This window comes from Streptomyces sp. NPDC013317, assembly GCF_055563155.1.
Genome location: NZ_JBVHDX010000018.1, coordinates 2,769 through 60,439 on the forward strand (window position 1 = coordinate 2,769; position 57,671 = coordinate 60,439).

Genomic DNA, 57,671 nt, shown 5'->3' on the forward strand with positions numbered 1-57,671 from the left:
GGCGGGGTGGGGGGGCGCGGGGGCGCCGCAGGGGGGGGGCAGCGGGCGCGGGCGGGCGTGCCGGGGCCGCCCGTGCGGGTGGGGCGGGGCGCGGTTAGCGCGCCGCCCGCCACGGAGTCCGTGCCGGTGGTTCGTCAGTACAGCGGGTCGGGCTTCATCAGGCCGAGGGCGATGAGCGCCCGTGAGGCGAGACCCACCGCGGTGATCCCCAGGACCTGGGCCGGCTTGAACGCCGGCGGCAGGCTCATCACCGTCCTCCGCGCGGCCCGGTGACTGCTGTGCGGGCCGAACAGCCGGTAGACGTGCGGCGTCTGGGAGCCGCACCAGAGCCGGAGGGCCAGCCGCGGGTCCAGGACCAGGGCCGGGTGCCACGGGAGGCAGCCCAGCACCTTGGCGAAGTCGAGCATGTAGTGGTTGTAGTGGACCAGGGTCCGCAGGTCGGGGTTGCCGTGGAAGACCTCGTTCTCGTACGACGCCTGCCGCTCGATGAGGTTCTGGAGCCGCACCCGGTCCGGCAGTGCCTTCTTCCCGCTGCACAGCAGGGCGAAGTAGCGGCTCTGCATCTCGGAGCAGGCCGGAACCCCGCCCGCGGCCGGCCGCGCCCAGCCGATGAAGACCACGCCGAGGCCGAGATCCGGATGGATCATGTGCTTGTACAGCCTGCGCACGTCGGTGACGTTCACGTCCTTGAGGATGCTGAAGTCCTCGACGTACCCGGTGTTGAGCATGATCGTGTCGATCTTCTCGCGCCGGCCGTCCTTGAAGAGGACGTAGTCCTTGCCGAGCCGCTCGATCCCCGAGCCGTTGACCGTGAGGGTGCTGTCGACGATCCGGTGGATGAACGCGTCGTTCTTCGTCAGGAAGTGGTTGAAGAAGTGCGGGTTCTTCGAGTTCCAGTCGGCCACGGCGCGGGCGGCGGCGGTCTTGCCCCGGCTCTTGTTCCGGTTCATCCCGAGCCGCATGAAGGTGCCGGCGGCGGCCAGGGGGACCGAGTGCAGCAGCTGCGAGGTGTACGCGTCGTTGGTGAACGGCCGCCCGGCCGGGTACCGCTCGACGATCGGCTGGTAGCGCCGTACGGACAGGGTGCAGCTCTCCGTCACCTGGGCGATCTCGTTGACGACGTCCGCCGCCGTCTCGCCGATGCCCACGCAGAGGACCCGCTTGCCGCGGAACGGCTCGGCGTTCCGGTAGTGGGCCGAGTGGACGATCTCACCCGCGAAGTCCTCCTGTCCTGGCAGGTCGATGTAGTTCGGCACCCGGTGCGTTCCGGTGGAGATTGCCACCGAGTCGAACCGGTGCACCGCCCTGTTCTCGGGCGCGTCCACCGGGGCGACCTCGACGTCGTACCCGCCGCTGTCGTTCTTCGCCACGCTCAGCACGTCGGTCCCGTACCGGATGGTGGGGCCCAGGTCGAACTTCTCGGCGAAGTCCCGCAGGTACTGCCGGTACTCGGCGGCGGACCAGTACAGCCGCTCCTGGCCCAGCGGCGGAGGGAAGCTGGAGAAGGTCATCATGTAGTTGGAGATGGTGAGCATCGTCGAGTCGTAGGCGCCCGCCTCGTCGGCTCCGACCGATTCCCGGAACACCCCGCCGAGATCGGTGTTGCGGTCGAAGCAGGTCACCTCATGACCCTCGTCCAGCAGCTCCTTGATCGCCACCAGACCCGATGGGCCGGCGCCGATGACACAGACACTCTTCCTCATGCTTACCTCTCCGCCTCGGAGTGTGTTCTCTGATGTGACGTGCTCTCGCTGGGGCCGGACACTCCGGTCGGGTCAGCGGCTTTCGAAATGGACCGGCAGGCTCTCGTAGCCGGTGAGGAAGTTGGAGAAGAGGGGCCGGGGTGTCCCGCGCAGCTCCATCCGCGCCACCTGCTCCACCAGCGCGCCCAGCAGCGCCCGCAGTTCGGCCCGCCCCAGGAAGGCGCCCAGGCAGTAGTGCGGCCCGTGGCCGAACGACAGGTGCCGGTTGGGGGTGCGGGACAGATCGAACCGGCGCGGCTCGGCGAAGACCGACTCGTCGTTGTTGGCCGAGATGTTCCACAGGGTGACGATGTCGCCGTCGCGGATCAGCTCTCCGCCGACCTCGAAGTCCTCGACGGCGGTGCGTGCGAGGTGGATCCCCGGGGTCGCCCAGCGGATCACCTCCTCCACCGCCGTGTCGAGGGAGACACGGCCCGACCGCAGGGCGTCCCACTGGTCCGGGTTCTCGATGAGCGCCAGCACCGCGCAGATCGCCGAGAGCCGGGACGTCTCGTCGCCGCCGAGAATCAGGCTGTAGCAGTTGACGGCCATCTCCTCGACGGTCAGCCGCCGGCCCTCGAACTCCGCGGTCGCCAGCATGCTGATGACGTCGCTGCCCGGATCGTCGCGACGCTCCTGGGCCAGTTCCATGAAGTACAGCACGATCTCGTTGCGGGCGCCGATCGCGTCGAGCGCGCTGCTGTCCGCGCGGTCCGACGAGAGCGCCATCTTGTTCCACTGCAGCAACTGCCCGCGGTCCGCGGCCGGAATGGAGAGCAGATCGCAGATCGTGTTCATCGGGATCTTCTCGGCCACCTCGGCCGCGAAGTCGCACGTTCCCTTTTCGACCACGGCCGACATGAGTGCGTCGGTACGCTGCCGGACCTTTTCGACGACCTCGCCGAGGACCCGTGGGGTGAACGCGGTGAACATGAGATTCCGCAGGCTGCGGTGGCGTGCGCCGTCGGTGACCGCCAGCATGCTTCCGCCGGCCGAGTCATCGCCGCGCAGCACGACGTCGAGGACGTTTCCGCGGGCGGAGATCAGAGCCGGATGATGGAAGAGCGACTGGATGTCCGCGTAGCGGGACACCACCCAGAAACCGGGGTTCCGGTCCGTGGGCTCGTGCCAGTAGACGGGACGCCGCGCACGCACCTCGCGCCAGAACTCGTGCACGTCGTTCTCGGCGAAGGTGGCCGGGTCGGTCAGGTCCAGTGAACGAACATCGAGAGCGGGCTGACTCATTGCCTCAGATTGACAGCGGGCTCCCGGTGCCGCGCGGAATCTTGCCGGTTCCTTTCCGCCACGGCCCGCTGCCGGGACGGGGGTTCGGTACGCCCGACCTGCGGTCGGCGGGCCTGCCCACCCGCGTATTCCGGCCGCCCGGCGAGGTGTTGCGAAAGGCGGCCTCCGACGCGTGGTACCTCCTGATTGTCCGACGGCATCTCAGGCCTAGACTCTGCGACCTCGGGGCCGCCCGCATAGCGGCGTCGACGGCACGGAACAGCGAAGGAAGCGGAACCTGTGCAGTCCCCCAACACGAGGCCCGGCAGGATCGGGCGATCGCCTCGTCTGTCCCGAGAGACGATCCTCGTCGCCGCGCAGCGCGTGCTCGACGAGGAAGGGGCCGAGCACCTGTCCATGCGCCGCCTGGCCAGGGAGCTGTCCAGTACGCCCATGGCCCTGTACCGCCATGTGCGGGACAAGGACGAGCTGCTGATGCTCCTGCTGGACGCCCACGTCCGGCGGATCCCCCGGCCTGAGTTCCCCGACGACCCGCGTGAGCGGGTCGTCGCCGGCGCCCAGGTGCTCCACGGCATCCTCGAGGGCTGCCCCTGGGGGGTGGAGGTCCTCGCCTCCGACAGGTTCGTGAGCACCTCGGCTACATGGATCGTGGAGAGCATCGTGGACGCTCTGGTGCTCTGCGGGCTGAGCCCGGCCGACGCCGTCTACGCCTATCGCGTCATCTGGTTCTGCCTCGTCGGCGAGCTGACGGCGCGGCCCTTCAGGGAGCGGGTCATGGTCTCGGCCGAGGACCGCCGACAAGCCCTCGAAGCGGTGATCGACGGGCTCCTCAGCCAGAACACCCCGTGATGAGGCCGGGCTCCCACCGCCCGAGAATCCGGAATCTATAGTTCCGTTATAGCGGCCACTTAGCCTCTCCTAAGTCGAGCTTGACCAGGGCGGTTCCGAGGCCAGAATGAGGGCGATCCGATTTTTCGTACGCGTATGCTGCGGTCATGCGTCCTTGCGGTGACGAAGGGGGAGCCGGGTGAGTATTGACGTCCTGGTATTCGATGAACTGCATTTGTCCCGGGCCTCACTCACGGCATTACTGGACCGGCGTGGCGAGATCAGGGTCGCCGGAGCGGTGGACACCAACCGGGCCGCTCTCGAGTTCGCGGAACTGTGCCGGCCCGATGTGACGATCATGAGCTACGAAGGCCGGGACGACGAAACCATCGAAATAGCCGAGAAGATATCGAGCCTGCCGGACTGCCGCACCCTTCTGCTGGCCACCGCCTGCACCCGGTCGGTCGTCCGCCGTGCATTCACGGGCGAGATCGCCGGCATGGTCCGGCGCAATGTCTCTCCCGGGCGATTCCTCGAGGCCATTCGCATGGTGCATCAGGGCGAGCGGGTATTCGACGCGGCGCTGACCGTCGCGGCGGTGGCGAACGAGGACTGTCCCCTGAGCGTACGTCAGCTCTCCGTTCTCGAACTGCTCTCCCGTGGGGACACGGTCGTGGAGATCGCGGGAAAGCTGTGCCTTTCCGAGGGCACCGTGCGCAACTATCTCTCCGACGTGGTGACGAAGCTGGGCGTGCGCAACCGGATCGACGCGTTGCGCGTCGCGCGGGACGCGCACTGGATCTGAACCGAGGCCCCGTTCCGGATTCCCCCGGTGCGGCCGTCCAGGCCGGGTGACGAACACACGCCCGGCCGTTCGCTTCGCCCGTTGCCGAGCGCCGATCAGCCCTCATACGCTGGCCGGGAATTCGACCGGATCGACGTCATTCGAATTCTCCGAATTCACCGTCCGGCCGGCCGCCACCTCTCAACGGTTCGGAGAGCTGATCCCATGGAATCCCGCAGCCGACGCGTCGGCCGGCCACGCCGTCTCTCGCGGGAGGCGATCCTCCGCAGCGCCGAGCGGATCCTCACCGAGGAGGGGGCGGAACACCTCTCCATGCGCCGCCTGGCGAAGGACATGTCCAGCACGCCCATGGCGCTCTACCACCACGTCAGGGACAAGGACGAACTGCTGCTCCTCCTGCTGGAGGTGCGCACCGAGCGCCTTCCCCCGGCCGAGCTGCCGCGCGAGCCCCGCGAGCGACTCCTCGCCGGCGCCCGCAGTCTCCACGAGATACTCGCCGACAGCCCCTGGGCGATGGACGCGCTGACCCCGGACGGCCGCGTGAACACGCCCACGCGACGGATCGTCGAGACCATGATCGACGCCGCGGTCGCCTGCGGACTGAACCATGAGAGGGCCCGCCACGCCTACCGCGTGATCTGGTACTACACCCTCGGCGAGCTCCTCGTCCGCTTCCACCGGGAGCGTGCCCGGCGGCAGGGTGACAGCACGCCCTGGGAGCGGGCCATGCTCTCGCTCGACCCGGTCGCCTTCCCTCTCCTCGCCGGGCTCGGGGCCCAGTTGACCGAGATCGCGGGCACGGTCCACTACCAGCGGGGACTCGAAGCCGTCGTCGACGGACTCCTGCGCCAGGGCGCGTGACCGGTCGCCGAGGCGGCGGCGCCTCGCCGCGCACCGTCGCGCCTCTCCCGGTGAGCCGGTACGGGGTCAGGTGCCCGACCACGACCTGAACCGGCGCAGCCCGTAGAGCAGGGGCGGCCGCTGACGGTGCCGGACGATCCGGCGCACCTCGCCGAAGACGATCACATGGTCGCCGACGGTCTGGGTCAGGGACACCCCGCAGTCCGCCACCGTGTGCGCGTCACGCACCAGATGGGGCCCGGAGGCGTCGGGGTCCTGCTCCCAGGGGAGCAGCTCGAACCGATGCGGATTTCCCGAGGCGAACAACTCGGCCGCGTCCTGTGCTCCTTCGTGCAGCAGGTTCACCGTGAAGGCGCCGCGGTCCAGGGCGGCGCCCAGGGTCGGGCTGCCCGCGCGCAGGCAGACCAGCAGCGTCGGCGGCGTGAGGGCGACGCTGCACACCGAGGAGCAGGTCATGCCCCACGGCGCGCCGGCCGCGTCCACGCTGGTGACCACACCCACCCCGGTGGGGAAGCCGCTCATCATGGCGCGGAACTCGCCGGGCGTCGCTCCGGCCACCGTGACCTGGGGCGAGTCGGAGGCCGTGGTCGAGTGCTCGCTCATCGGGTGCTGCCTTCCGTCGCCACGGCACGGGGGAGTACGGCGGGTTCCGGCACGGCGCCGCGTCGCTCGGCCCGGTCGACGACCTGGAGCAGCGGCCCCGTCATGGCCGTCGTCGCCAGAGCCATCACCACCAGGGCGAGGACCAGCGGCGCGGGCAGGATGCCCGCGCTGTACCCGGCCTCGATCACGATCAGTTCGGTCAGCCCGCGGGTGTTCATCAGGACCCCGATCCGCAGCGCCGGGAGGCGGGGCGAGCCGGCGAACCGCGCCCCCACGTAGCCGCCCAGCAGCTTGCCCACGCAGCCCAGCACCAGCGTGCCGACGATCAGAGTCCAGGACGCGGCGGTGAACGCCTTGATGAGCACGGTGACGCCGGTGACCACGAAGAAGATCGGCGTCAGCATCCGTCCGGTGCGCGACACGGCGTCCACCGGCTTGGCCCAGGGGGCGAGGTCCTCACCCGGGATCGCCAGGCCGACCATCGCGGCGCCGACGATGGCGGTCATACCGAAGTGCTCGGTCAGCATCGCCGTACCCAGCGCCGCACCGCCCAGGAGGATCGCTGTGGTCCTCGGCATCCGGCGGCAGAGCCGGCGCGCCGTGCCGGTGCGCAGCCCGAGCCGCAGCAGGAGGGCGCAGCTGCCGCCCGCGAGGAGTGCGCCGAAGGATTCCCACAGCCCTCCGAGATGGCCCGCGCCGAGCCCGATGGCGAGGGTGAGCAGGATCCAGCCCATGCTGTCCATGACGATGGCGGAGGCCAGCGAGAGTCTGCCTTCGGCCGAGTCGTTCAGGCCCCGGTCACCGAGGATCCGGGAGAGCACGGGCACTGCGGTGATCGACATCGTCACCGCGACCATCAGGAAGAAGGCGGGCAGGGGCACATGGCCGCGGGCCGCCTCGTCGTGGGTGAGCCCGATCAGGCCCACCAGCAGCAGGCCCGTGGTGAGCGGCACCACGAAGGCGCCCGCGGTCAGCGCCGTGAGCGCCTGCCGCGGCGGGCCGCCTGGGCCCGGCCGCAACTTGTGCGCGAGGCCGACCAGATAGAGCACGAGCCCCGTCTGACCGACCAGCTTGAGTACGTCGATGACGGCGGCCGGTAACAGGGCGTCGAACAGGGCCCGGTCGGACAGGGCGAGCACGACGGGTCCGACCAGCAGGCCGACCGTGACCTCGCCGACCACCTCCGGCTGACGCAGCCACCGGGCGGCGGCCCGGCCCGCGCGGGCCAGGAGCAGGAGGGCGGCGAGCGCCACGATCACGTGCGCGGCTCGTGCGAGGAACTCCGAGGGATCCATGATGGTGGGGGCCTTTCGTGGCCGTTCCGGTTCGGTGGGTCCTGACAGGGGCGGCGCGGCGGTCGTGGGCCCGCGCCGGCGTTCCGGCGGGCGGTGCGTCGAGGAGCCGGCCGTCGATGCCGGGCCGATGCCGGTGCGGGTGCCGGTGCCGGTGGCGGTGGCGTGGGTCGGTGGCGTCGGCCGGACCGGTCGACGAGCGCGTCAGCGCCGTTCCGGGACCTGCGGATAGCGAGCGGCGATCGCCTCGCTCGCCCTGGGGCCGCGGGCGAAGAGGAAGGCGGCCGTGTCGAGACGCCGGCCGGTCACCCGGTCCACCACGACCGGGTCCGCCTCGGCACCCGTCGCGGCGTCGACCACGATCAGGCTGCGGTCCTCCGGGCACAGCCGGTGGTTGCCGTACGCGGCCATGGCCAGGATGAGCGGGCGCAGGGCGCGGCCGGCGTCGGTCGGCCGGTACGTCCGGTCCTCCGGCGCCGCCGCCTGGTCCTCGGTGTCGAGCAGGCCCCGCGTGACGAGCTGGTCCATCCGCTCCCGGAGGACCTCGGCGGGCGTCTCCAGGTTGCGGCGGATCACCTCGAACCGGTCATGGCCGTCGAGGACCTCGTGCAGGATCTCCAGGGTCCACCACGGGCCGATGACCCCGACGGTACGAGCCAGCGGGCAGTCGGGGATCCGCGCCTTCGGGCCGGCCTGCCGGGAGGGCTCCGTACGTCCACCGTCCGTGCCGCTCACGCGTTCGCCACTCACCGTCAGCTCCCCCTGGGTGATCGGAAACGTCTGTGGACCCAGCCTGTTCCGTCGCCGGGCCCCGGGCGGGCGACCGGAAAGAAAACGGCAAGACCCGGTCGGGGCCGCCGGGCCGGCCGGAACGCCCGAAGGGCGGTTCCGATCAGCGAGTTCGGCTCTACGGCGCCGGGGGAGCGGCCTGGGAGAGCAGTCCGTCGACGAGGACTCCGAGGGTGGCGGGAAAGGTGTCCCGCGCCGCCAGCGCCGTCCACCGGTCGTTGAGGGCGGTCAGGTGCGGCAGCTGGTCCGGGTCGAGATCGTTGACGAAGGCACCGCCGTCGACGGACGGGACCTCCTCCGACCCCACCGCCTCCTCCTCCGTCTCCGGCGCTTCGGAGGAGTGGTCGCGGATGAGGACCTCGCCGACCGTGAAGTACCAGATGTTGCGGAAGACCTGCACGGCCTGTTCGGGCGTGCACCCGTGGTCGACGGCGCCGGACAGGATGTCCTCGATGAGCCGGAGGGCCGGGGTGCTGAGCCGGGAGATGAACCGGTCGCCGGTGAGGACCTCGGCGGACAACGGCCATTCGGTGAGGGCGTCGTGGATCGCGGTGGCCGCCGCGACGACGCGGTCCCGCGGCTCGTCCGACGGCTCCGGGTGGGGAATCTGCTGCGCGTACTCGTGGATCAGGAGCAGCAGCAGGTCTTCCTTGTCCCGCACGTGGTGGTAGAGCGTCGTCGCCCCGATGCCGATCTCGGCGGCCAGTCCGCGGATCGTGAGCTTCTCCCAGCCGCTCTCGTCGATGAGCCGGCGGGCGACGGTGATGATCTGCGTCCGGGAGGTCACGGGCGGGCGGCCGACCCGGCCGTGCGTGGGTTTGGTACGTGGCACGGTCCCATCATGCCTTTCCGTGAGGGCCGTGATGACCTCGGTTTCGTGCGCCCGGCACCGGTGCGGACCCGGTCGCCGGGTGGCGGTCCCGCCGCCGCCACGAGCCCGGAGCGCGGGCGGCGGCGACGGGCGGGACCACGTCCGAGAGGGGGAGGAGATGCCGGGTCGACCCCGGGAGACCCCGGTGAGGGCCCCCGGGTCCACCCGGGACCCTCACCGCGACCGGGTCGCCTTCAGGGCCTTCTTGTCGATCTTGCCCACCGGGGTGTGGGGCAGGTCGGAGACGATGATCAGTTCGTCCGGGAGCTTGTACGACGCCAGTCCGCGGCCCCGGATGTGGTCCCTGACCGCACGCAGTGTGACCTGGTCCGCGGCCTCGACCGCGTCACCGTTGAGGACGACGAACACACAGAGCCGCTCGTCGAGTTCGTCGTCCGGGACGCCGACCACCGCGGTGTCCCGGACCAGCGGGTGCGTCAGTACGTGGCCCTCCACCTCCTCGGCCGAGACCTTCTCGCCGAGGTGATGGATGATGTCCTTCAGCCGGCCCTCGATGACGACGTTCCCGTCCCCGGTCATCCGGGCCAGGTCGCCGGAGCGGTAGAAGCCGTCCGCGGTGAACGACCGGCGGTTGTGGTCCGGCGCGGCGAAGTAGCCCCGGATCGTGTACGGGCCACGGGTGAGCAGCTCCCCGATCTCACCGGTGGCGACCTCGCGGTCCTCGGAGTCGACGATCCTGATCTCGTCGTCCGGGCAGACCGGCCTGCCCTCGGTGCCGAAGACGACCTCCGGCGGGTCCTCCGGACGCGTGTGCGTGATCAGCCCCTCACCGATGCCGTACACGTTCATCAGCCGGCAGCCGAGGCTCTCGCTCACCCGGGCCGCCGCGGCGGGACCGAACTTGGAGCTGCCCACCTGGATGGTCACCCCGGACATGTCGACCGGAGTGGTCCGCGCGGCCTCCGCCCACAGCAGGGCCAGCGCGGGGACCAGCGTCGTCAGTGTCACCCCCTCGCGCTCGATCAGCGGAAAGACGTGGTCGGGGCTGGGGTTGGCGGCCAGGACGGCCTTCCCGCCGAGGATCACCGCGCCCAGCGCCCCCGGGCAGCCGAGCGCGGCGTTGTGCGGCACCGGGTTCGCGGCGAGGTAGACGCCGCTGTCGTCGAACTCCACGACCCGGGCGCAGGCCGCGATGTTGTACGCGTAGTCGTCGTGGGTCCGGGGGATCAGCTTCGGCACACCGGTGGTTCCGCCCGACAGCAGCAGCAGCGCCACCTCGGAGGAGTCGACCGGCGCGAGCTCCCGCACGTCGGACCGGGCGAGTTCGGAGAGCGGGGTGAACTCCGCCGCGTCGCCGTCGACCACGACGTGCCGCAGACCGGGGGCGTCCCGGCGCACCTCGCGGGCCAGCGCCCGGTAGTCGAAGCCCTGGAACCGGTCGGGGCCGATGTAGGCCACCGCGTCGGAGGCGCGCGCCAGATGGAGGATCTCGTCGCGACGGTGACCGGGCAGCGCGAGGACCGGGATCGCGCCGATGCTGAACAGCGCGACGACGGTGGACAGGAAGCCGATCCTGTTCGGCAGGTGCACCACCACCCGGTCGCGGTGGCCGATGCCGAGATCGAGCAGACCGGAGGCGACACGGTCGGCCTCTTCGGTCAGCTCGGCGTAGCTCGTGCGCCGGGTCGCGTCCACGGCCGCCGTCTTTCCCGGGTGGCGCCCGGCACTGGCGTCGACCAGCTGACGCAGGGAGGCCCCTGCCCAGTAGCCGGCGCGGCGGTAACGTTCGGCGAAGTCGGGTGGCCAGGGAACGAACCCGTCCAGCATGTGTCCTCCTCGGGTTGAGACGTCCTCAGGTTCGTCCACCGGCTCCCACGGCCGTGTCAATCCCGACAGAGCTTTGACAGATTGCCCCGGCCGGTCGGCGGGTTTCGGTGAAGCTCGGTGCCGTGAATCGCATACAGACGCGTGACCGAGGTTGGGTGCGGGCCCTCAACAGCGTGGAGCGCCCGGCCCGTCGGCTGGTGTGCTTTCCACACTCCGGAGGTTCGGCGGCGACCTTCCGCGCCTGGGCACCGGCCGTGCCCGGCGACTGCGAGCTGCTGGCCGTGCAGTATCCGGGGCACGCCGACCGGATCGCCGAGGAGCCCGCGAGCAGCGTGACGGGGATCGCGGCCCACGTCGCCCTGGACCTGTGCGGCCTGGAACCCGTTCCGTGCGCCCTGTTCGGGCACAGCCTCGGCGCGCTCGTCGCGTACGAGACCGCCCGCGAGCTGCAGCACCGGGCGAGGCCCGTGCGGAACCTGTTCGTCTCGGGTGCTCCGGCACCGGGCCGGGCGGGCGGCGGGACCACGCACCTGGCGACCGACGACGACCTGTGGTCCGGACTGCGGGCGCTCGGCGGGATCGACCCCGCCGTCGCCGAGGACGCCGAACTGAGGGAGCTGCTGCTGCCGGTCGTCCGGGCGGACATCAGACTCAACGAGACCTACCGGCCCGACCCGTACGCCGAGCCGCTCGACTGCCGGATCCGCTGCTACCGCGCCACCGAGGACCCCCTGGTCGACGGTGACCGGCTGGCGGCCTGGGCCGAGGTCGGCACCGGCCCTGTCAGTGCACGGACCTGGCCGGGCGGACACTTCGACCTCGTCTCGGACCCGGCGGAGCTGATCGCCGATCTCGTCGCGGCCTTCGCGGAGGGTGTGGTCGTCCGATGACCCTGGCCGGAAAGTCGGTCGTGGTGACCGGAGCGGCGACCGGCATCGGCCGCGGGATCACAGAATGCCTGCTGAAGGCGGGCGCCGGTGTGACGGCCGTGGGGCGCCGCGAGGAACCGCTGCGGGACCTGGCGGACCGGTACGGGGCCGCCGTCGCATGGCTGGCCCAGGACGTCGGCGCGCCCGGCGCCGCCGAACGGATCGTCGCGACGGCGACCGACGGCTTCGGCAGGATCGACGCGGTCGTCAACAACGCGGGCCTGGCCCGGTTCGGCCGGCTCGACGAGACCGACCCCGCGCTGTTCGACGCGATGTTCGCCGTCAACGTCCGTGCGCCCGCCGAGCTGACGCGCCAGGCGCTGCCCCAGCTGCGGGCCAACCGCGGCAGCGTCGTCAACATCTCGTCCGTGGGCGGCGTCGTCTCCATGCCGGGGCGCGCCTTCTACGGCGCGACCAAGGCGGCGGTCAACAGCCTGACGCGCTCGCTGGCGAGGGAACTCGCCCCGGACGTACGGGTGAACGCCATCCTCCCGGGCCCGGTGGACACGCCGATGTGGAGCGAGACCGGCCTGGACGAGGCGGGCACCGAGCAGTTGCGTGTCGACCTCCTCGCGTCGACCCCGATGGGGCGGTTCGGAGAGGACACGGAGATCGGCCGATGGGTGTGCCTGCTGCTCGACACGGAGACGTCGGGCTGGGTCACCGGTGCGCTGATCCCGGTCGACGGTGGGCGCACGGCGTGACCGATCGTGCGCGTCCGAAAGAAGAACCCAACGGAGCAAAGGTGGTACGAGCGTGAGCCGGGACATCCTGTCCGCCGCGGAATCGATTCCTTCGTCGTGTCTGCACCGCATCTTCCGGGCCGCCGAGCGGCGCGAGGCGGAGTCCGGCGCCGAAGTGGTGAAGCTGCACGTCGGCGACCCCTACTTCAACCCCTCCGACGACGTCGCCGACGCGTTCGTCGACGCCGTGCGCCGGGGCGACACCAAGTACACCGGCGTGGAGGGCCTGGGCGAGCTCCGCGAGGCGGTCGTCGACAAGCTCCGCACCGACAACGAGGTGGACAGCGCGGTCTCCCGGCTGCTGATCACCCCCGGGTCGTGCCAGGGCCTGGCCGCGCTGCTGCAGACGCTGGCCGAGCCCGGCGCCGAGATCCTCATCCCGGAGCTCCACTGGCCCGTCCACCTCCAGCAGGCCCTGCTCGCCGGGTTCCGGCCGGTGCTGTACCCGCTCGGTCCCGGTCTGCGCCCCGACCCCGAGGTGATCGCCGCCGCAGCGACCGAGCGCACCCGGGTCCTGCTCGTCAACTCCCCGGCCAACCCGACCGGCGTGGTCCTGGACCGGGACGAGCTGCGGAGCCTGCTCGACCTGGCCCGCGCCCGCGGCTGGCACGTCATCAGCGACGAGGCGTACGAGCACTTCCTCTACGACAGCGAGCACACCTCGGTGGCCTCGCTGGAGCGCGACGTCCCGCCGGCCGAGCGCATCGTCCACAGCGTCTTCAGCTTCTCGAAGAGCTTCGCGATGACCGGCTACCGGCTGGGCTACGTGGCGCTGGCCGACGACCGGGCCGCCGACGTGATGAAGGTCGTCCAGGAGGCGAACATCATCGGCACGTCGACCCCCGTGCAGCATGCCGGGATCGCCGCGCTGAACAGCCGCGCCGAGTCGACGGCGGTCAACCGCAAGAAGGTGCAGCACAACAGGGACGTGATCCTGTCGCCGCTCGTCGAGGCCGGGCTCCTGCGCGAGCTGCCGGCCGGCGGCTGGTACGCGATGCTCGACGTGGCCCGGACCGGCCTCGACGCCGAGACGTTCGCGACCCGGCTCCTGGAGACCAAGGGCGTCGCGGTCGTACCGGGCGAGGGCTTCGCCATGCGGCCCGACGCGGACGACCGGGGCCGCGTCCACTCCCACGACTACGCCCCCTGGGCGCGGCACCTGGTCCGGGTCGCGTTCTGCGTGGACCCGACGGCCCTGGAGACCGGGGTGACCCGCCTCCTGGAGTTCGTCGACGAGTGCGGCGACGGCGCGAACGTCGCGGCACGGTGAATCCCGATCAAGCCGGCCGGTGCGAAGGAAGTGAGGACGTCATGAGCAAGAGTGTTGTCATCGTGGGTGGCGGGACCGCGGGCTGGATGACCGCCTCGTATCTGAAGGCGGCGTTCGGCGACCGGCTGGCGGTCACCCTCGTCGAATCCAGGAACGTGCCCACGATCGGTGTGGGCGAGGCCTCGTTCAGCACGATCCGCCACTTCTTCGCCTATCTCGGCCTCGAAGAGTCGGACTGGATGCCGGAGTGCCACGCGACCTACAAGCTGGGTATCCGCTACGACAACTGGCGGGCCGAGGGGCACCACTTCTACCACCCCTTCGAGCGGCCCCGGACGGTCGAGGGCGTCTCCCTCGCCGACTGGTGGCTGCGGAAGAAGCCCAGCGCGGACTACGACCGGGACTGCTCCGTGATCGCCGCGCTCTGCGAGGCGAAGAGCTCGCCCCGGCAGTTCGAGGGCAGCCTCCTCGCGCTCGGCGCCGGTGAGCAGGATCCGGCGGCCGTGGGCCGGTCCACCATGGCCCAGCAGACGACGCAGTTCCCGTACGCCTACCAGTTCGACGCGACGTTGCTCGCGAAGCTCCTCACGGGATACGGCACCGACCGCGGCGTCCGGCACGTGCTGGACGACGTCGTCGACGTCGCGGTGGACGAGCACGGCGACATCAGCCACGTCCGCACCAAGGAGAGCGGCGACCTCTCGGGCGACCTCTTCATCGACTGCACCGGTTTCCGCAGCATGCTGCTCAACAAGAAGCTCGACGTGCCGTTCCTCTCCTACCAGGACACCCTTCCCAACGACAGCGCGGTCGCGCTGCGCGTGCCGATGGAGATGGCCGACCAGGGGATGGGCCCGTACACCCGGGCCAGCGCCCAGGCCGCCGGCTGGATCTGGACGATCCCGCTCTACGGCCGGACCGGCACGGGCTACGTCTACGCGAGCGACTACTGCACCCCGGAGGAGGCCGAGCGCACGCTGCGCGCGTACGTCGGGCCGGCCGCCGAGGACCTGGAGGCCAACCACATCCGCATGCGGATCGGTCGCAGCGAGAACTCCTGGGTGAACAACTGCGTGGCGATCGGGCTCTCCAGCGGCTTCGTCGAGCCGCTCGAGTCGACCGGCATCTTCTTCATCCAGAACGCCATCGAGCAGCTGGTCAAGCACTTCCCCGGCGGCCGCGAGGACGAGCAGCTGCGCGTCTCGTACAACCGGCAGGTGGCCAACGTGATGGACGGCGTACGGGAGTTCCTCGTGCTCCACTACGTCGCCGCCAAGCGGAACGACAACGCGTACTGGCGTGACGCAAAGACCCGTACGATGCCCGACGCGCTGGCCGGCCGCATCGAGCAGTGGAAGGCGAAGCTCCCCGACGCGGACACGATCTTCCCGTACTACCACGGCTTCGAGCCCTACTCCTACACCGCGATGATCCTGGGGCTCGGCGGCCTCGACGTCCAGCCGCTGCCCGGCCTGGCCCTGATGGACGACATCGCCGCGGTCAAGGAGCTCCAGCTGGTCCGGGACCAGGCCAGGACCCTGGTCGAGACGCTGCCGAGCCACGCGGACTACATCGCCCACGTCCACCGCCGGAGGACAGCCGGCGCCTGAGGAACGACCTCCCCATGGACCGGAGCCGGGGGGGGGGGGGGGGGGGCCCCCACCCCCCCCCCCCCCCCCCCCCCCCCCCCCCCCCGCCCCTCTCGCGGTCCTGATCAGTCCTCCGCGACCGCCAGGAGGGCCTCCAGCAGCGGCCCCAGCCGCGTCGTACGCTCCTGGGGCAGCCCCTCGGCCACCGCGCGGGGCAGCGCCTGGTCCACCCCGTGGACGACCGACAGATGGCGCCGGCCGCGGCCGAAGGCCGTGTAGACCCAGGCCCGGCTCAGCCCCTGCGCCGCGTCGCCCGGCAGCACCACGACCGCCGCCGGCCAGCACATCCCGGCCGCCTGGTGCGCCGTGAGCGCCCAGCCGTGCCGCAGCGCGGACTCCACCCGGTCCTTCGGTACGACGAGCTTCCCGCCCTCGCACTCCAGCCGAAGACCCTCGGTGTCGGCCGAGACGACCGTCCCGGTCACCGTCCGCCCCGGGGCCGGAACGTACGCCACGCGGTCGCCCGGGTCGAAGCCGCCGAAGCGGCCGGGGCCGGGGTTGAGTCGCTGCTTGATCGCCGCGTTCAGCGCGCGGGTGCCCGCCGAACCGCCATGGCCGACGGTGATCACCTGGGTCTGCTCGGTGGGCACGCCGATCGCGCGGGGAATCGAGTCGGCGACGAGCTGGACCGTGCGGTGGACGGCCTCGCCCGCGTCGCGGACGGGGACGATCACGACCTCCTTGCCCGGGGCCTCCACCTGGTTCAGCTCACCGACGCCGATGCCGGAGACCAGCTCGCCGATCGGCCCGGGGTCGGGGATCCGCGAGGCGATCTGCGGGCACACCCGGGCCGCGAGGACATCGCCGAACACCCGGCCCGCGCCCGCGGAGCCGAGGACGCCGGGGTCGCCTCCGAGCACCAGACGGCAGCCGTCGGCCAGCGACTCCACGAGCATCGCGGCGCTCTCGACGTCCAGCTGCGGCGCGTCCAGGACGACCAGCAGGTCGAGGGCGAAGGCGCCCTCCGCGTCCCGGCCGGGTCCGGCCGTGCCGGACAGCAGCGCCGAGACCGTCAGCGCCTCCGCGCCGAGCCGGCGGACTCCGTTCTCGCTGTGCACGGCCACGGCGACCCGCAGGCCCCGCTCACGGGCGGCCTCGGCGAGCGCGACCGGCTCGCTGCGGGCCGCCTCGCCGCCGGTGTGCAGGACCAGGCCGTGGGCGCCGACGGCGCGCACGAGCTCGGGTCCCTCCCAGACCTCGCCGGACACGGTCTTCACCAGCCGGGCCAGGCCGTCCGCCAGGCTCTCCTCGGCGAGGGCGTACCGGTCGAGCCCGAGCAGGACCGGCACGTCGGCTTCGGCGGCGTCGCCGGCCGCTTCGGCGGTCTCGTCGTCCTCGTCCTCGTCGTCGACGTCCCCGGGCGTCGGCTCCTCGTCCTGGAACACCAGCACCGCGCCCTCGGACACCGCCTGGCGCAGGGCCTCGTCCGGATCCGGCACGGACAGCTTGCCGAGGCCCGCCCGCACCGCGCCGTCCTCCAGGGCCGTGTGCCCCTTCACGGCCGCCCGTTCGAGCAGCCAGGACACCAAGGCGACCGCCCGACGGGGATCGTCGGGACCGCACTCCGCGCCCAGCAGGGCACGCGCGAAGCCGTCGGCGTGCTCGGGCTGGACTCCGGGCACCGAGAGGAGGAGCCAGGGGTCCTCGCGCAGCGCTTCGGCGGCGCCCTCGCCCAGGGCTGCGGCGACCTGCCCGGTCAGCGACTCCGGCGCCCCGCCACGCGCGAGGACGGCCCGCACGGCCTCGAGCGTCTCGGGGGCCGCCGTCTGCTCGGCGGCCGGCGGGCGCGCCGTCACGACCGGCGCGGGCGCGGGCGTCGCCGTGGGCGCGGGGCGTCGTGGCGCGGGCTCGGACGGCTCGAAGAACGCGGTGTCCGGCTTCGTACCGCTCTCCACCGCCCGTACCGCCGCGAGCAGATCGGCCGCCGTGCCGCTGAGCTTCCCGCCCGCGTCGACCGGCGCCGCCTTCTCGGCCTTGCGCTGCTCGATCCTGGCCCGCAGCTCGCGCTGTGCGGCCAGCTCGGCCTGTGCCTCGGACACCTCCGCGGCCTTCGTCTCCCCGTCCGCGGAAGGGCTCGCGTCACCGGCCTCCGGGGTGCGCTCGGTCGCGGCCTCGTCGGCCTCGCCCGGCACGGGCTCGGCGGCCTCGGGAGGGGTCTCCCGCGAAGGCTCGGTCACAAGGTGCTCCAGTCCTGGTCCGGATAGCGGTGCACGGGCGCCGACACATCGTCGAGAGCCCGGCAGATCTCGTCAGGAAGACTAAGGCTCTCCACTGACAGCGCGGCCGTGAGCTGCCGCGCGTTGCGCGCGCCGACGATCGGGGCGGTCACCCCCGGACGGTCGCGGACCCAGGCGAGCGCCACCTGGAGCGGCGTCGTCGCCAGGCCGTCCGCGGCCGTGGCGACGGCGTCGACGATCCGGCTCGCCGCGTCGTCCAGGTACGGCTCCACGAAGGGCGCCATGGTCTCGGAACCGCCCCGGGAGTCGGTGGGCGTGCCGTCCCGGTACTTGCCCGTGAGCACCCCGCGCCCCAGCGGTGAGGACGGCAGCAGACCTATCCCCAGGTCCAGGGCCGCGGGCAGCACCTCCCGCTCGACGCCCCGCTGGAGCAGGGAGTACTCCATCTGCGTCGCGGCGAGGCGAGTCCGCCCCGTGCCCGCGGCCCCGAGCTGCCAGGTCCCCGCCTTCGCCAGCTGCCACCCGCAGAAGTTCGACACCCCCACGTACCGTGCCCGGCCGCTGCTCACGGCGATGTCCAGCGCCTGGAGGGACTCCTCGAGCGGGGTGTACGGATCGAAGGCGTGCAGCTGCCACAGGTCCACGTGGTCCGTGCCGAGCCGGGCCAGGGAGGCGTCGAGCGCGCCCAGCAGATGGCCCCGGGATCCGTCCATCCGCCGGTCCGGGTCGGGCACGCTCCCCGCCTTGGTGGAGACGACCAGATCCCGCCGTGGCACCAGCCGTTCCATGAGCTGCCCGAGCATGTACTCGGCCTCGCCGCCGCCGTACACGTCCGCGGTGTCGACCAGCGTGCCGCCCGCGTCCCAGAACGCCTTCAACTGGTCGGCGGCGTCGTGCTCGTCGGTGTCCCGACCCCAGGTGAGGGTGCCGAGCCCGAGCCGGGACACGCGCAGGCCGGTACGTCCGAGATGCCTCTGCTCCATGGGACGCGAGATTACTGGCCAAGACCCCACGCGGAGAGAGCCTGTGGACAACCTCCCCCTGACGGATCCCGTCGCCTCGCGCTAGAGTCCGGCGCAAGGGACGTTACTGATCGGTAAAGAGGGTGTGTGGTCATGAGGCTCGGCATCAACCTCGGTTACTGGGGCGCCGGTATGGACGGCGACAACCTCGCCGTCGCCCAGGAGGCGGACCGCCTCGGATACGACGTCTGCTGGGCCGCCGAGGCCTACGGCTCCGACGCGCCCACCGTCCTCTCCTGGGTGGCCGCCAAGACCGAGCGGATCGACATCGGCTCCGCGATCATGCAGATCCCGGCCCGTCAGCCCGCGATGACCGCGATGACCGCCGCCACCCTCGATTCGCTCTCCGGGGGGCGCTTCCGGCTCGGCCTCGGCGTCTCGGGCCCGCAGGTCTCCGAGGGCTGGTACGGCGTCAAGTTCGACAAGCCCCTGGCCCGCACCCGCGAGTACGTCGAGATCGTCCGCAAGGCCATGTCCCGCGAGCGGCTCACCTACGAGGGCGAACACTGGACGCTCCCGCTGCCGGACGGCCCGGGCAAGCCGATCAAGCTCACGGTCCACCCGGAGCGCGAGCACATCCCGCTCTACATCGCGGCGATCGGTCCGAAGAACCTGGAGCAGACCGGTGAGATCGCCGACGGCGCGCTGCTGATCTTCCCCTCCGCGGAGCACCTGGAGGAGACCGCCCTCCGCCCGCTCCGCGCGGGCCGCCAGAAGGCCGGGCTCACCATGGAGGGCTTCGACGTCCACCCCACCCTGCCCCTCGCCCTCGGCGACGACATCGACGCCCTGGCCGACATCTTCCGCCCGTACACCGCCCTGTACGTCGGCGGCATGGGGAGCCGCAAGCAGAACTTCTACAACCAGCTCGCCCAGCGCATGGGCTACGAGAAGCAGGCCGCCGAGATCCAGGACAAGTACCTGTCCGGGGACAAGGCCGGCGCCGCCGCCGCCGTACCGCGCCAGCTGATCGACCAGACCACCCTGCTCGGCTCCGTCGAGCGGATCGCCGACCGGATGAAGGCCTACGCCGAGGCCGGCGTCACGACCCTGACCCTCGCCCCGGCCGGCTTCACCCTCGACGAGCGGGTGGCGGCGCTGCGGGCGGGCACCGAGGCCCTGGAGCACGCGGGCCTCGCCTGAGGCACGTCGTCGCGCCCTGAGAGGTTCTGCGGCCGTGGTGGGGGCTCGGGGGTCTTCCCCGCCACGGCCGTCACGCTGCTCAACGCGCCACACGGCGCACGGTTACGAGCGGAACGCTCCATCTTTCAGCCGAACGGCCCCCCGCTCGTGTTGCCGGGAGGCCGGTACCGCATTTGACTCGTTCTCTGCGGACGTGCGGTGTGCGGACGCCCGCAGGGAGGTGGAGCCATGCTCACGGCCAAGGGCCTGTTCCAGGAAATCATCGACGACGACGAGTCCTTCCAGCTCTTCTGTTCCATCGCCGCCAGCGGCGAGGCCCAGGGCGGCTGGGAGAACGCGCGGATCGCGGCCCTCGTCCCGCCCGCCATGCGGGATCTCGCGCCCAAGATCACGCGGCACGGGGCCGACGAGGACAAGCACGGCCGGATCTTCAACGCGCTCCTGAAGAAGCGCGGACTCGACCCCGTGCCGGTGCCGCCCGACACCGACTACACGATGCTCCTGGAGAAGCGCGGGATCGGCCTCGCCCACGAGACGCTCCGCCGTGACGAGCCGCTGAGCGAGGAGGACGTCATCGTCTACCTCTCGCACAGCCGGGTCACCGAGCAGCGCGCCGCGGACCAGATGCGCATGCTGGTCACCTACTTCGGGGACCACCCCGAACTCGGCAAGGCCATCCACATGATCGACAACGACGAGGCCAACCACCTGGCGTACTGCCACGAGGAGCTGCTGGCCCTCGCGTACGTCGGACACGGCCGGCTCATCCAGCGCACCCTGCGCGAGTCCGCGCTCGCCGAGATCCAGGTCTACCGGGACGTCAGCCTCGCCGTGATGAGCCACATGGGACGCATCCTCGGCTGGCCCAAGGCCAAGTCGGCCGTCCTGGCCGCCGGGATCCACGGCGTGTACGCGTGGGAACGGGCCGCCGGCTGGCACAAGATGGTCGGCCTGAAGATGCCCGAGCGGCGCAACGCGCTGGGCGGTCCGATGACGCCGGCCCCCGCGTTCTGAACCGCCGGGGCCTCCGCCACGGGCGGCCCGTGGCACCGCGGCAGCCTCGGCTACATCCAGCCGCGGCGCTTGAACAGCCGGTACAGACCGAGGACGGCCCCGGCCATCAGCAGGATCACCGCCGGGTACGACCAGGGCCAGGTCAGCTCCGGCATGTGCTCGAAGTTCATGCCGTAGATCCCCGCCACCATCGTGGGGACCGCGGCCATGGCCGCCCACGCCGAGATCTTCCGCATGTCGTCGTTCTGTCGGACGCCCATCTGCGCGAGATGGGCCGACAGCACGTCCGACAGCAGCCGGTCCAGCCCCTCCACCTGCTCGTTGGCACGGGTCAGGTGGTCGGCGACGTCCCGGAAGAAGGGCTTGGCGTGCTGGCTCACGAACGGCACGGCGCCGGTCGCGAGCTTCTCCACCGGCGCCGCCAGCGGGCTCGCGGCCCTGCGGAACTCCAGCACCTGGCGTTTCGCGGTGTAGATCCGCTCCGCCGTGGTGCCCGCATTCCCGCCCGTCGGCGCGAACACGTCGGCCTCCAGCGCCTCCAGGTCGACCTGGAGTTCGCCGGCCACCTCCAGGTAGTGGTCCACGACGGCGTCGCTGATCGCGTACAGGACGGCCGTCGGGCCGTGTCGCAGCACCTCGGGCTCGGCCTCCAGACGGCGGCGTACCGACGCGAGCGGCGCGCCCTCGCCGTGCCGGACCGTCACCACGAACGAGTCGCCGATGAAGACCATCAGTTCGCCCGACGAGACCCGGTCGCTCTTCGGCTCGTAGACCACCGGCTTGAGGACCACGAAGAGCGAGTCGTCGTAGACCTCCAGCTTGGGCCGCTGATGGGCCTTCAGCGCGTCCTCCACGGCCAGCCGGTGCAGCGCGAACTCGGACGACACGTGATCGAACTCGGCCTCCGTCGGCTCGTGCAGACCCACCCACAGGAAGGCGTCGCCGGTGGCTCTGGCCTGCGCCAGGGCGTCGGAGAGGTCGGTGGGGCCGTCCGTGCGGCGCCCGTCCCGGTAGATGGCGGAGTCGACGATCACGGGCGGTATTCTTCCCCGCTTTCCCCGTCCTGCACGTGAGCGTGGCCCGTGATCGTGGACGGGTCCGCCCCGCGCGCGCGTGCGGCCGCCTACTCTTGCCGCCATGGCCACGCTGATTCTCGTCCGGCACGGACGCTCCACCGCCAACACCTCGGGTGTCCTCGCCGGGCGGACGCCCGGGGTCGCCCTCGACGAGCGGGGGGTGGCGCAGGCCGCCGCCCTGCCCGGCCGGCTGGCCGGGGTGCCGCTCGCCGCCGTCGTCACCAGCCCTCTGCAGCGCTGCCGCGAGACCCTGCGTCCCCTCCTCGACGCCCGGCCCGGCCTCGCGCTCCACACCGAGGAGCGGATCAGCGAGTGCGACTACGGCGACTGGTCCGGCCGCAAGCTCGCCGAACTGGCCGACGAGCCCCTCATGGAGGTCGTCCAGGCCCACGCGTCCGCCGCGGCCTTCCCCGGCGGCGAGTCGATGCGCGCCATGCAGGCGCGGGCCGTCGACGCCGTACGGGACTGGAACGCGCGCGTGGAGGCCGAGCACGGCGAGGACGCCGTCTACGCGATGTGCTCGCACGGCGACATCATCAAGTCGATCGTGGCCGACGCACTCGGCATGCACCTCGACCTCTTCCAGCGCATCCACGTGGACCCGTGCTCGGTCACCGTCATCCGCTACACGCGGCTGCGCCCCTTCCTCGTACGGCTCGGCGACACCGGCGACTTCGCCGGCCTCGCGCCCCGGGAGACCGGCGATCGGGGTGGGGCAGCCGAGGTCGGGGGCGGTGCGGGCGCACCGTGATCCATCCGCGCAGTAGGGTGGACGGGCCGCCGTAGCGCGGGCCTCCACCACCGCCGAGACGCAAGGGAGTCCGGGACGTGTCCCGTCAGGTGTTCCTCTACGACCCACCGGAGCGTTTCGTGGCCGGTACGGTCGGGCTGCCTGGCCGCCGTACGTTCTTCCTGCAGGCGTCCGCGGCCGGCCGGGTCACCAGCGTGGCCCTGGAGAAGACCCAGGTCGCCGCGCTCGCCGAACGCATCGACGAACTCCTCGACGAGGTCGTGCGCCGCACCGGCGGCAACGCCCCCGTCCCGGCCATGGCCCCGGCCGACAACACCGACACCGCCCCCCTCGACGTCCCCGTCGAGGAGGAGTTCCGGGTCGGCACCATGGCGCTCGCCTGGGACGGCGAGGAGCAGCGCATGATCGTCGAGGCGCAGGCGCTCGTCGAACTCGACGCCGAGTCCGAGGAGGACCTCGCCGCCGCCGAGGAACGGCTGCTCCAGGACGAGGAGAACGGGCCGCCGATGCTGCGCGTCCGGCTCACCGGCGCGCAGGCCAGGGCCTTCGCCAAGCGCGCGCTGGACGTGGTCAACGCGGGCCGCCCGCCGTGCCCGCTGTGCAGCCTGCCGCTCGACCCCGAGGGACACGTGTGCCCGCGCCAGAACGGATACCGACGCGGCGCATGAGCGGTCCCGGCAACCAGGCGGTCGTCGACCTGCTCACCAAGGGCGAGCTGACCGTGCGCGGCCAGGTCCGCGAGGCGTCCAACGCCGTGCTCGTCTGTTCCGTCAGCCACGACGGCGTCGAGGCCGACTGCGTCTACAAACCGGTCGCCGGCGAGCGGCCGCTCTGGGACTTCCCCGACGGCACCCTCGCCCAGCGCGAGGTCGCCGCGTACGAGATCTCCGAGGCCACCGGCTGGGGACTCGTACCGCCCACGGTGCTCCGGGACGGCCCGTACGGCGAGGGCATGGTCCAGCTGTGGATCGAGGCCGACCCGGCGGCGAGCCTGCTCGCCCTCACCGAGGACGAGGAGCCGGGGGCGGGGTGGAAGGCCGTCGGACCGGCTCAGGTCGACGAGGGCCGCACCGCGCTGCTCGTCCACGCCGACAGCCCCGGGATGCGCCGGCTCGCCGTCCTGGACGCGGTCATCAACAACGGCGACCGCAAGGGCGGACACCTGCTGCCCGCGCCGGACGGCCGCCTCTACGGCATCGACCACGGGGTGACCTTCCACGTGGACGACAAGCTGCGCACCCTGCTCTGGGGCTGGGCGGGGGAGGAGCTGCCCGCCGAGGCCGCCGACGTCCTCGCCCGGCTCGACGGCTCCCTGGCACCGGGGACACCGCTCGCCACCCGACTGGCCGAACTGCTCACGGCCGCCGAGGTCGACGCGCTGCGCGGCCGGGTCACCGCCCTGCGCACCACCGGCCGCCACCCGGAGCCTTCCGGGCAGTGGCCGGCGATCCCCTGGCCCCCGGTCTGACCGATCGGATCCGGCCACCCTCGATCCTGGGTCCGCACCCCCAGGGGGTATGCATGAATGGCTGCGAGCTGCAAGAGCGCCTTGTCGGCCAAGATCCCGGATCCGGTTCGTATCCGGAACAGGTGTCCGGTTACGCTCAGGTCATGCATGCCTGGCCCGCTTCTGAGGTCCCCGCCCTTCCCGGCAAGGGCCGCGACCTCCGGATCCACGACACCGCGACCGGCGGACGAGTGACCCTCGCCCCCGGCCCCGTCGCCCGTATCTACGTCTGCGGCATCACGCCGTACGACGCGACCCACATGGGTCACGCGGCGACCTACAACGCGTTCGACCTCGTTCAGCGCGTGTGGCTCGACACCAAGCGGCAGGTCCACTACGTCCAGAACGTGACCGACGTCGACGATCCGCTCCTGGAGCGGGCGATCCGGGACGGCGTCGACTGGGTCGGGCTCGCCGAGCGCGAGACCGCCCTCTTCCGCGAGGACATGACCGCCCTGCGGATGCTGCCGCCGCAGCACTACATCGGCGCGGTCGAGGCCATACCGGGCATCGTGCCGCTGGTCGAGCGGCTGCGTGACTCCGGCGCCGCCTACGAACTCGAAGGCGACATCTACTTCTCCGTCGAGGCGGACCCGCACTTCGGTCAGGTGTCGAACTACGACACCGAGCTGATGCGCCACCTCTCCGCGGAGCGCGGCGGGGACCCGGACCGCCCGGGCAAGAAGAACCCGCTGGACCCGATGCTCTGGATGGCCGCCCGTGAGGGCGAGCCGAGCTGGGACGGCGCCAGCCTCGGCCCCGGCCGCCCCGGCTGGCACATCGAGTGCGTCGCCATCGCCCTCGACCACCTCGGGATGGGCTTCGACGTCCAGGGCGGCGGCTCCGACCTGATCTTCCCGCACCACGAGATGGGTGCCTCGCACGCCCAGGCGCTGACGGGCGAGTTCCCCATGGCCACGGCGTACGTGCACGCCGGCATGGTCGCCCTCGACGGCGAGAAGATGTCCAAGTCCAAGGGCAACCTGGTCTTCGTCTCCGCGCTCCGTCGCCAGGGCGTCGACCCGGCCGCCATCCGCCTCTCGCTCCTCTCGCACCACTACCGCGCGAACTGGGAGTGGACCGACCAGGTCCTCCAGGACGCAGTGGCGCGCCTGGACCGCTGGCGCGCGGCCGTGTCCCGCCCCGACGGGCCGTCCGCCGACGCGCTGGTCGAGGAGATCCGCGAGGCACTCGCCGACGACCTCGACACGCCGGCCGCGCTCGCCGCGGTCGACCGGTGGACCGAGCGGCAGAACGCCGGGGGCGGTACGGACGAGTCCGCGCCCGGCCTCGCCTCCCGTGCCGTCGACGCGCTGCTCGGTGTGGCTCTCTAGGCCCGCCTCCGTACGACCTCCATCCGGACAACCGCCCTCGGACTTCTCGCGAAGTCCGAGGGCGGTTCCGTTTTGTCCTGGCCTTCATGCTCGTTTCTGCGCTAAATACCGTCCATGCAATCAACATTGCGCATGAAGGCTGCATTCGCAGGCGCTGTGCTCGGGCTTCTCGCGGTGTTCGCGGGACCGGGGAGCGCCCAGTCCGCCGAGCCCTCGCCCACCACCGTCGGCGACCTCACCGGCTTCGAGGCCGACGGCGCCGTCTACCGGCTGACCGCCGGCGCCGCCCAGGCCCGCGTCAGTTTCGTCACCGACGAGACCTTCCGCATCGAGCTGGCCCCCGACGGGCGGTTCACCGATCCCACCGGGCAGGACATCGTCCGGCCCCAGGGCCCGCCGCCGAGGACCCGCTGGTACGACCGCGGCGACCGCTACGAACTCACCACCGCGAAGGTGACCCTGCGCGCCTACAAGGCGCCGCTGCGCTTCGCCGCCGTCCGCGCCGACGGCACCCCGCTCTGGTCCGAGGCCCACGGCCTCACCTGGAGCCAGGACCGCACCACCCAGACCCTGGCCCGGGGCGCCGACGAGCAGTTCTACGGCGCCGGCATGCAGAACGGCCGCGGCAACACCTCGCACCGCGGCAAGACCGTCGAGGTCGGCGTCGACTACAACTGGGACGACGGGGGCCACCCCAACTCCGTGCCCTTCTACCTCTCCTCGGCCGGCTACGGCGTCTACCGCAACACCTACGCGCCGAACACCTACGTCTTCGGCGAGCCCGTCACCACCAGCGCCCGCGAACAGCGCTTCGACGCCTACTACTTCGCCGGCTCGGGGTCCGACGCGCTCAAGGACGTCATCGGGCAGTACACCGGCCTCACCGGGAAGCCGTTCCTGCCGCCCGTCTACGGACTGGAGATCGGCGACGCCGACTGCTACCTCCACAACGCCAACCGCGGCGAGCGCCACACCCTCGACGCCCTCAAGGTCGCCGACGGCTACGTCGAGCACGACATGCCCAACGGCTGGATGCTCGTCAACGACGGCTACGGCTGCGGCTACGAGAACCTCGCCGAGACCGCGACCGGCCTGAAGCAGCGCGGCATGGAGCTCGGTCTGTGGACCGAGGACGGCATCGACAAGCTCGAGGAGCAGGTGAAGGCGGGCCAGCGGGTCGCCAAGCTCGACGTCGCCTGGGTCGGCGAGGGGTACAAGTTCGCCCTCGACGGCTGCAAGGACGCCTACGCCGGCATCGAGGCCCACAGCGACGCCCGCGGCTTCACCTGGGCACCCGAGAGCTGGGCCGGCGCCCAGCGCTGCGGAGTCCAGTGGTCCGGCGACCAGTCCGGCACCTGGGAGTACATCCGCTGGCAGATCCCCACGTACGCGGGCGCCTCCATGTCCGGCCTCGCCTACACCACCGGCGACGTCGACGGCATCTTCGGCGGCAGCGCCAAGACGTACACCCGTGACCTCCAGTGGAAGATGTTCCTCCCCGTCACCATGACCATGGACGGCTGGGCCGCCAGCGACAAGCAGCCCTTCCGCTACGGCGAGCCGTACACCTCGGTCAACCGGGACTACCTGAAGCTCCACGAGTCGCTGCTGCCCTACATCTACTCGCACGCCCACCGCGCCACCGAGACCGGTGTCGGCCTCGCCCGGCCGCTCGTCCTGGAGTACCCGGACGACCCGAAGGCCGCGTCGGACACGGCGAAGTACGAGTTCCTGAGCGGTGAGGACTTCCTCGTCGCCCCCGTCTACCAGGACGCCGTCGAGCGCGACGGCATCTACCTCCCCGAGGGCACCTGGATCGACTACTGGAGCGGCCGTACCTACCAGGGCCCCGTCACCGTCGACGACTACAGCGCCCCGCTCGACACGCTGCCCCTGTTCGTGCGGGCCGGAGCCACCGTCCCGATGTGGCCCGGCGGCATCCGCTCGTACACCGACCGCACCCCGGACTCCCCGCTGGCCTGGGACATCTACCCGCAGGGCGACTCCTCCTTCGAGCTGTACGAGGACGACGGCGTCACCCGCGCGCACCGCACCGGCCAGTACGCCACCCAGACCGCCGAGGTCCGCGCGCCGCGGCGCGGCGCGGGTGACGTGACGGTAAGGATCGGCGCGAGCAAGGGCTCCTACGCGGGCAAGTCCCCTTCCCGGCCCTACCGGTTCACCGTCCACACCGGTGACGCGCCGAGCGCCGTCACGCTCGGCGAGCGCAGGCTGCCCCGCCTCACCTCCCGGGCCGCCTACGAGGCGGCGGACCAGGGCTGGTGGTACGACCGGGACGACCGCGGGGGAGTGGTGCAGGTCAAGACCGTCGCCCAGCGCACCGACCGGTCCTTCACCCTCGGACTGGAGGACACCAGCGCCGTCGGCGGCGCCCTGCCCGGAGCGTCCGCCACCGCCGCCGTCCCGGCCGGACAGGAGCTCGGCGCGGGCGTGCCCGGGACCGTCGCCGTCGACGTGACCGCGGGGACGAAGGACGCCACCGGCGTCGAGGTGTCCCTCACCGCCCCGGAGGGCTGGCAGGTCACCCCGGCCGCGCCCGTCGCCCGCATCCCCGCCGGCACCACGCGACGGGTCGAGGTGTCCGTCACCCCGGCGAAGGACGCGAAGCCCGGCGAGGCCACGCTCACCGCGACCGTCCGCCACCGCGCGGCGGGCCAGGACCGCACCGCCGTCCAGCGGTTCGCCGTCGGAGTGATGCCCGAGCCGCCGACCGCCGGCGTCTGGGCGAGCGATCTGCCCTGGCTGAAGGCCACCAACGGCTGGGGCCCGCCCGAACGCGACCGCTCCAACGGTGAGTCGGGCGCGAGCGACGGCCGCCCGCTGACCCTGGCGGGGACGACCTACGAGAAGGGCATCGGCGCGCACGCCGACTCCGACATCGAGCTCTACCTCGGCGGCCGCTGCACCGCCTTCACCGCCCAGGTCGGCATCGACGACGAGATCAACGGCTACGGCGAGGTCGCGTTCTCGGTCGAGGCCGACGGCGAGGTGCTCTGGACCTCGCCCAAGGTGACCGGCGCGTCGGCGACCGTACCGGTCGACGTCGACGTCACCGGCGCACGCCACCTCCGCCTTCGGATCACCGACACCAACGGCTCCAAGAGCGGTGACCACGGAGACTGGGCGGCCGCCCGCTTCGACTGCGCCTGAGCGACGGAGGAGGGGCCGCACCGACCCGGTGCGGCCCCTCCTCCGTACGCCCGACCCTCGTACGGCTTACGGCTTACGGCTTACGGCTTACGGCTCACGGCTTCGGTCTCGGCTCACTGCGCGCCGTCGCCGTCGTCCGGGCCCTCGTCGTCCTGGGGCTGCTCCGGCTCGGGCTCCGGCGCGGGACGCTCCGGCTTCGGAGGCCGGGTCCGGCCGCTGCCGGGGTCCCGCAGATACGAGGTGTCGCCACCCTCGGTCGCGAGACCGGGGCCCTGCCCCGGACCGCCGTCGCGCCGCCGCAGATAGCGCTCGAACTCCCGGGCGATGGCCTCGCCGGAGGCCTCCGGCAGCTCCGCCGTGTCCCGCGCCTCCTCCAGCGTCTGGACGTACTCCGCCACCTCGCTGTCCTCGGAGGCGAGTTGGTCCACGCCGAGCTGCCAGGCCCGCGCGTCCTCGGGGAGTTCACCCAGCGGGATGCGCATGTCGATCAGGTCCTCGAGGCGGTTGAGCAGCGCCAGCGTCGCCTTGGGGTTGGGCGGCTGCGACACGTAGTGCGGTACGGCGGCCCAGAGGCTGACCGCGGGCACGCCCGCGTGCGTGCAGGCCTCCTGGAGGATCCCGACGATGCCCGTGGGCCCTTCGTAGCGGGTCTCCTCCAGATCCATCGTCCGCGCCAGGTCCGGGTCCGAGGTGACCCCGCTGACGGGGACGGGCCGGGTGTGCGGCGTGTCGCCGAGCAGCGCGCCCAGGATCACCACCATCTCCACGCCCAGCTCGTGGGCGAAGCCCAGGATCTCGTTGCAGAACGAGCGCCAGCGCATCGACGGCTCGATCCCGCGCACGAGCACCAGATCGCGCGGCTTGTCGCCGCCGACCCGGACCACGGAGAGCCTCGTCGTCGGCCAGGTGATCTTCCGGACACCGTTGTCCAGCCATACCGTGGGCCGGTTGACCTGGAAGTCGTAGTAGTCCTCGGCGTCGAGCGCCGCGAACACCTCGCCCTTCCACTCCCGGTCCAGATGGGCGACCGCGGTGGAGGCGGCGTCGCCGGCGTCGTTCCAGCCCTCGAACGCGGCCACCATGACCGGGTCGATCAGCTCGGGTACCCCCTCGAGCTCGATCACCCAGTGCCTCCTTTTCGAAGTTCCTGTCGTACGGACCAACCTTACGGCTTTCCCACGGCCCGTCCGCAGCCCTCGTGCACCACCGGGAGCCTTCGCGGCCTTGATCGACTACCCAGGAACGGGCCCCGGCACACGAACGCGTAAGGGGCGGTCTCCCATGGAGACCGCCCCCTACACGGCGCTACTGGCCGAGCATGTCCTCGACCTTGCCGCGGATCTCGTCCGTCGCCAGACCGCGGATCGTGAGCGTCGTACGGCGACGCAGCACGTCGTCCGCCGTCTCGGCCCACTCGTGGTCACGGGCGTAGGCGACCTGCGCCCAGATCTCCGGCGCGTCCGGGTGAATGCGCCGGGCCAGCTCGGGGTTCTCGTTCGCCATCCGCGCGATGTCGAAGGAGAGCGAACCGTAGTGCGTCGCCAGGTGCTTGGCGGTGTCGGCGGCCATCCGCGGACCGGGGGCCGGACCGTCGACGAGCAGCCGGTGCGCCACCGCGTTCGGGTTGGCGATACCGGGGAGCGGGAGCCGCTTCGGCAGCGTGGAGACCGACTCGTAGTCCTCGCCCAGCGGGTGGCCCGGCAGGGACTCCAGCTTCTTCATCACCGTACGGCCGATGTGGCGGAAGGTCGTCCACTTGCCGCCGGCCACCGACAGCATCCCGCCGCGGCCCTCGGTGACGACCGTCTCGCGCTTGGCCTTCGACGTGTCGCCCGGACCGCCGGGCAGTACCCGCAGACCGGCGAAGGCGTAGGTGATCAGATCGCGCGACAGCTGCTGGTCGCGTATGGAGAACGCCGCCTCGTCCAGGATCTGCGCGGTGTCCTTCTCGGTCACCTCGACCTTGCCGGGGTCGCCCTCGTACTCCTCGTCGGTGGTGCCGAGGAGCAGCATGTCCTCCCAGGGGAGGGCGAAGGTGATGCGGTACTTGTCGATGGGGGTCGCCAGGGCGGCCTTCCACGGCGAGGTCCGCTTCAGGACCAGGTGCGCGCCCTTGGAGAGGCGGATGGAGGGCGCCGCGTTCGGGTCCTCCATCCGGCGGAGGTGGTCGACCCAGGGGCCGGTCGCGTTGAGCACCAGGCGGGCGGTGACCCCGAACTCGTCCCCGCTCGTACGGTCCTTCAGCTCCGCGCCCGTGACCCGGCCGCGGGTGAAGCGAAGGCCGGTGACCTCCGCGTGGTTGAGGACGACGGCGCCGGCGTCGACGGCGGCGCGGACCGTCATCAGCGCCATGCGGGCGTCGTTCATCTGGTCGTCGCCGTACACGGCGACGGCCTTCAGGTTGTCCGTGCGCAGCTCCGGCACGTCCTGCGCGGCCTTCGCCGGGCTGAGCAGGTGGCCGACGCCGTCACCGAAGGCGGAGAGGGCGGAGTACGCGAAGACACCGGCGCCGAGCTTGGCGGCGCCGTGCGGGCCGCCCTTGTAGACGGGCAGGTAGAAGGTGAGGGGGTTGGCGAGGTGCGGTGCCACCTGACGGGAGACCGCACGCCGCTCGAAGTGGTTCTCCGCGACCAGCTTCACCGCGCCGGTCTGCAGGTAGCGCAGACCGCCGTGGAGAAGCTTGGAGGAGGCGGAGGAGGTGGCGCCGGCGAAGTCGCCGGCGTCCACCAGGGCCACCCGCAGGCCCGACTGCGCGGCGTGCCAGGCGGTGGAGATGCCCAGGATGCCGCCGCCGATGACCAGGAGGTCGTACGTCGCCTTGGAAAGCTGCTCCCGGGTCTCGGCGCGGCTCGGAAGGGAACCGGCGGCCGGTCGCGTCCCCAGGGCGGGGACGCTCTGCAGGGTGGTCATGTCGAATTACTCCTCGTCAGATCCGTCTTCGAGCCAGCCCATGGAGCGCTCAACGGCCTTCAGCCAGCTCTTGTACTCGCGGTCACGCTTGTCGGCGTCCATGCGAGGGGTCCATTCCGCCGCGCGGCGCCAGTTGGCGCGCAGGGCGTCGGTGTCGGGCCAGAAGCCGACGGCCAGGCCGGCGGCGTAGGCGGCACCGAGGCAGGTGGTCTCGGCGACCATCGGGCGCACGACCGGCGCGTCGAGGAAGTCCGAGAGGGTCTGCATCAGCAGGTTGTTGGAGGTCATGCCGCCGTCGACCTTGAGCGCGGTCAGCTCGACGCCGGAGTCCTTCGTCATGGCGTCGGTGATCTCGCGGGTCTGCCAGGCGGTGGCCTCGAGGACGGCGCGCGCGATGTGCGCCTTGGTGACGTACCGGGTGAGGCCGGCGATCACACCGCGGGCGTCGGAGCGCCAGTAGGGGGCGAACAGGCCGGAGAAGGCGGGCACGAAGTAGGCGCCGCCGTTGTCCTCGACCGAGGACGCGAGGGTCTCGATCTCGGCGGCGGACTTGATGAGGCCCATCTGGTCGCGCATCCACTGCACCAGCGAACCGGTGACGGCGATCGAGCCCTCCAGGGCGTAGACCGGCTTCTGGTCGCCGATCTGGTAGCCGACGGTGGTCAGCAGGCCGCTGTAGGAGTTGATGATCTTGTCGCTGGTGTTCATCAGCATGAAGGTGCCGGTGCCGTACGTGGACTTGGCCTCGCCCTCGGCGAAACACGTCTGTCCGAACAGCGCGGCCTGCTGGTCGCCCAGCGCGGAGGCGACCGGGACACCGTCCAGGACGCCGCCCTTGACGGTGCCGTACACCTCGGCGGAGGAGCGGATCTCCGGCAGCACGGCGGCCGGGACCTCCATGGACTGCAGGATCTTCTCGTCCCAGGCCATGGTGTGCAGGTTCATCAGCATGGTGCGCGAGGCGTTGGTGACGTCGGTGACGTGGTGACCGCCGTCGACACCGCCCGTGAGGTTCCAGATGACCCAGGAGTCCATGGTGCCGAAGAGGATGTCGCCGCGCTCGGCGCGCTCGCGCAGGCCCTCGACGTTGTCGAGCAGCCAGCGGACCTTGGGGCCGGAGAAGTACGAGGCGAGGGGGAGGCCGGTCTCGCGGCGGAAGCGGTCCTGGCCGACGTTGCGGCCGAGCTCCTTGCAGAGGGCGTCGGTACGGGTGTCCTGCCAGACGAGGGCGTTGTGGACGGGCTCACCGGTGTTCTTGTCCCAGAGCAGGGTGGTCTCGCGCTGGTTGGTGATGCCGATGGCCTTGACGTCGGCGGAGGTGATGCCCGCCTTGTCGATGGCGCCCGCCACGACCTCCTGGACGTTGGTCCAGATCTCGGCGGCGTCGTGCTCGACCCAGCCCGGCTTCGGGAAGATCTGCTCGTGCTCCTTCTGGTCGACCGAGACGATCCGGCCGTCCTTGTCGAAGACGATGCAGCGGGAGGAGGTGGTGCCCTGGTCGATGGCGGCGATGAACGGGCCGGCGGTGTGTGCGTCGGTCACGGTGTGCTCCAAGGAGGTCTGGGTGGAAGGACGGCTCAGGCGAACGCGATGTTGTAGATACCCGCGGCGATGGCGCCGCCCACCAGGGGGCCGACGACCGGGATCCAGGCGTACCCCCAGTCGGAGCCGCCCTTGTTCGGCAGCGGGAGCAGGGCGTGCACGATGCGCGGGCCGAGGTCACGTGCCGGGTTGATCGCGTAACCGGTCGGGCCGCCGAGCGAGAGGCCGATGCCGACCACGACGAAGGCGGTGATCAGGGCGCCGATGACGCCGAGGCCCTTGCCGCTGTCGTTGAGTCCCTGTGTGAGCACCGCGAGGACCAGCACGACGGTGCCGATGATCTCGGTGGCCAGGTTCTGCCAGACGTTCCGGATCTCGGGGCCGGTGGAGAAGACACCGAGCACCGGGCCCGCCTTGGGGGCGGACTTCTGGTCGACCATGCCCTCCTCGTGCGGGGAGGAGATGATCTCCTCGTCCGTGAGGTGGGCCTGGAACTGTCCGAAGTAGGCGACCCAGACCAGGAACGCGCCGAGCATGGCGCCGAGCATCTGACCCGCGAAGTAGACCGGAACGTTGCTCCAGTCGCCGTCCTTGAGGGCGATGCCCACGGTGACGGCGGGGTTCAGGTGGGCGCCCGAGAGGGTACCCGTCATGTACACGGCAGTCATGACCGCGAAGCCCCACCCGAAGGTGATGGCGAGCCACCCGGCGTTCTGAGCCTTCGAGCGCTTGAGTACCACGGCGGCGACGACACCGCCGCCGAGCAGAATGAGTACGGCGGTACCAATGATCTCGCCGATGAAGATGTCGGAGCTGGACACCCGCGACTCCTTTGTCCTTCGTCCAGGGGAAGGCGAACCCCGGGTCCCTCCGGTGGTCCGCGCCCTCTGATGAGGGCGTTGCCGGCCCTTGGCACTGCCACACTCTAGCGCGTATTGCCGGTAGGTGTTCGGCAATGCCGACCGATGAACGGAAGTTTTGCCCTCCGGTTAACAGCGCGTCAAGGGTTCCGGTAACGAAAAACCCGCCGATAACGGGATCGTTACCGACGGGTTCAGCGTGCCCTTCCGTGCGCTCACACGCCCCTGATCAGCGGCTCCGTTTCAGAACCGGCCGGCGCCCAGGTCGCGGGAGACGGCGCGGGCGCAGTCCCGTACCGCGGCGACGAGCTCGGAGCGCAGCTCGCCCCCGTCGCAGACCCGCTCCACCGCGCCCGTGATCGCCACGGCGCCCACCGGCATCCTGCGCCGGTCGTGGATCGGGGCGGCCACCGAGGCCACGCCCTCCCAGGTCTCCTCCACGTCCGCGGCCCAGCCCCGGGCGCGCGTCATGTCGAGCAGCGTCTCGAACTCCGTGAGCTCGGTGACCGTACGGGGCGTGAAGCCCTCGCGCGGCACCTCCAGGACCTCGCTGTGGGCCACCGGGTCGTACGCCGACAGGACCTTGCCCAGGGCGGTGGAGTGCAGCGGCTGCATGGCCCCCACCTCCAGGACCTGCCTGCTGTCGTCCGGCCGGAAGACGTGGTGCACGATCAGCACGCCCTGCTGGTGCAGGACGCCGAGGTGGACGCTCTCGCCGCTCGACCGCGCGAGGTCGTCCGTCCAGACCAGCGCCCGCGCCCGCAGCTCGTGCACGTCCAGATAGCTGTTGCCCAGGCGCAGCAGCTCGGCGCCGAGCTGGTAGCGGCCCGAGGCCGCCTCCTGTTCCACGAAGCCCTCGGCCTGCAGGGTGCGCAGGATGCCGTGCGCCGTGCCCTTGGCCAGGCCCAGGGACGAGGCGATGTCCGACAGGCCGAGCCGGCGCTCGCCGCCCGCGAGCAGTCGCAGCATCGCCGCCGCCCGTTCAAGCGACTGGATGTTCTTCGCCATCGCCCGGCCCTTCTCCCTGTCCATTGATGTCGCGATCCCGGGTCCTCCCGTGGATCCTCGGGGAACAGGATCGCTTGGATCATGCTGTTCGACAATGCTGAACACTATCGGTCGATGCCGACCGATCTTTACCCACACAGTGTCGGGCATGAACGGCCGCGACCGGGAGCCCCGCGACACAGGATGCCGTCCGCCCAGTGGAACGCGATGTCCACCCCGGCATCAGCGCGGTTAGTCTGGCTCCGTGCACCCTCCGCCGAGCGTGCAAAGCCGACAGCCGTCGCATCCCAGGGAGCTCATCCATGGCCTCGTCGCCGACCCCTTCCGCTGACAGCCGGACCCGCGCCACAGCCCTCCGCGAGGCACTCGCGACCCGCGTGGTCGTGGCCGACGGAGCCATGGGCACCATGCTCCAGGCACAGGACCCCAGCCTCGAGGACTTCCAGAACCTCGAAGGCTGCAACGAGATCCTCAACGTCACCCGGCCCGACATCGTCCGCTCCGTGCACGAGGAGTACTTCGCCGCGGGTGTCGACTGCGTGGAGACCAACACGTTCGGCGCCAACTTCGCCGCCCTGGGGGAGTACGACATCCCCGAAAGGGTGTACGAGCTGTCGGAATCCGGCGCCCGCATCGCCCGCGAGGTCGCGGACGAGTTCACCGCCTCGACCGGACGGCAGCGCTGGGTCCTCGGCTCCATGGGCCCCGGTACGAAGCTGCCGACGCTGGGCCACGCCGCGTACACCACCCTGCGCGACGCCTACCAGCAGAACGCCGAGGGCATGCTCGCCGGCGGCGCCGACGCGCTGCTCGTGGAGACCACCCAGGACCTGCTGCAGACCAAGGCGTCCGTCATCGGCGCCCGCCGCGCCCTGGACGCCCTCGGCGCCGACGTGCCGCTGATCGTGTCGGTCACCGTCGAGACCACCGGCACCATGCTGCTCGGCTCGGAGATCGGCGCCGCGCTCACCGCGCTCGAACCGCTCGGCATCGACATGATCGGTCTGAACTGCGCCACCGGTCCGGCCGAGATGAGCGAGCACCTGCGCTACCTGGCCCGCCACTCCCGTATCCCGCTCTCGTGCATGCCCAACGCCGGCCTGCCCGTCCTCGGCAAGAACGGCGCGCACTACCCGCTGACCCCGGTCGAGCTCGCCGACGCCCAGGAGACCTTCGTCCGCGAGTACGGACTGTCCCTGATCGGCGGCTGCTGCGGTACCACCCCGGAGCATCTGCGCCAGGTCGTCGAGCGGGTTCACGGACTCGCCCCCGGCGTCCGCGAACCGCGTCCCGAGCCCGGCGCCGCCTCGCTCTACCAGACGGTCCCGTTCCGCCAGGACACCTCCTACATGGCGATCGGCGAGCGCACCAACGCCAACGGCTCCAAGAAGTTCCGCGAGGCCATGCTGGAGGGCCGCTGGGACGACTGCGTCGAGATGGCGCGCGACCAGATCCGCGAGGGCGCGCACATGCTCGACCTCTGCGTCGACTACGTCGGCCGCGACGGCGTCGCCGACATGGAGGAGCTCGCCGGCCGCTTCGCCACCGCCTCGACCCTGCCGATCGTCCTCGACTCCACCGAGGTCGGCGTCATCAGGGCCGGTCTGGAGAAGCTCGGCGGCCGCGCGGTCATCAACTCCGTCAACTACGAGGACGGCGACGGGCCCGACTCCCGCTTCGCCAAGGTCACCCGTCTGGCCCAGGAGCACGGCGCCGCGCTGATCGCCCTCACCATCGACGAGGAGGGCCAGGCCCGCACCGTCGAGCACAAGGTCGCGATCGCCGAGCGGCTCATCGAGGACCTGACCGGCAACTGGGGCATCCACGAGTCGGACATCCTCATCGACACCCTCACCTTCACCATCTGCACCGGGCAGGAGGAGTCCCGCAAGGACGGCATCGCCACCATCGAGGCCATCCGGGAGCTCAAGCGGCGCCACCCGGACGTCCAGACCACGCTGGGCCTGTCCAACATCTCCTTCGGCCTCAACCCGGCCGCCCGCATCCTGCTCAACTCCGTCTTCCTCGACGAGTGCGTGAAGGCCGGCCTCGACTCGGCGATCGTGCACGCCTCGAAGATCCTGCCGATCGCCCGCTTCGACGAGGAGCAGGTCAGCACCGCGCTCGACCTGATCTACGACCGGCGCGCCGAGGGCTACGACCCGCTGCAGAAGCTGATGGCCCTCTTCGAGGGAGCCACCACCAAGTCGATGAAGGCCGGCAAGACCGAGGAGCTCCTCGCCCTGCCGCTGGAGGAGCGCCTCAAGCGCCGCATCATCGACGGCGAGAAGAACGGCCTGGAGGCGGACCTCGCCGAGGCCCTGCAGGAGCGACCGGCCCTCGACATCGTCAACGAGACGCTGCTCGACGGCATGAAGGTCGTCGGCGAACTCTTCGGCTCGGGCCAGATGCAGCTGCCGTTCGTGCTCCAGTCCGCCGAGGTCATGAAGACGGCCGTGGCCTACCTCGAACCGCACATGGAGAAGTCGGACGCGGACGGCAAGGGCACGATCGTGCTGGCGACCGTCCGGGGCGATGTCCACGACATCGGCAAGAACCTCGTCGACATCATCCTCTCCAACAACGGCTACAACGTGGTCAACCTGGGCATCAAGCAGCCGGTCTCGGCGATCCTGGAGGCCGCCGAGGAGCACCGCGCCGACGTCATCGGCATGTCCGGACTCCTGGTGAAGTCGACCGTGATCATGAAGGAGAACCTGGAGGAGCTCAACCAGCGCGAGCTGGCCGCCAAGTACCCCGTGATCCTCGGTGGCGCCGCCCTGACCCGTGCCTACGTCGAGCAGGACCTCCACGAGATCTACCAGGGCGAGGTGCGCTACGCCCGCGACGCCTTCGAGGGCCTGCGGCTGATGGACGCGCTCATCGCCGTCAAGCGCGGTGTCCCCGGAGCCGTACTGCCGGAGCTCAAGCAGCGCCGGGTCGCCAAGCGGGACACCCCGGCCCTGGAGGCGGAGGAGTCGGAGCCGGGCGGCCGTTCCGACGTGGCCACCGACAACCCGGTGCCCACCCCGCCGTTCTGGGGCACGCGCGTCAGCAAGGGCATCCCGCTGAAGGACTACGCCTCCTGGCTGGACGAAGGCGCCCTGTTCAAGGGGCAGTGGGGACTCAAGCAGGCCCGCGCGGGCGGCGCGACGTACGAGGAGCTGGTCGAGACCGAGGGCCGGCCCCGGCTGCGCGGCCTGCTGGACAAGCTGCACACCGAGAACCTCCTGGAGGCGGCCGTCGTCCACGGCTACTTCCCGTGCGTCTCCAAGGGCGACGACCTGATCATCCTCGACGAGGCGGGGAACGAGCGGACCCGCTTCACCTTCCCGCGCCAGCGCCGCGGCCGCCGCCTCTGCCTCGCGGACTTCTTCCGCCCCGAGGAGTCCGGCGAGACCGACGTCGTCGGCCTCCAGGTCGTCACCGTCGGCTCCAGGATCGGCGAGGCCACCGCCAAGCTGTTCGAGTCCGACTCCTACCGTGACTACCTGGAGCTGCACGGTCTCTCCGTGCAGCTGGCCGAGGCCCTCGCCGAGTACTGGCACGCGCGCGTCCGCGCCGAGCTCGGCTTCGCGGGCGAGGACCCGGCCGACGTCGAGGACATGTTCGCGCTCAAGTACCGAGGCGCCCGCTTCTCGCTCGGGTACGGGGCCTGCCCCGACCTGGAGGACCGGGCCAAGATCGCGGATCTCCTCCGGCCCGAGCGGATCGGCGTCCAGCTGTCGGAGGAGTACCAGCTCCACCCCGAGCAGTCCACCGACGCCATCGTGATCCACCACCCCGAGGCGAAGTACTTCAACGCGCGGTAACACCCGCCCCGCGGGTAAATCAGCGCACCTCAGGTGATCCGGACGTACACTGGTCGGTCCAGTGCAGGCCGGTCGCCCTACCCCGTACCGGGGAGGGAGACCGGCCTTCTCGTCCCTCCATGGAGGTGTGTGCCGGATGACCAGTACGGTCCCCGCGTCCCTGTTCCGCGCCAACGGAAGCTCCGCGCTGCAAGCGGTCTTCCTCGACATGGACGGCACCCTGGTCGACACCGAGGGGTTCTGGTGGGACGCGGAGGTCGAGGCGTTCGCCGACCTCGGACACCGGCTGGACGAGGCCTGGCGCGACATCGTGGTGGGCGGCCCCATGACCCGCAGCGCGGGCTATCTGATCGAGGCCACCGGCGCCGACATCACACTTCCCGAGCTCACGGTCCTGCTCAACGAGAAGTTCGAGCAGCGCATCGCCCGGGGCGTGCCGCTGATGCCGGGAGCCGAGCGGCTCCTCGCCGAGCTGGCGCAGCACGGCATCCCGACCGCGCTGGTCTCCGCCTCGCACCGCAGGATCATCGACCGTGTCCTCGCCTCACTCGGCCGGGACCCCTTCACCCTCACGGTGGCCGGTGACGAGGTGCTGCGCACCAAGCCCGACCCCGAGCCGTATCTGACGGCGGCGAGCGGGGTCGGCGCGGACCCTTCGCTGTGCGCCGTCATCGAGGACACCGCGACCGGCGTGGCGGCCGCCGAGGCCGCCGGCTGCCGTGTGGTCGCGGTCCCCTCGGTCGCCCCGATCGCGCCCTCCGCCGGACGGGTCGTGGTCCGCTCCCTGGAGGACGTGGACGTGCCCTTCCTGCGGACGCTGATCGCCGGGCCGTGATCCCGTCGGCGATCGCCGGCCCGTGACACGGGCGGTGCGCCTCCCCGTACCTCTGTGACCGGCCATCCATGGAACGGGACCGGCCATCCGCGGAACGGCCGCACGCGTGACCTTCGTCACCCAGCGTGCTGGACCGCCGGTGGCCGTCCCGCACCCCATGTCCGTAACGCCGGGGTTTGACCATCGAGGTCTGTCCTGATTCGCGCGTTCCAGGATGAATCATTCCCGCGCATGACTATCGGGCTCTCCGTATTCATGATCACTATCCGCATCCGGGCCCGCCCTTGCGCGGTCCGTCGTATCGGCGTCTCCCACTAATCTTTCGCGAGTACTCGCCGCACCCTCCGCGTGCGTCGGCGCCGCATCCAGGTCGCCGCGAACGCAGGCCGATCGCTCACCATCCCGGCCCGATCGCCCGCCCGGAACGGGCGGAAGCGGCGGAGTGTCCGTACGCCGCTGTATCCCCGTGCGGGATGAGGAGAACGCCCCGGATGAACCGCAAGACCTTGGCCCTGCCGGCCGTCGTCGGCCTGCTCGCCCCGCTGCTCGTCGCCTGCGGCGACTCGGACGAGTCCAGAGCCATCGTCGTCGGCACCACGGACCAGTTCGTCGCCACCAGCGAGGCCCCCGCGCCCTTCGACCCGGCCTTCGCCTACGACACCGGTGCCTGGAACATCCTCCGGCAGACCGTCCAGACCCTGATGCACGTGCCCCGCGGCGGCGGCGAGCCCGTCCCCGAGGCCGCCGAGAGCTGCGGCTTCAGCGACCGCGCCAGCGAGAGCTACCGCTGCAAGCTGCGCGAGGGACTCGCCTTCGCCGACGGCTCGCCCCTCACCGCCGCGGACGTCAAGTTCTCCGTCGAGCGCGTCCTCGCCATCAAGTCGGACAACGGCACCGCCGCGCTCCTCGCCAACGTCGACACCGTCGAGACCAACGGCGAGCGCGAGGTCGTGTTCCACCTCACGACCCCCGACGCGACCTTCCCGTACAAGCTCTCCACCCCGGTCGCCGGCATCCTCAGCAAGGACAAGTACAGCGCCACGAAGCTCCGCGAGGGCTTCGACGTCGACGGCTCCGGCCCCTACGTCATGAAGACCGAGCGCGACGGCGAGCGCATCCGCAAGGCCGTCTTCACCAGGAACCCGAACTACAAGGGCGACATCGCCCTGAACAACGACAAGGTCGAGCTGCGCTCCTTCCCCGACGCCGACGTCATGGGCAAGGCCCTGGAGAGCCGCGAGATCGACATGATGACCCGCTCCATGTCGCTCGACCAGGTCAAGTCGCTCACCGAGAAGCCCAAGGACGGCATCGAGCTCACCGAGGTCCCGGGCCTGGAGATCCGCTACCTCGCCTTCGACACCGATGCCCCGTCCGTCAAGGACAAGGCCGTCCGGCAGGCCATGGCCACCGTCATCGACCGCGGCGCGATCGTCAACTCGGTCTACGGAGCGACCGCCCAGCCGCTCTACTCGCTGATCCCCTCCAGCGTCACCGGCCACTCCACCGCCTTCTTCGACGCCTACGGCGAGCCCAGCAAGAGCCGGGCGGCCGGCATCCTGCGCAAGGCCGACATCACCGCCCCCGTCGCGCTCACGCTGCACTACACCACCGACCACTACGGCGCCGGCACCAAGGCGGAGTTCGAGGCGCTGCGCGACCAGCTCAACGCCACCGGGCTCTTCGACGTGACCGTCAAGGGCAGCGAGTGGTCGACCTTCCGGCCGGCGCAGAAGCGCGGCGACTTCCCCGTCTACGGCCTCGGCTGGTTCCCGGACTTCCCGGACCCGGACAACTACGTCGCCCCCTTCCTCGACGCCGACAACTTCCTGAACACCCCCTACGTCAACGCGTCCGTACGCGACCAGCTGATCCCGCGCTCCCGCCGCTCGGCCGACCGCAGCGCCGCGAGCCCCGTCTTCGGACAGATCCAGAAGATCGTCGCCCAGGACGTACCGGTCCTGCCGCTCTGGCAGGGCAAGCAGTACGTCGCCGCGCACGACGACCTGACCGGTGTCGAATGGGCGCTGAACACCTCCTCGGACCTGCTCCTGTGGGAGCTCGGCCGCGGCAGCGCCTGACCCTCCTCCACCCGTTCGGCTACACCGGCCGCGCACCCGCGCGCGGCCGGCCTGGCAAGAGATCAAGAGGCACGTTCTGTGAAGCACAACAAGTGGCTGACGGCCCCCCTCGCCGCGGGCCTGTCCGCCGCCCTGCTCAGCGGCTGCGGCACGGAGCAGGGCGGAGGCGCCGCGAACTCCGGTGACAACGTCCGCGTCGGCATGTCCGACGAGGTACTGGCCACCGACCCGGCCGCCGGCTACGACCCGGGTTCCTGGCTGCTGTTCAACAACGTCTTCCAGTCCCTGCTCAGCTTCCCCAAGGGCACCACCGAGCCCCAGCCGGAAGCGGCCGAGAAGTGCGCCTTCGCAGGCGGCAGCAAGGTCTACACCTGCACCCTGCGCGAGGGCCTGAAGTTCTCCAACGGCAACCCGCTGACCTCGAAGGACGTCAAGTTCTCCTTCGACCGCGCGCTGAAGATAGACGACCCGGCCGGCCCGGCGCCGCTGCTCTCCTCGATCGCCTCCATCGAGACCCCCGACGACCTGACGGTCGTCTTCCGCCTCAAGACCGCCGACGCCACCTTCCCGAGCAAGATCGCCTCGGGCGCCGGCTCGATCGTGGACCACCGCGAGTACGACGAGAACGCGCTGCGCACCGACGGCAAGGCGGTCGGCTCCGGCCCGTACAAGCTGGACTCCATCAGCGACACCGAGGCCGTCTTCTCGGTCAACGCCGACTACCGGGGCAGCGCCAAGCCGCAGAACGGCGGTGTCACCCTCAAGCTCTACGGCGGTGACCGCGCCGCCCTCTCCAAGGCCTTCGCCGAGAAGGAGGTCGACATCGCCTACCGAGGCCTCAACGCCGACGAGATCGCCACGCTCGAAGCCTCCGCGGACGACCAGGGCGTCGAGGTCGTCCAGGGCACCAGCGCCGAGGTCCAGCACCTCGTCTTCAACGTCAAGGACCCCGTCGTCGGCAAGCTCGGCGTCCGCCAGGCGATCGCCCACCTCGTCGACCGCGAGGCGCTCGTCCAGAACATCTACAAGTCGACCGCCACGCCGCTCTACTCGATCGTCCCCGCGGGCATCGCCGGCCACAACACCGCCTTCTTCGACACCTACGGCAGCCCCGACGCCGCCAAGGCCAAGAAGGCGCTGCGCAAGGCCGGCATCACCGACAAGGTGAAGCTCACGCTCTGGTCCACGCCGAGCCGGTACGGCCCCTCCACCGACGAGGAGCTCAAGGCGATAGCCGAACAGCTCAACCGCAGCGGCCTGTTCGCGGCCGACGTGAAGTCCGTCGCGTACGAGCAGTACGAGAAGGACATCGCCGCGGGCAAGTACGGCGTGTACGTGAAGGGCTGGGTGCCCGACTACCCGGACGCCGACAACTTCACCGCCCCGTTCTTCGGCGAGGGCAACGTCCTCGGCAACAACTACGCCAACGACACCATCACCGGCACCCTGCTCCCGAAGACCGCCGCGTCCGCCGACCGCGCCGGCACCGACCAGGACTTCGGCAAGCTCCAGGACCTCGTCGCCGAGGAGCTGCCGCTCCTGCCGCTCTGGCAGGGCAAGCAGTACGCCGTCGCCCGGGACGGCATCACCGGCCTCGACTGGACGCTCGACGCCTCGACCGTCTTCCGCTTCTGGGAGATCAAGAAGGGCTGACGGGGTCACCCGGAAGCGCCCGGCGCCACGGTGCACCGTCCCGTGTCGCCGAGCGAAAGGGCCCGGCACGCATCACGCGTGCCGGGCCCCTTTCCGTTCCGTACCCGCTGCCCCGCGCCGCCGCCTACTGCGCGCCGGGGCGCACCAGACCGCTCTCGTACGCGTACACCGCGGCCTGGACCCGGTCGCGCAGGCCCAGCTTCGTCAGCACATGGCCCACGTGCGTCTTCACGGTCGTCTCGCTGACGAACAGGTCCGCCGCGATCTCCGCGTTGGACAGACCGCGCGCCACCAGCTTCAGGACCTCGACCTCGCGGTCGGTCAGGGTGTTCAGCGTGTCCGGCACCTGCTCGTCGCCCGACGGCAGGTGGGCCGAGTACTTGTCGAGCAGCCGGCGCGTGATCGACGGGGCCAGCATCGCCTCGCCGGCCGCCACCACCCGGATCGCCTGCACCAGCTCGTTGGCCGGCGCGTCCTTCAGGAGGAAGCCGCTGGCTCCCGCCCGCAGCGCCTCCACCACGTACTCGTCCAGGTCGAAGGTGGTCAGCACCAGCACCTTCGCCGGACCGTCCCGGCCCGGACCCGTGATCTGGCGCGTCGCCTCGACCCCGTCCATCCGCGGCATCCTGATGTCCATCAGCACCACGTCGGGCTGGAGCGCCCGGACCTGGTCGAGGGCCTGCAGACCGTCCCCGGCCTCACCGACGACCGCGATGTCCTGCTCGGCCTCCAGGATCATCCGGAAACCGGTGCGCAGCAGCGGCTGGTCGTCGACCAGTAGGACGCGGATAGCCACGAGAACTCCTTTACGGCGCGGGCTGGACCGGGTCCATTCTGCCCTGCCCCGAATCGCCCGACTCCGGCGGGCGCGCGGAGACGATCTCGCCCCGGACCTCCTCCTGGATCTCCTCCCGGGTCTTCTCCCCGATCTCCTCCAGAGTCCTCTCCCTCACCCCGTCCCGAGCCGCCCCTCCGACCTCCAGCGGATACACCGGGGGAGTCCCGCCGAACTCCGGACAGACCGCCTGGTGGTCGCACCAGCCGCAGAGCTTCGTCGGGCGCGGCCGCCAGTCGCCCGTCTCCGTCGCGAGCCGGATCGCCTCCCACAGCGCCAGCAGCTTCCGCTCCACCCGGAGCAGATCCGCCTCCACCGGGTCGTACGTCAGCACGTCACCGCTGCCCAGGTACACCAGCTGCAGACGGCGCGGTATCACCTGCTTCAGCCGCCAGATCACCAGCGCGTAGAACTTCATCTGGAACAGCGCGCCCTCGCTGTACTCCGGTCGCGGAGCCCTGCCCGTCTTGTAGTCGACGATCCGCACCTCGCCCGTCGGCGCCACGTCGATCCGGTCGATCACCCCGCGCAGCCGCAGCCCCGAGTCGAGCTCCGTCTCGACGAACAGCTCACGCTCCGCCGGCTCGAGACGCGTCGGATCCTCCAGCGTGAACCACCGCTCCACCAGCCTCTCGGCCTCGACCAGCCACCGCGACAGACGCTCCCCCTGCGCGTCCTCGGCGAACAGCTCACCCAGCTCGGGCCGCGACTCCAGCAGCCGGTCCCACTGGCCCGGGATCAGCGCCTTCGCCCGCGGCGCCGTCCGCTCCACCGCGGGATGGTCGAAGAGCCGCTCCAGGACCGCGTGCACCAGCGTGCCCCGCGTCGCCGCCTCGCTCGGCTTCTCGGGCAGCCTGTCGATCACGCGGAACCGGTACAGCAGGGGACACTGCATGAAGTCGCTCGCCCGCGAGGGCGACAACGACGTGGGCGTCCGGGCCCCCACGGGCGGCTGCTCGCTCGTACTCATGACACAGACCCTACGACCCGCCACCGACAGCGGGCCGAATACCATCGACGCCGGACCCCGTCACGCTGCATGATCGAAGAGTGACGCACGACAGGGGTCGCGCGGAAGGCTACGAGAGGAACCCGTGAACCAGGACGACGAGCGCGGCGAGAAGAAGCGGCCGCGGTCCGGCGACCCGGAACCGCCGGCCAACGCCGACGCCCGCACCCGGCGGAGCGAGGAACCCGGCGGAGGCATCCTCATGGGCCGCCCCTTCGGCGTGCCCGTCTACGTCGCGCCCAGCTGGTTCCTCGTCGCCGCGCTGATCACCTGGGTCTTCGGCGACCAGATCCAGCGCGTCCTGCCCGACCTCGGCGCCGCCCGCTACCTGGTCTCCCTCTTCTTCGCGATCGCCTTCTACGCCTCCGTGCTCGTGCACGAACTGGCCCACACCATCGCCGCGCTCCGCTTCAAACTCCCGGTGCGCCGCATCCAGCTCCAGTTCTTCGGCGGAGTCTCCGAGATCGAGAAGGAGACGGAGACCCCCGGCCGCGAGTTCGTCCTCGCCTTCGTCGGCCCGCTCCTCTCCCTGATCCTCGCGGGCGTCTTCTACCTCACGATGTACGCCGTCGAACCCGGCACCGTCCCCGGTGTCCTCCTCGCCGGCCTGATGATCTCCAACCTGATCGTCGCGATCTTCAACCTGCTGCCCGGCCTCCCGCTCGACGGCGGCCGGATGCTGCGCGCCGTGGTCTGGAAGATCACCGGAAAGCCCATGACCGGCACCGTCGCCGCCGCCTGGGTCGGCCGCGCCCTCGCCGTCGCCGTCCTCATCGGCCTCCCGCTCCTCACCCGTACCGGCCTCCTCGGCAACTCGACCGACGAGATCAGCGGCATGGACACCGTCACCGACGCCCTGCTCGCCGCGATCCTCGCCGCGATCATCTGGACCGGCGCGGGCAACAGCCTCCGCATGGCCCGGCTCCGCGAACACCTCCCCGAACTCCGGGCCCGCACCCTCACCAGGCGCGCCATCCCCGTCGAGCCCGCCACCCCGCTCTCCGAGGCGCTCCGCCGTGCCAACGAGGCCGGGGCCCGCGCGCTCGTCGTCGTCGACGGCCAGGGCAACCCCACCGGACTCGTCCGCGAGACCGCCATCGCCGGCGTCCCCCAGCACCGCCGCCCCTGGGTCGCCGTCAGCACACTCACCCAGGACCTCACCGACGGCATGAGGGTCCCCGCCGAACTCACGGGCCAGCCCCTGCTCGACCACCTCCGCACCAGCCCGGCCTCCGAATACCTCGTCGTCGAGGAGAACGACGCGATCTACGGAGTCCTCTCCGCCGCGGACGTGGAGCGCGCCTTCGTCAAGGCCATGGCACGACCCTCCGCATAACCCCGGTACACGGCGAACGAGCCGAAGGAGCGTGCCCGGCGCCGAAAGGGAGGGCGCGCGCAGCCGTGAGGCACGAGCGGCGAGCACGGCCGACCGTCGGCGTCGGCTTCGGCGCTCCGGAGGTGACTGAGCCCTTGATAAGGTGCTCACATGTCCGAACCGACCGGTGCCGCCCGCCGTCGCGGGCCCTTCAAGGTCGGGGACCAGGTCCAGCTCACCGATCCCAAGGGACGCCACTACACGTTCACGCTCGAGGCCGGGAAGAATTTCCACACCCACAAGGGTTCCTTCCCCCACGACGAGCTGATCGGTGCTCCCGAGGGCAGTGTTGTCCGTACCACGGGAAACGTCGCCTACCTCGCGCTGCGCCCCCTGCTCCCCGACTACGTCCTGTCCATGCCCCGCGGCGCCGCCGTGGTCTACCCCAAGGACGCGGGGCAGATCCTGGCCTTCGCCGACATCTTCCCCGGCGCGCGCGTCGTGGAAGCCGGTGTGGGATCGGGCTCTCTCAGCAGCTTCCTCCTGCGCGCCATCGGAGACAGCGGCATGCTGCACTCCTACGAGCGCCGCGAGGACTTCGCCGAGATCGCCAAGGGCAACGTCGAGCGTTACTTCGGCGGCCCGCACCCCGCCTGGGAGCTGACCGTCGGCGACCTCCAGGACAACCTGTCCGACACCGACGTCGACCGCGTCATCCTGGACATGCTCGCTCCCTGGGAGTGCCTGGAGGCCGTCTCCAAGGCCCTCGTCCCCGGCGGCATCCTCTGCTGCTACGTGGCGACCACCACCCAGCTCGCGCGCACCGTGGAGTCCATCCGGGAGTTCGGCTGCTACGCCGAACCCCAGCCGTGGGAGTCCATGATCCGCAACTGGCACGTGGAGGGCCTGGCCGTCCGCCCCGACCACCGCATGATCGGGCACACCGGCTTCCTCGTCACCGCCCGGCGCCTCGCCGACGGCGTCGAGCCCCCCATGCGCCGCCGCCGCCCCGCCAAGGGCGCCTACGGCGAGGACTACGAAGGCCCCAACAAGGGCTGACGCCCCCGAGGCTGACGCCCCGACAACGAACGCGTGCCGCCGTCGAGTTCCGCCCCAAGGGCCCGGAACTCGACGGCGGCACCTTCACGTTCGGCATCTTTGCGCAGAGCCCGTACCCCACCTGTTCCGCCCGCCTGTGACGTATGGCACGATGCCCGCAACTCCTTCCGCACCACCCTCACAGGAGACATCCCGCGTGCAGCCCCCCGCCGTCCCGGACCTCGCGCACACCCACGCCCGGCCGGTGCACTGGCTGGCCACCGCGACCGCGATGGCCGCAGTCGTGGCCGCCGCCGGACTGCTGCAGCCCGGCCCCGCCACCGCCACCACCACCGCCGCCTCGGGCACCGTGCCGGCCGCCGCACGGCCCGCACCCGACGCCTCGGCGGCCGAGTACCCGCTGGAGTGCGGGGGAGCCCCCGTCAAGGTCGCGCAGCGCGTCTCAGGGGACCTCGACGGCGACGGAGAACCCGAAACCGTCGCAGTCGTACACTGCGAAGCCGGCTCGGGAACGCCGCCCCACGCCCTCTACGTCCTGACCCACGCCAAGACCGGCCCGGGGGCGCGCGTGGTCGCGACCCTCGTCGAGACCGGCCTGCAGAAGAACGTCGCCGACCTCGCCGTACGCGACGGAGCGGTCGCCGCCACCCTGCTCGGCTACTCCTCCCCGGACGTACCGAGTTGCTGCCCCGACGAGCGGGAGCGCGTCAGCTGGCGGTGGAAGGGCGGAAGCTTCGTCCGCTCCGCCCGGTCCGACGCACGGAGCGTGTGATCCGTCACTCCGCGTCGGGGCCGTAGACCTCGACCCTGTCCGCGACCCGTCGGACGTGGATGCAGTCGCCGGGGCACTCCTTCGCGGAGTCCACGACGTCCTGGAGCAGCGGCAGCGGCACCGGCGTCGTGGCCCCGGCGTCCTGCAGCAGCTCGTCGTCCGCGCTCTTCACATACGCCAGGCCGTCGATGTCCAGCTCGAAGACCTCGGGAGCGTACTGCGCGCAGATCCCGTCCCCCGTGCAGAGATCCTGGTCGATCCAGACCTCCAGCGCCTCGCCGGCGCCCTCCGTCGGGGCCTCGTCCTGCACGGTCATGTCTCCTGCCGTTCCTCAGTGTCGAAAAAAGAGATCGTTCTTCTAAGTCCGGTCAAGCCTGACGGGTGTTGACCACTGACGACGATACAACCGGCTGCTTTCCGATGTTGATGGGTGGGTATTCACCTGGCGTGAGGGGAAGCGCAAGGGTGAAGATCGGACACACCCCGACAGTCTTTGTGATCTAGGGGTTTCAATCACCACCCACGCAGGTAGGGTCAGGAAGCGTCCAGCTCCCCTTGGAGGAGGTGAGGACCGTGGCAGCCCACGACGACGACATCAACCGCGGCATCCGGCCGGGGCGGGGGTCTGAAGACCCCGCCGGCCAGGTTGCCTATCTTGAGCAGGAAATCGCCGTCCTGCGCCGCAAGCTCGCCGACTCTCCGCGTCATACGAGGATTCTCGAAGAGCGGATCGTCGAGCTGCAGACAAACCTGGCCGGCGTGTCCGCGCAGAACGAGCGGCTCGCGAACACACTCCGTGAGGCCCGCGACCAGATCGTGGCCCTCAAGGAGGAGGTCGACCGGCTCGCACAGCCGCCGGCCGGCTTCGGTGTCTTCCTGCAGGCCAACGAGGACGGCACGTGCGACATCTTCACCGGGGGCCGCAAGCTCCGGGTGAACGTCAGCCCCAGCGTCGAGCTCGACGAGCTCCGGCGCGGCCAGGAAGTGATGCTCAACGAAGCGCTCAATGTGGTCGAGGCCATGGAGTTCGAGCGTGCCGGGGACATCGTCACCCTCAAGGAGATCCTCGAGGACGGCGAGCGCGCCCTGGTGATCGGGCACACCGACGAGGAACGGGTGGTCAGGCTCGCCGAGCCGCTGCTGGACATCACCATCCGCCCCGGCGACGCCCTGCTGCTCGAACCCCGCTCCGGCTACGTCTACGAGGTCGTGCCGAAGAGCGAGGTCGAGGAACTGGTCCTCGAAGAGGTCCCGGACGTCGACTACGACAAGATCGGCGGCCTCGGCGGCCAGATCGAGATGATCCGGGACGCGGTCGAGCTTCCGTACCTCTACCCGGACCTCTTCAAGGAGCACGAGCTCCGGCCGCCGAAGGGCATCCTGCTCTACGGCCCGCCCGGCTGCGGCAAGACGCTGATCGCGAAGGCCGTCGCCAACTCCCTTGCCAAGAAGGTCGCCGAGGTGACCGGGCAGCCCGCCGGGAAGTCGTACTTCCTGAACATCAAGGGTCCCGAGCTCCTCAACAAGTACGTCGGCGAGACCGAGCGGCACATCCGCCTCGTCTTCCAGCGTGCCCGGGAGAAGGCGAGCGAGGGCACCCCCGTCATCGTCTTCTTCGACGAGATGGAATCCCTCTTCCGCACCCGTGGATCCGGAGTCAGCTCGGACGTCGAGAACACGATCGTCCCGCAGCTGCTCGCCGAGATCGACGGCGTGGAAGGCCTGGAGAACGTCATCGTCATCGGCGCCTCCAACCGCGAGGACATGATCGACCCCGCGATCCTGCGGCCCGGCCGGCTCGACGTCAAGATCAAGATCGAGCGTCCGGACGCCGAGGCGGCGAAGGACATCTTCGCGAAGTACCTCACCGCCACGCTGCCGCTCCACTCCGACGACCTCTCGGAGCACCACGGCTCCAAGGAGGCCGCGGCGCACGGAATGATCCAGTCCGTGGTCGAGCAGATGTACGCGGAATCCGAGGAGAACCGCTTCCTCGAGGTCACCTACGCCAACGGCGACAAGGAAGTCCTGTACTTCAAGGACTTCAACTCCGGAGCGATGATCCAGAACATCGTCGACCGGGCCAAGAAGATGGCCATCAAGGCCTTCCTCGACCACAACCAGAAGGGCATCCGCGTCTCCCACCTCCTCCAGGCCTGCGTGGACGAGTTCAAGGAGAACGAGGACCTGCCCAACACCACCAACCCCGACGACTGGGCCCGGATCTCCGGAAAGAAGGGCGAGCGGATCGTGTTCATCCGCACCCTCGTCACCGGAAAGCAGGGCGCGGACACCGGACGCTCCATCGACACGGTGGCCAACACCGGTCAGTACCTCTAGATCGCACACCGGCTGCGGAGGTCCGGACCCACGGACCTCCGCAGCCGGACGCTTTTCCCCGCAGTTTTTCCTCGCAGGAATGACGTAATCGATCTCCCCACCGGCGCGGAGTCGCTCTAGGCTCGTCGGTACTTGTAGCGCCGCACCCGAAGGGGAGCGCCGCCGGGCAAGGAGGGCCGCATGACCGTACGGCGAGTAATGGGCATCGAGACGGAGTACGGGATCTCCGTTCCGGGCCACCCGAACGCCAATGCCATGCTCACCTCGTCCCAGATCGTCAACGCCTACGCGGCGGCGATGCACCGGGCGCGCCGCGCCCGCTGGGATTTCGAGGAGGAGAATCCGCTGCGGGACGCCCGCGGCTTCGACCTCGCCCGCGAGGCCGCCGACTCCAGTCAGCTCACGGACGAGGACATCGGCCTGGCCAACGTGATCCTCACCAACGGCGCCAGGCTCTACGTCGACCACGCCCACCCCGAGTACAGCGCCCCGGAGGTCACCAACCCCCGCGACGCCGTCCTCTGGGACAAGGCCGGCGAACGGATCATGGCGGAGGCGGCCGAGCGGGCCGCCCAGCTTCCCGGCGCCCAGCCCATCCATCTGTACAAGAACAACACCGACAACAAGGGCGCCTCCTACGGCACCCACGAGAACTACCTGATGAAGCGGGAGACGCCCTTCTCGGACATCGTCCGCCACCTCACCCCGTTCTTCGTCTCCCGCCAGGTGGTCACCGGCGCGGGACGGGTCGGCATCGGCCAGGACGGCCGCGAGCACGGCTTCCAGATCAGTCAGCGTGCCGACTACTTCGAGGTCGAGGTCGGCCTGGAGACGACCCTGAAGCGGCCGATCATCAACACCCGCGACGAGCCCCACGCGGACGCCGAGAAGTACCGCAGGCTCCATGTGATCATCGGCGACGCCAACCTCTCGGAGATCTCCACCTACCTCAAGCTGGGCACGACGTCGCTGGTCCTCTCCATGATCGAGGACTCGTTCATCAACGTGGACCTCGCCGTCGACCAGCCCGTCCGCACCCTCCACCAGGTCTCCCACGACCCCGGCCTGCAGTACCTGGTCACGCTGCGCAGCGGCCGCACACTCACCGCGGTCCAGCTCCAGATGGAGTACTTCGAGCTGGCCAGGAAGTACGTGGAGGAGCGCTACGGCGTGGACGCCGACGAGCAGACCAAGGACATCCTGGTCCGCTGGGAGGACACCCTCAACCGGCTCGAGAACGACCCGATGAGCCTGGCCGGCGAGCTGGACTGGATCGCCAAGCGCGAGGTCATGGAGGGCTACCGGCGGCGGGACGGCCTCGACTGGGACGCGGCGCGGCTGCACCTCGTGGACCTGCAGTACGCCGACGTGCGCCCCGAGAAGGGCCTGTACAACCGTCTGGTGGCCCGGGGGCGCATGAAACGGCTCCTGGACGAGACCGAGGTCCAGAGGGCGGAGACGAAGCCTCCGGAGGACACCAGGGCCTACTTCCGCGGTCGCTGCCTGGAGCAGTACGCGGACGATGTGGCGGCCGCGTCCTGGGACTCCGTGATCTTCGATCTCCCCGGCCGCGACTCACTCCAGCGGGTGCCCACGCTGGAGCCGCTGCGGGGCACCAGGAACCACGTGAAGGAGCTGCTCGACCGGTGCAGGACGGCGGAGGAACTGGTCCGCGTCCTGTCGGGCGGCTGAAATGGCCGGGCACTGGGAATCATGGGACTAGTGCCCGGACGTTGTAGCAAACTGCGGGGCCGATGTCAGACCTGGCTTGTAGGGTCTGATCTTGAGAGACCCAACCGAGCGGGCCGATTCGAGCGGGGTGAGGGATATGGCGACCAAGGACACCGGCGGCGGACAGCAGAAGGCGACGCGTTCCACGGAGGAGGTCGAGGAGACGACCGCGGAGGCGAGCTCCGACCTCCAGGAACGCCAGGAGAAGCTGAGCGACGACGTGGACTCCGTCCTGGACGAGATCGACGACGTCCTCGAGGAGAATGCCGAGGACTTCGTGCGGTCCTTCGTGCAAAAGGGCGGACAGTAGGCCATCTGACCTTCGAATCGAAGGCGGGGGTGGGTGACTCATCGAGTCACCGGACGGTGCGGGCCACGGCGCCCGCACCGTCCCGTCACAGCGCGGCACCGAGCGCGTGCGCGGGCCGGCAGCGGTCTGAAGCTCCCCGAGAAGCCGATGTGGATCACCGTCACGAGCCGGGTAGGGTCCGTGACGTACCGTGCTTCAACTGCAACGCGGCCAACGGCATGCCGGGAGACGAACCCGGTCCGCGTCGGGCCATCTCATACTTGGAGGGACACGCGTGGAAGCCAACACTCGTAGCACCGGGCGTCTACCAGCTGCCTTCCTGACGCCGGGCTCGTCCTCGTTCATGGACTTCCTCTCCGCCCACTCGCCGGAGATGCTCCCGGGCAACCGGCAGCTGCCGGAGGGGGTCGTCGAGGCGCCGCACGGCACGACCATCGTCGCCGTGACCTTCCCCGGCGGTGTGGTCCTCGCCGGTGACCGGCGGGCGACCATGGGCAACATGATCGCGCAGCGCGACATCGAGAAGGTGTTCCCGGCCGACGAGTACTCGGCCGTCGGCATCGCCGGCACCGCCGGTCTCGCCGTCGAGATGGTCAAGCTGTTCCAGCTGGAGCTGGAGCACTTCGAGAAGGTGGAGGGCGCGACGCTCTCCCTGGAGGGCAAGGCGAACCGGCTCTCCACCATGATCCGCGGCAATCTGGGCATGGCCATGCAGGGTCTGGCCGTCGTGCCGCTCTTCGCCGGCTGGGACGAGGGCAAGGAGAAGGGCCGGATCTTCTCCTACGACGTGACCGGCGGCCGCTCCGAGGAGCACGGCTTCGCCGCCACGGGCTCCGGTTCGGTCTTCGCCCGCGGCTCCATGAAGAAGCTGTACCGCCCCGACCTCACGGAGGAGCAGGCCACCACGCTGGTCGTCCAGGCGCTGTACGACGCCGCCGACGACGACTCGGCGACCGGCGGCCCGGACCTGTACCGCCGCATCTTCCCGATCGTCACCGTCATCACCGACGAGGGCTTCCGCAGGCTCACCGAGGAGGAGTCCTCCTCGCTCGCCCGCTCGGTCACCGATCGGCGCCTGGAGCAGCCCGACGGCCCGCGCGCGGCCCTGCTCTGACCCCTCGTCGTCCGTAGAACCCCAGAAGAAAGGGACGGGTAGCCGGTGTCGACTCCGTTCTACGTCTCACCCCAGCAGGCCATGGCCGACCGGGCGGAGTACGCCCGCAAGGGCATCGCCCGAGGCCGCAGTCTGGTCGTCCTGCAGTACACCGACGGCATCGTGTTCGTCGGCGAGAACCCGTCCCGCGCGCTGCACAAGTTCAGCGAGATCTACGACCGGATCGGTTTCGCCGCGGCGGGCAAGTACAACGAGTACGAGAACCTCCGCATCGGCGGTGTGCGCTACGCCGACCTGCGGGGCTACACCTACGACCGCGACGATGTGACGGCCCGTGGCCTGGCGAACGTGTACGCCCAGACGCTGGGCACGATCTTCTCCAGCGCCGGCGAGAAGCCGTACGAGGTGGAGCTGGTCGTCGCCGAGGTCGGCGAGGAGCCCGAGGGCGACCAGATCTACCGGCTGCCGCACGACGGTTCGATCGTGGACGAGCACGGCTCGGTCGCGGTCGGCGGCAACGCGGAGCAGATCAGCAGCTTCCTCGACCAGCGGCACCGCGACGGCATGTCGCTCGCCGAGGCGCTGAAGCTGGCCGTCCAGGCCCTCTCGCGGGACACCAACGGCAGCGAGCGGGAGATCCCCGCGGAGCGTCTGGAGGTGGCCGTCCTCGACCGCAAGCGTCCGCAGCAGCGCAAGTTCAAGCGGATCGTCGGCCGCCAGCTGGCGCGTCTCCTGGACGCGGACAACGCGGCGATCGCGAAGACGGACGATCCGTCCGACGAGATCGCGGAGGACTCGGAGGAGTAGGACTCCGGGCGAGCACGACGCGACGGAGGCCCCGGCCCGCGAAAGCGGCCCGGGGCCTCCGTCGCGTCCGGGGCCGGGCGGGTGGGGCCCTCAGGCCGGTGCCGGGCCGGAGGAGGCTCGGGGGACGAGGGTCACCGGGAGGTCGCCGGGGTCCGGGCTGTCGCCCGCCAGGACGGCCAGGAGGGCGGCCATGCCGCGCTCGCCGATGTGCTCGGCGGGCAGCCTGACGGTGGTGAGCTCCGGCTCCACGGCGGTGGCGAGCGCCAGGTCGTCGAAGCCGGTGACCGAGACGTCCTCGGGGACGCGCAGGCCGAGACGGCGCGCGGCCTTGCAGGCGCCGGCGGCGAGGACGTCGTCGTCGCAGATCAGCGCTGTGGGGCGGGGTCCCGGGGCGGTGAGGGCGTGTTCGGCGGCCGCGCGGGCGCCGTCCACGTCGAGGGGCGCGCGGACCGTCCGTACGTCGGCGCCGCCCAGCGCGTCGGCGAGGGCCGCCGCGCGGACGTCGAACGTCCAGGACGGCACCGCCGAGGCCAGGTGGACGAAGCGGCGGTGCCCCAGGGCTCCGAGGTGGGCGGTGACCTGGCGCATGCCGTCGGCGATGTCGAGGTTGACGTGGGCGGCCGCGCCGGTGTCGGAGGGGTCGCTGTCGAGCATGACCAGCGGCAGGTCGGTGCCGTGGAATGCCTTCAGGGCGTCCGCGGCCATGGACGAGGCGATGATCCCGTCGAGCGCGGCCCGCGCGGAGGCGAAGGGGTCCTTGGCCGGGCCGACGCCGTCGGGGGAGGGGTAGAGCACGACGCCGAAGCCGTGGCGGGCGGCGACCGTGGCGGCGCCGGTGTAGACCCGGGCGAAGAACTCGTTGGTGAGCGCCGGGACGACGAGCAGCGCCGTCCTCGTGCGGCCGAGGCGGAGGTTGCGAGCGGCGAGATTCGGCCGGTATCCGAGCGTGCGGGCGGCCTCGCGCACGGCCTCCGCGGTGCGCTCCGAGACCCGGCCCCGCCACTTGTCGCCGAGGACCAGGGAGACGGTCGCCTGCGACACCCCGGCGGCCTTCGCGACGTCCCGACTGGTGGGCCGCGCCGAGCCGGGGGAGTCTGGGGTCTGCACTCGTGCCTCCGCGAGAGGTGGTCCACTGCCCGCGGGGTGGACCCGTGGGATCCCCACATGGTACGTATGACCCGGGACGTTATACGTAAAACCTCGGGGGCGGGTACCGGGGGAGAGGAGACGGACATGGCCACCGAGGCCAAGGAGAGCCGCGGCTATCGCGACATACTCAGGGCGCCGCACGCGATGCGGCTGCTCGCCGGCACGCTCGTCGGCCGGCTCCCCAACGGCACCGGGCCCATCGCCATCGTGCTCTTCGTCCGCTCCGAGGGCGGCAGCTACAGCCTCGCGGGCGGCCTCACCGCCGCGTACGGCATCGCGACCGCCGTCGGGCAGCCGCTCCTCGGCCGCGCCGTCGACCTGAAGGGGCAGCCGCGCGTCCAGCTCCCCGCCGCGCTCGTCTCCGCCCTCGGCATGATCGTCCTGGCCCTGGCCGGAATCAGCCCCCTCGTGCTCGCCTACGCGGCGGTCGTCGTCGCCGGACTCTTCACCCCGCCGCTCGAGGGCGGACTGCGTGCCCTGTGGCCGAGCGTCCTCGGCCGCGAGGACCGGGTCCACCGGGCCTACGCCCTGGACGCCGTGGCCCAGGAGGTCATGTTCACCGTCGGCCCCCTGCTCGTGACCCTCCTGGTGGCCCTCTGGTCGCCCGCTGCGGCCCTGTTCGTCATCAACGTCATCGGCGTCCTCGGGGCGCTCTCCGTGGTCCTCTCCGAGCCCTCGCGGGCCTGGCGCTCGGAGCCCCGCGAGGCGCACTGGCTCGGCGCCCTGCGCTCACCCGGTCTTCTGGCCCTGCTCGGCTCGTTCTTCTTCGTCGGGCTCGCCCTCGGCTCCATCACGGTCGCCGCGCTCGCGTACGCCGACGACCTGGGCAACGAATCCGCGTACGGCTGGCTGATGGCCGCCCTCGGCCTCGGCGCGCTGACAGGCGGCGTCCTCTACGGCGCCCGTCGCTGGGCGGGCGCCCCCGAGCGGCGGCTGACGATCATCGTCGGTCTGCTCGCCCTCGGTTACCTCCCGCTCATGCTCACCCCCGGTGTCCTGCCGATGACCGCCCTCGCCGCGCTCTCCGGCGTCTTCCTGGCGCCCGCCCTCGCCTGCGGCTTCATCGTCGTCGACCGGCACGCCCCGAGCGGTACCGTCACCGAGGCCTTCTCCTGGCTCGTCACGACCTTCGGCGTGGGCGCCGCGCTGGGCTCCGCCGTCGCCGGGCCGGTCGTCGAACTCGCCGGAACCACCGCGGGCTTCGCCGTCGCCGGAGCCGGCGGCACGGTGGCCCTCCTGGTCCTGCTGGCCACCGGCCGGGTGCTCGCGGCGCCCGCCCGCCGCGAGCGACACGCCGTCAGCGCGGCCACGGGCGGGGCGGACCACACCGAAAAGAACACGCACTCATCGGAAAATGATCGAAACGGGGCCGTCGAACCCGGTTTCAGCTCAGGCCTTCAGGCGTAATGTTCAGACATGGACCGCCGCATTTTCGGGCTGGAGAACGAGTACGGCGTCACGTGCACGTTCAGGGGACAGCGCCGACTGTCTCCTGACGAAGTGGCGCGCTACCTCTTCCGCCGTGTCGTGTCATGGGGCCGCAGCAGCAATGTCTTCCTGCGGAACGGCGCCCGCCTGTACCTGGACGTGGGTTCGCATCCGGAATACGCAACGCCGGAATGCGACAACGTGACCGAACTGGTCACCCACGACAAGGCCGGCGAGCGCATTCTCGAAGGCCTGCTCGTCGACGCCGAACGCCGCCTGCACGAGGAGGGAATCGCGGGCGACGTCTATCTCTTCAAGAACAACACCGACTCGGCGGGAAACTCCTACGGCTGCCACGAGAACTATCTCGTCGCCCGCCACGGAGAGTTCTCCCGGCTGGCGGACATCCTCATTCCCTTCCTCGTCACCCGACAGCTCATCTGCGGCGCCGGAAAGGTGCTGCAGACCCCGCGCGGCGCGGTCTACTGCGT

At 70.9% G+C, this 57,671-nt stretch carries 48 protein-coding genes (1 of these 48 only partly in view); 29 read left to right on the forward strand and 19 right to left on the reverse strand.

Translation table 11 applies throughout. The annotated features are described in order from the left end of the window. Window positions 1–134: 134 nt before the first annotated feature. Both ACZ3IJ_RS32400 and ACZ3IJ_RS32405 read right to left on the reverse strand, forming a co-directional pair. Entirely contained in the window at window positions 135–1,703 is a 1,569-nt protein-coding gene (locus tag ACZ3IJ_RS32400) for a flavin-containing monooxygenase (RefSeq protein ID WP_467474102.1), read from the reverse strand. 72 nt (window positions 1,704–1,775) lie between these two features. Further along, window positions 1,776–2,987 carry a cytochrome P450 gene (locus ACZ3IJ_RS32405; RefSeq protein ID WP_467474104.1) on the reverse strand — a complete coding sequence of 404 codons (1,212 nt, stop codon included), beginning with the start codon at window positions 2,985–2,987 and terminating at the stop codon, window positions 1,776–1,778. 279 nt (window positions 2,988–3,266) lie between these two features. Here ACZ3IJ_RS32405 and ACZ3IJ_RS32410 point away from each other — a divergent pair, with 279 nt between their 5' ends. The 3 genes from ACZ3IJ_RS32410 to ACZ3IJ_RS32420 all read left to right on the forward strand — a co-directional run bounded on the left by ACZ3IJ_RS32410 (window position 3,267) and on the right by ACZ3IJ_RS32420 (window position 5,481). Continuing rightward, entirely contained in the window at window positions 3,267–3,836 is a 570-nt protein-coding gene (locus ACZ3IJ_RS32410) for a TetR/AcrR family transcriptional regulator (RefSeq protein ID WP_467474106.1), read from the forward strand. A 178-nt stretch (window positions 3,837–4,014) separates the two neighbouring features. After that, window positions 4,015–4,620, forward strand: coding sequence for a response regulator transcription factor (locus tag ACZ3IJ_RS32415; protein WP_391801630.1), 606 nt, complete (start codon window positions 4,015–4,017; stop codon window positions 4,618–4,620). A 204-nt stretch (window positions 4,621–4,824) separates the two neighbouring features. Then, window positions 4,825–5,481: a TetR/AcrR family transcriptional regulator gene (locus tag ACZ3IJ_RS32420; RefSeq protein ID WP_467474109.1), complete on the forward strand. Its 657-nt coding sequence runs from the start codon at window positions 4,825–4,827 to the stop codon at window positions 5,479–5,481. Window positions 5,482–5,547: 66 nt separating this feature from the next. On the opposite strand, the gene ACZ3IJ_RS32425 is transcribed toward ACZ3IJ_RS32420, so the two are convergent. From ACZ3IJ_RS32425 to ACZ3IJ_RS32445, 5 genes are all read right to left on the reverse strand, one after another. Beyond that, complete coding sequence (locus tag ACZ3IJ_RS32425; protein ID WP_467474111.1) at window positions 5,548–6,084, reverse strand: flavin reductase family protein; 537 nt, start codon at window positions 6,082–6,084, stop codon at window positions 5,548–5,550. Then, complete coding sequence (locus ACZ3IJ_RS32430) at window positions 6,081–7,379, reverse strand: cation:proton antiporter (protein WP_467474113.1); 1,299 nt, start codon at window positions 7,377–7,379, stop codon at window positions 6,081–6,083. The genes ACZ3IJ_RS32425 and ACZ3IJ_RS32430 overlap by 4 nt, the downstream gene beginning before the upstream one ends. A 201-nt stretch (window positions 7,380–7,580) precedes the next feature. After that, a complete protein-coding gene (locus ACZ3IJ_RS32435) occupies window positions 7,581–8,126 on the reverse strand; it encodes a winged helix-turn-helix transcriptional regulator (protein WP_467474116.1) in 546 nt (181 codons plus the stop codon). Between the two features lie 157 nt (window positions 8,127–8,283). After that, the gene (locus ACZ3IJ_RS32440) at window positions 8,284–8,997 is read right to left on the reverse strand and encodes a TetR/AcrR family transcriptional regulator (RefSeq protein WP_467474118.1); all 714 of its coding nucleotides are present in this window, start codon (window positions 8,995–8,997) and stop codon (window positions 8,284–8,286) included. Window positions 8,998–9,210: 213 nt separating this feature from the next. After that, window positions 9,211–10,824 carry a (2,3-dihydroxybenzoyl)adenylate synthase gene (locus ACZ3IJ_RS32445; RefSeq protein WP_467474121.1) on the reverse strand — a complete coding sequence of 538 codons (1,614 nt, stop codon included), beginning with the start codon at window positions 10,822–10,824 and terminating at the stop codon, window positions 9,211–9,213. A gap of 122 nt (window positions 10,825–10,946) precedes the next feature. Here ACZ3IJ_RS32445 and ACZ3IJ_RS32450 point away from each other — a divergent pair, with 122 nt between their 5' ends. From ACZ3IJ_RS32450 to ACZ3IJ_RS32465, 4 genes are read left to right on the forward strand one after another with little or no spacing between them, the layout of a single operon-like run. Further along, window positions 10,947–11,714 carry a thioesterase II family protein gene (locus tag ACZ3IJ_RS32450; protein ID WP_467474123.1) on the forward strand — a complete coding sequence of 256 codons (768 nt, stop codon included), beginning with the start codon at window positions 10,947–10,949 and terminating at the stop codon, window positions 11,712–11,714. Continuing rightward, the gene (locus ACZ3IJ_RS32455) at window positions 11,711–12,457 is read left to right on the forward strand and encodes an SDR family NAD(P)-dependent oxidoreductase (RefSeq protein ID WP_467474125.1); all 747 of its coding nucleotides are present in this window, start codon (window positions 11,711–11,713) and stop codon (window positions 12,455–12,457) included. Before ACZ3IJ_RS32450 ends, ACZ3IJ_RS32455 begins: the two co-directional genes overlap by 4 nt. A 52-nt stretch (window positions 12,458–12,509) precedes the next feature. Then, window positions 12,510–13,766 (forward strand): pyridoxal phosphate-dependent aminotransferase, encoded by a 1,257-nt coding sequence (locus ACZ3IJ_RS32460; protein WP_467474127.1) that lies wholly within the window; start codon window positions 12,510–12,512, stop codon window positions 13,764–13,766. 41 nt (window positions 13,767–13,807) lie between these two features. After that, the gene (locus tag ACZ3IJ_RS32465) at window positions 13,808–15,376 is read left to right on the forward strand and encodes a tryptophan halogenase family protein (protein WP_391801640.1); all 1,569 of its coding nucleotides are present in this window, start codon (window positions 13,808–13,810) and stop codon (window positions 15,374–15,376) included. Between the two features lie 104 nt (window positions 15,377–15,480). On the opposite strand, the gene ACZ3IJ_RS32470 is transcribed toward ACZ3IJ_RS32465, so the two are convergent. Beyond that, window positions 15,481–17,592: a helix-hairpin-helix domain-containing protein gene (locus tag ACZ3IJ_RS32470; RefSeq protein WP_467474130.1), complete on the reverse strand. Its 2,112-nt coding sequence runs from the start codon at window positions 17,590–17,592 to the stop codon at window positions 15,481–15,483. After that, window positions 17,589–18,575: an aldo/keto reductase gene (locus ACZ3IJ_RS32475; protein WP_391799599.1), complete on the reverse strand. Its 987-nt coding sequence runs from the start codon at window positions 18,573–18,575 to the stop codon at window positions 17,589–17,591. The genes ACZ3IJ_RS32470 and ACZ3IJ_RS32475 overlap by 4 nt, the downstream gene beginning before the upstream one ends. Before the next feature lie 132 nt (window positions 18,576–18,707). On the opposite strand from ACZ3IJ_RS32475, the gene ACZ3IJ_RS32480 reads away from it, so the two are divergent. After that, the gene (locus ACZ3IJ_RS32480) at window positions 18,708–19,757 is read left to right on the forward strand and encodes an LLM class F420-dependent oxidoreductase (RefSeq protein WP_467474134.1); all 1,050 of its coding nucleotides are present in this window, start codon (window positions 18,708–18,710) and stop codon (window positions 19,755–19,757) included. 228 nt (window positions 19,758–19,985) lie between these two features. Beyond that, window positions 19,986–20,771: a ferritin-like domain-containing protein gene (locus ACZ3IJ_RS32485; protein WP_467474137.1), complete on the forward strand. Its 786-nt coding sequence runs from the start codon at window positions 19,986–19,988 to the stop codon at window positions 20,769–20,771. A gap of 50 nt (window positions 20,772–20,821) precedes the next feature. On the opposite strand, the gene corA is transcribed toward ACZ3IJ_RS32485, so the two are convergent. Next, window positions 20,822–21,814 carry a magnesium/cobalt transporter CorA gene (gene corA / locus ACZ3IJ_RS32490; RefSeq protein ID WP_467474334.1) on the reverse strand — a complete coding sequence of 331 codons (993 nt, stop codon included), beginning with the start codon at window positions 21,812–21,814 and terminating at the stop codon, window positions 20,822–20,824. A 94-nt stretch (window positions 21,815–21,908) separates the two neighbouring features. Here corA and ACZ3IJ_RS32495 point away from each other — a divergent pair, with 94 nt between their 5' ends. From ACZ3IJ_RS32495 to ACZ3IJ_RS32515, 5 genes are all read left to right on the forward strand, one after another. Beyond that, window positions 21,909–22,598 carry a histidine phosphatase family protein gene (locus ACZ3IJ_RS32495; protein ID WP_467474139.1) on the forward strand — a complete coding sequence of 230 codons (690 nt, stop codon included), beginning with the start codon at window positions 21,909–21,911 and terminating at the stop codon, window positions 22,596–22,598. Window positions 22,599–22,675: 77 nt separating this feature from the next. Further along, the gene (locus ACZ3IJ_RS32500; RefSeq protein ID WP_383224703.1) at window positions 22,676–23,266 is read left to right on the forward strand and encodes a DUF3090 domain-containing protein; all 591 of its coding nucleotides are present in this window, start codon (window positions 22,676–22,678) and stop codon (window positions 23,264–23,266) included. Next, window positions 23,263–24,066 carry an SCO1664 family protein gene (locus ACZ3IJ_RS32505; protein WP_467474142.1) on the forward strand — a complete coding sequence of 268 codons (804 nt, stop codon included), beginning with the start codon at window positions 23,263–23,265 and terminating at the stop codon, window positions 24,064–24,066. Before ACZ3IJ_RS32500 ends, ACZ3IJ_RS32505 begins: the two co-directional genes overlap by 4 nt. 143 nt (window positions 24,067–24,209) lie before the next feature. Then, complete coding sequence (mshC, locus tag ACZ3IJ_RS32510) at window positions 24,210–25,439, forward strand: cysteine--1-D-myo-inosityl 2-amino-2-deoxy-alpha-D-glucopyranoside ligase (RefSeq protein ID WP_467474143.1); 1,230 nt, start codon at window positions 24,210–24,212, stop codon at window positions 25,437–25,439. 132 nt (window positions 25,440–25,571) lie between these two features. Next, window positions 25,572–28,610 carry an NPCBM/NEW2 domain-containing protein gene (locus ACZ3IJ_RS32515; protein ID WP_467474145.1) on the forward strand — a complete coding sequence of 1,013 codons (3,039 nt, stop codon included), beginning with the start codon at window positions 25,572–25,574 and terminating at the stop codon, window positions 28,608–28,610. Between the two features lie 113 nt (window positions 28,611–28,723). Here ACZ3IJ_RS32515 and ACZ3IJ_RS32520 read toward each other — a convergent pair whose 3' ends face one another. The 5 genes from ACZ3IJ_RS32520 to ACZ3IJ_RS32540 form a co-directional block, all read right to left on the reverse strand. Then, window positions 28,724–29,734: a PAC2 family protein gene (locus ACZ3IJ_RS32520; RefSeq protein WP_467474147.1), complete on the reverse strand. Its 1,011-nt coding sequence runs from the start codon at window positions 29,732–29,734 to the stop codon at window positions 28,724–28,726. 181 nt (window positions 29,735–29,915) lie between these two features. Beyond that, entirely contained in the window at window positions 29,916–31,520 is a 1,605-nt protein-coding gene (locus tag ACZ3IJ_RS32525) for a glycerol-3-phosphate dehydrogenase/oxidase (protein WP_467474149.1), read from the reverse strand. A gap of 6 nt (window positions 31,521–31,526) precedes the next feature. After that, window positions 31,527–33,062: a glycerol kinase GlpK gene (gene glpK, locus ACZ3IJ_RS32530; RefSeq protein ID WP_467474151.1), complete on the reverse strand. Its 1,536-nt coding sequence runs from the start codon at window positions 33,060–33,062 to the stop codon at window positions 31,527–31,529. 35 nt (window positions 33,063–33,097) lie between these two features. Beyond that, window positions 33,098–33,883, reverse strand: a complete 786-nt coding sequence (locus ACZ3IJ_RS32535; protein WP_467474153.1) for an MIP/aquaporin family protein — start codon at window positions 33,881–33,883, stop codon at window positions 33,098–33,100. Between the two features lie 282 nt (window positions 33,884–34,165). Then, window positions 34,166–34,930, reverse strand: coding sequence for an IclR family transcriptional regulator (locus ACZ3IJ_RS32540; protein WP_361439325.1), 765 nt, complete (start codon window positions 34,928–34,930; stop codon window positions 34,166–34,168). A gap of 302 nt (window positions 34,931–35,232) precedes the next feature. Here ACZ3IJ_RS32540 and metH point away from each other — a divergent pair, with 302 nt between their 5' ends. From metH to ACZ3IJ_RS32560, 4 genes are all read left to right on the forward strand, one after another. Continuing rightward, window positions 35,233–38,742, forward strand: coding sequence for a methionine synthase (gene metH / locus ACZ3IJ_RS32545; protein WP_467474156.1), 3,510 nt, complete (start codon window positions 35,233–35,235; stop codon window positions 38,740–38,742). A 136-nt stretch (window positions 38,743–38,878) separates the two neighbouring features. Beyond that, window positions 38,879–39,577, forward strand: coding sequence for an HAD family hydrolase (locus tag ACZ3IJ_RS32550; protein WP_467474158.1), 699 nt, complete (start codon window positions 38,879–38,881; stop codon window positions 39,575–39,577). Between the two features lie 491 nt (window positions 39,578–40,068). After that, a complete protein-coding gene (locus ACZ3IJ_RS32555) occupies window positions 40,069–41,658 on the forward strand; it encodes an ABC transporter substrate-binding protein (RefSeq protein ID WP_467474161.1) in 1,590 nt (529 codons plus the stop codon). Window positions 41,659–41,736: 78 nt separating this feature from the next. After that, window positions 41,737–43,311 carry an ABC transporter substrate-binding protein gene (locus tag ACZ3IJ_RS32560; protein ID WP_467474163.1) on the forward strand — a complete coding sequence of 525 codons (1,575 nt, stop codon included), beginning with the start codon at window positions 41,737–41,739 and terminating at the stop codon, window positions 43,309–43,311. Window positions 43,312–43,435: 124 nt separating this feature from the next. Here ACZ3IJ_RS32560 and ACZ3IJ_RS32565 read toward each other — a convergent pair whose 3' ends face one another. Next, window positions 43,436–44,107, reverse strand: coding sequence for a response regulator transcription factor (locus tag ACZ3IJ_RS32565; RefSeq protein WP_361439024.1), 672 nt, complete (start codon window positions 44,105–44,107; stop codon window positions 43,436–43,438). Window positions 44,108–44,117: 10 nt separating this feature from the next. Beyond that, the gene (locus ACZ3IJ_RS32570) at window positions 44,118–45,116 is read right to left on the reverse strand and encodes a RecB family exonuclease (protein WP_467474165.1); all 999 of its coding nucleotides are present in this window, start codon (window positions 45,114–45,116) and stop codon (window positions 44,118–44,120) included. Between the two features lie 241 nt (window positions 45,117–45,357). On the opposite strand from ACZ3IJ_RS32570, the gene ACZ3IJ_RS32575 reads away from it, so the two are divergent. The 3 genes from ACZ3IJ_RS32575 to ACZ3IJ_RS32585 all read left to right on the forward strand — a co-directional run bounded on the left by ACZ3IJ_RS32575 (window position 45,358) and on the right by ACZ3IJ_RS32585 (window position 48,301). Beyond that, complete coding sequence (locus ACZ3IJ_RS32575) at window positions 45,358–46,491, forward strand: site-2 protease family protein (protein ID WP_467474336.1); 1,134 nt, start codon at window positions 45,358–45,360, stop codon at window positions 46,489–46,491. Window positions 46,492–46,641: 150 nt separating this feature from the next. Next, complete coding sequence (locus ACZ3IJ_RS32580) at window positions 46,642–47,529, forward strand: tRNA (adenine-N1)-methyltransferase (RefSeq protein ID WP_391799617.1); 888 nt, start codon at window positions 46,642–46,644, stop codon at window positions 47,527–47,529. A gap of 196 nt (window positions 47,530–47,725) precedes the next feature. Further along, entirely contained in the window at window positions 47,726–48,301 is a 576-nt protein-coding gene (locus ACZ3IJ_RS32585; protein ID WP_467474169.1) for a hypothetical protein, read from the forward strand. Window positions 48,302–48,305: 4 nt separating this feature from the next. Here the strand turns inward: ACZ3IJ_RS32585 and ACZ3IJ_RS32590 are convergent, their stop codons facing one another. Continuing rightward, window positions 48,306–48,617, reverse strand: a complete 312-nt coding sequence (locus ACZ3IJ_RS32590) for a ferredoxin (RefSeq protein WP_467474172.1) — start codon at window positions 48,615–48,617, stop codon at window positions 48,306–48,308. 257 nt (window positions 48,618–48,874) lie between these two features. On the opposite strand from ACZ3IJ_RS32590, the gene arc reads away from it, so the two are divergent. The 6 genes from arc to prcA all read left to right on the forward strand — a co-directional run bounded on the left by arc (window position 48,875) and on the right by prcA (window position 54,603). Further along, entirely contained in the window at window positions 48,875–50,641 is a 1,767-nt protein-coding gene (gene arc / locus ACZ3IJ_RS32595; protein WP_352186418.1) for a proteasome ATPase, read from the forward strand. A 180-nt stretch (window positions 50,642–50,821) separates the two neighbouring features. Beyond that, window positions 50,822–52,333, forward strand: coding sequence for a depupylase/deamidase Dop (gene dop / locus ACZ3IJ_RS32600; RefSeq protein WP_467474175.1), 1,512 nt, complete (start codon window positions 50,822–50,824; stop codon window positions 52,331–52,333). Window positions 52,334–52,469: 136 nt separating this feature from the next. Then, window positions 52,470–52,682: a ubiquitin-like protein Pup gene (locus tag ACZ3IJ_RS32605; RefSeq protein WP_187282613.1), complete on the forward strand. Its 213-nt coding sequence runs from the start codon at window positions 52,470–52,472 to the stop codon at window positions 52,680–52,682. A 56-nt stretch (window positions 52,683–52,738) separates the two neighbouring features. Further along, window positions 52,739–53,005, forward strand: a complete 267-nt coding sequence (locus ACZ3IJ_RS32610) for an endonuclease domain-containing protein (protein WP_467474180.1) — start codon at window positions 52,739–52,741, stop codon at window positions 53,003–53,005. Continuing rightward, window positions 52,957–53,796 (forward strand): proteasome subunit beta, encoded by an 840-nt coding sequence (gene prcB / locus ACZ3IJ_RS32615; protein WP_352186421.1) that lies wholly within the window; start codon window positions 52,957–52,959, stop codon window positions 53,794–53,796. The genes ACZ3IJ_RS32610 and prcB overlap by 49 nt, the downstream gene beginning before the upstream one ends. A gap of 45 nt (window positions 53,797–53,841) precedes the next feature. Continuing rightward, window positions 53,842–54,603: a proteasome subunit alpha gene (prcA, locus tag ACZ3IJ_RS32620; protein WP_391799623.1), complete on the forward strand. Its 762-nt coding sequence runs from the start codon at window positions 53,842–53,844 to the stop codon at window positions 54,601–54,603. Window positions 54,604–54,693: 90 nt separating this feature from the next. Here the strand turns inward: prcA and ACZ3IJ_RS32625 are convergent, their stop codons facing one another. Further along, complete coding sequence (locus tag ACZ3IJ_RS32625; RefSeq protein WP_467474185.1) at window positions 54,694–55,710, reverse strand: LacI family DNA-binding transcriptional regulator; 1,017 nt, start codon at window positions 55,708–55,710, stop codon at window positions 54,694–54,696. 126 nt (window positions 55,711–55,836) lie between these two features. On the opposite strand from ACZ3IJ_RS32625, the gene ACZ3IJ_RS32630 reads away from it, so the two are divergent. Next, window positions 55,837–57,159, forward strand: a complete 1,323-nt coding sequence (locus tag ACZ3IJ_RS32630) for an MFS transporter (protein ID WP_467474188.1) — start codon at window positions 55,837–55,839, stop codon at window positions 57,157–57,159. Between the two features lie 9 nt (window positions 57,160–57,168). Beyond that, window positions 57,169–57,671: the 5' portion of a Pup--protein ligase gene (gene pafA / locus ACZ3IJ_RS32635; RefSeq protein WP_137990376.1), read on the forward strand. It continues 859 nt past the right edge of the window; the window shows 503 of its 1,362 coding nt (coding positions 1–503); it begins with the start codon at window positions 57,169–57,171; its stop codon lies beyond the right edge, outside the window.

What these genes read in the sequence shown, in the direction of transcription:
- ACZ3IJ_RS32400 (WP_467474102.1), bottom strand. Translation starts at nt 1,703, where the DNA reads ATGAGGAAGAGTGTCTGTGTCATCGGCGCCGGCCCATCGGGTCTGGTG.
- ACZ3IJ_RS32405 (WP_467474104.1), bottom strand. Translation starts at nt 2,987, where the DNA reads ATGAGTCAGCCCGCTCTCGATGTTCGTTCACTGGACCTGACCGACCCG.
- ACZ3IJ_RS32420 (WP_467474109.1), top strand. Translation starts at nt 4,825, where the DNA reads ATGGAATCCCGCAGCCGACGCGTCGGCCGGCCACGCCGTCTCTCGCGG.
- ACZ3IJ_RS32425 (WP_467474111.1), bottom strand. Translation starts at nt 6,084, where the DNA reads ATGAGCGAGCACTCGACCACGGCCTCCGACTCGCCCCAGGTCACGGTG.
- ACZ3IJ_RS32430 (WP_467474113.1), bottom strand. Translation starts at nt 7,379, where the DNA reads ATGGATCCCTCGGAGTTCCTCGCACGAGCCGCGCACGTGATCGTGGCG.
- ACZ3IJ_RS32445 (WP_467474121.1), bottom strand. Translation starts at nt 10,824, where the DNA reads ATGCTGGACGGGTTCGTTCCCTGGCCACCCGACTTCGCCGAACGTTAC.
- ACZ3IJ_RS32455 (WP_467474125.1), top strand. Translation starts at nt 11,711, where the DNA reads ATGACCCTGGCCGGAAAGTCGGTCGTGGTGACCGGAGCGGCGACCGGC.
- ACZ3IJ_RS32465 (WP_391801640.1), top strand. Translation starts at nt 13,808, where the DNA reads ATGAGCAAGAGTGTTGTCATCGTGGGTGGCGGGACCGCGGGCTGGATG.
- ACZ3IJ_RS32475 (WP_391799599.1), bottom strand. Translation starts at nt 18,575, where the DNA reads ATGGAGCAGAGGCATCTCGGACGTACCGGCCTGCGCGTGTCCCGGCTC.
- ACZ3IJ_RS32480 (WP_467474134.1), top strand. Translation starts at nt 18,708, where the DNA reads ATGAGGCTCGGCATCAACCTCGGTTACTGGGGCGCCGGTATGGACGGC.
- ACZ3IJ_RS32485 (WP_467474137.1), top strand. Translation starts at nt 19,986, where the DNA reads ATGCTCACGGCCAAGGGCCTGTTCCAGGAAATCATCGACGACGACGAG.
- ACZ3IJ_RS32495 (WP_467474139.1), top strand. Translation starts at nt 21,909, where the DNA reads ATGGCCACGCTGATTCTCGTCCGGCACGGACGCTCCACCGCCAACACC.
- ACZ3IJ_RS32505 (WP_467474142.1), top strand. Translation starts at nt 23,263, where the DNA reads ATGAGCGGTCCCGGCAACCAGGCGGTCGTCGACCTGCTCACCAAGGGC.
- mshC (WP_467474143.1), top strand. Translation starts at nt 24,210, where the DNA reads ATGCATGCCTGGCCCGCTTCTGAGGTCCCCGCCCTTCCCGGCAAGGGC.
- ACZ3IJ_RS32515 (WP_467474145.1), top strand. Translation starts at nt 25,572, where the DNA reads ATGAAGGCTGCATTCGCAGGCGCTGTGCTCGGGCTTCTCGCGGTGTTC.
- ACZ3IJ_RS32525 (WP_467474149.1), bottom strand. Translation starts at nt 31,520, where the DNA reads ATGACCACCCTGCAGAGCGTCCCCGCCCTGGGGACGCGACCGGCCGCC.
- ACZ3IJ_RS32540 (WP_361439325.1), bottom strand. Translation starts at nt 34,930, where the DNA reads ATGGCGAAGAACATCCAGTCGCTTGAACGGGCGGCGGCGATGCTGCGA.
- metH (WP_467474156.1), top strand. Translation starts at nt 35,233, where the DNA reads ATGGCCTCGTCGCCGACCCCTTCCGCTGACAGCCGGACCCGCGCCACA.
- ACZ3IJ_RS32550 (WP_467474158.1), top strand. Translation starts at nt 38,879, where the DNA reads ATGACCAGTACGGTCCCCGCGTCCCTGTTCCGCGCCAACGGAAGCTCC.
- ACZ3IJ_RS32555 (WP_467474161.1), top strand. Translation starts at nt 40,069, where the DNA reads ATGAACCGCAAGACCTTGGCCCTGCCGGCCGTCGTCGGCCTGCTCGCC.
- ACZ3IJ_RS32570 (WP_467474165.1), bottom strand. Translation starts at nt 45,116, where the DNA reads ATGAGTACGAGCGAGCAGCCGCCCGTGGGGGCCCGGACGCCCACGTCG.
- ACZ3IJ_RS32575 (WP_467474336.1), top strand. Translation starts at nt 45,358, where the DNA reads ATGGGCCGCCCCTTCGGCGTGCCCGTCTACGTCGCGCCCAGCTGGTTC.
- ACZ3IJ_RS32580 (WP_391799617.1), top strand. Translation starts at nt 46,642, where the DNA reads ATGTCCGAACCGACCGGTGCCGCCCGCCGTCGCGGGCCCTTCAAGGTC.
- ACZ3IJ_RS32590 (WP_467474172.1), bottom strand. Translation starts at nt 48,617, where the DNA reads ATGACCGTGCAGGACGAGGCCCCGACGGAGGGCGCCGGCGAGGCGCTG.
- dop (WP_467474175.1), top strand. Translation starts at nt 50,822, where the DNA reads ATGACCGTACGGCGAGTAATGGGCATCGAGACGGAGTACGGGATCTCC.
- ACZ3IJ_RS32605 (WP_187282613.1), top strand. Translation starts at nt 52,470, where the DNA reads ATGGCGACCAAGGACACCGGCGGCGGACAGCAGAAGGCGACGCGTTCC.
- ACZ3IJ_RS32630 (WP_467474188.1), top strand. Translation starts at nt 55,837, where the DNA reads ATGGCCACCGAGGCCAAGGAGAGCCGCGGCTATCGCGACATACTCAGG.